The sequence below is a fragment of the Thermocrinis ruber genome (assembly GCF_000512735.1).
In the GTDB taxonomy this organism is placed as follows: Bacteria; Aquificota; Aquificia; order Aquificales; family Aquificaceae; genus Thermocrinis; species Thermocrinis ruber.
The window spans coordinates 1277735-1332852 of the sequence record NZ_CP007028.1 but is presented as its reverse complement, the minus strand read 5'-3'; the positions used below and the strand labels follow the sequence as shown (position 1 = coordinate 1332852).

The following is a 55118-nucleotide window of genomic DNA, read 5'->3' as shown; positions in this document are numbered from 1 at the left end:
CGGGCTGGAGAGTGTGGCATATCGTCCGCCACAAAAAACTCAAAGCCAAGCTTTCTCCCCTCTAAGATGGTCATCCAACCCAACTGCCCACCACCGAGGATTCCAACCCTCATCAGTAACTCCTCTGGGCAGGTTCATACTTAACAATGTTCACGGGTATGTATTCAAGCTCAAGGCGGTCTCCCACCTTTCGGACCAAAGTATGTTTTAAGAAGTTTTTGTCATCCCTGTTTGGATAGTCTTCCCTCATGTGTCCTCCCCTTGATTCCTTCCTGTGGAGGGCAGAAAAGGCAACTACCCTCGCCAGCTCTAACATGTTTCTGAGTTCCAAAAGCTCCACCAGGTTGGTATTAAACACCTTGCTTTTATCCACCACTGGAATGCGTTCCCATCTCTCTAAAAGTTCCCCAAGCTCCTCATAGGCGGACTTAAGGGACTTCTCATCCCTAAATATTCCCACCTTTTCCCAAGTGATGTCTCCCATGCGTTTTCTGACTTCCGCTAACTTTTCCGTGCCCTCCCTCTTCATAAGCCCCTCTATAAACTCCTGAGCCCTCCTCTCTTCACCTTCTGTGAGCGGTAGCCAATCCACCTGCTTGGCATACTCCCTTGCAGCTATACCGCAGAATTTACCAAAAACCAAAATCTCCGTTAAGGAATTTCCTCCCAATCGGTTGGCACCGTGCACCGAAACGCAGGCGCACTCTCCTACCGCATAGAGTCCCTCCAACTCGGTTCCGCTTGTTCTGTAATTTACCACATGGATACCACCCATACAGTAGTGGGCGGTTGGTCTTATGGGCACTAGGTCCTTGACTGGGTCCACACCTTCAAAATCTATGGCAAGCTGTCTTACCTGAGGAAGCCTTTCCTTGATCTTTTCCTCTCCTAAGTGTCTAAGGTCCAGATACACATAGGCTGAGGTGCCCTCTCCTACACCCCTACCTTCCCTTATCTCATACTCTATAGCCCTTGAGACCATGTCTCTTGGTGCCAACTCCATCTTCTCCGGTGCATACCTTTGCATAAACCTTTCTCCCAGGGCGTTGAGGAGATACCCACCTTCTCCCCTACAGGCTTCCGAAAGCAGTATTCCCGTCTTTGCCAGGCCCGTAGGATGAAACTGGATAAATTCCATATCCTTTAGGGAAAGCCCTGCCCTTAATGCAGCTGCCACTCCGTCCCCCGTATTGCCTATGGCGTTGGTGCTTCTCTTCCAGTAAATGCGGGCAAAGCCTCCCGTAGCCAATATCACTGCCTTTGCCCTAAGGTTTACGACTTCTCCGTTTTTTATGTCATAGAGGGCTACACCCTTTACCCTGTTGCCATCGTGGATGATGTCCAACAAGAAGTATTCGTTGTAAAAGTGAATGTTTTCCCTTGCTAAAGCTTGCTCAAAGAGGGTATGTAGAATCACGTGCCCAGTTCTGTCTGCGGAAAAGACGGTCCTTGGGAAGGACGCACCACCAAAAGGTCTTTGGGCGATCCTGCCATCTGGTAGGCGAGAAAAGGGCACACCCCATCGGTCCAGTTCGTATATGATCTCAGGGGCGTTTTCGCACATGAAAAAGACTGCCTCTTGGTCCGCCAAAAAGTCAGAACCCTTTATGGTATCAAAGGCATGAGAATCAGGAGAATCATCCGGAATTACATTCCCAAGGGCTGCGTTTATGCCACCTTGCGCTGCACCCGTGTGGGAACGGGTGGGATACACCTTTGATACTACCGCCACTCGGATGGTTGGGTCCAAGCTTGCCTCTATGGCAGCCCTCAAACCAGCGCCACCGGCACCAACTACTACCACATCGTAGTAATTCATAAGGAAATTATACTACCAGACGACCACCTTTTGTGCTGTAAGAATGAGCTCTGCAATATCCTCGTAAGACTTTAACTTATCTGGGCTTACCTTCAGTCCTCTAGCTTCCACATCCTCTTTGCAAGCATACCAGTTTCTCTTGTATGGAAACCTAAGCACCGCGTCCTGAATCAACACCACAATATCATCCTCTCCCACCAAGTCGGAGCTGAAGTCCCCCAACTTTCTAACCAACCACAGGGTCTTTACCATACCAGAACCGCCTCCGAGGAAGCCAACATGTCTTTTACGCTTTCCATGTTTACAAACTCCACATCCACTGCAAAGTCTTCCTTTTTTAGCCCCCTCTCTTCCGCAGAGAGGTCCTCCACGAAGAGCTTAACATTTACATAACCCATGTTCTCCAAGAGCTTTTCAAAGCCATGTATGAGGAGTTTTTCATGCTTCCACTTGGTTAGAGCATAAACTCCATCCTTTATAAAAACAAGAAAAACCTCGTGGTTTATACCTAAAGCCAAGGCAACCCTTAAGGCTTCGTGGCATCTCCACGAGAACGGGTCGCCTTTTACCAAAAATAGAACGCGCATTAAGTTTCTTGAGGAGTTTCTTGAAGAAGTTCTGGAGATTTAGCCCTTTGCAAGATCTTAACTACTACCCATCTTTTTGTTTTTGAGATGGGCCTTGTTTCCCTTATGACCACCACGTCTCCCACTCTGCACTCGTTGTTGGGATCGTGTGCGTGGTATTTTTTGCTCTTTATGATGTGCTTTTTGTATATAGGGTGGGGCACTCTTCTATCCACACGCACAACTACCGTTTTGTCCATTTTGTCGCTAACAACAACACCCACAAACTCCTTTCTTTTCGTGTGCCAGCTCATTTTTGTCCCTCCATCTGCTTTTCCTTGATAATGGTTAGAACCCTTGCCAAGTCTCTTCTTGCTTTCCTGATGGCCATCTTATCCTTAAGTCCTTCTATTTGCTTTTTAAAGCGTAAGTTTAGAATCTCTCTTCTGAGTTCTTCTTCTTTTTTCAAGAGGTCTTGGAGGGAAAGCTTTCTGAGCTCCTTAGCCTTCATGCTCCAATACCTCCATGCTTTTTGACAAGCCTTACCTTTATGGGCAATTTAGACGCCACCAGCCTGCAAGCCTCTTCCGCCACATCCTCCGACACACCTGAGAATTCATAGAGAATCCTACCTGGCTTTACCACCGCCACAAAACCTTCAGGGTCACCCTTTCCACCACCCATACGAACCTCATTGGGCTTCCTGGTGTAGGGCTTGTCAGGGAAAATGGTGACCCATATCTTCGCACCCTTTTTCAGAGCTCTGACCAAGGTGACCCTGCCCGCTTCTATCTGCCTTTGGGTGAGCCAATGAGCCTCTAAGGCTTGTATGCCGTACTCTCCAAAGGATACTTTGTTGCCTCTGAAGGCTTTACCTTTTAGTGTTCCTCTTTGCTGTTTTCTAAACTTTGTTTTTTTAGGTGCCAAGAAAGACATCTCAGACTACCTCCTTTTCTGCTCTTTTAAGGTCCTCTTCTATCTTTTTGATGATCTCCTCTTTGCCACCCTTTAGAATGTCTCCCTTGTATATCCAAACCTTCACACCCAAGACGCCGTACTTGGTCTGGGCTACCGCAAAACCGTAGTCTATATCCGCCCTTAGGGTCTGAAGGGGCATCCTTCCCACCAAGAACCACTCTGCCCTTGCCAGTTCCGCACCACCTATCCTTCCCTTCACCTGAACCTTTACACCTTTTGCCCCTGCCTTTAGGGCATTGTCTATTGCCCTTTTCATTGCTCGCCTGTGGGAGACCCTTCTTTCTATCTGAAGGGCAATTTCCTCCGCTACAAGCTGGGCATCCAGTTCTGGAGTTCTAACCTCCTCTACGTTTATGCTGTAGTTATAACCGGGGGCTATAGCCAAGAGGTCCTTCCTCAGCTGTTCTACCTCTGCACCCTTGCGACCTATTATGATTCCCGGTCTAGCCACTAAAATCCTGATCCTTATCTTCTCTGCCGCCCTTTCAATGATTACCTTAGAAACACCCGCCGCGTAGTAGCGTTTTTTGATGTATTCCTTTATCTTTAAGTCTTGATGCAGAAGCTTTGTGTATTCCCTTTTGTCTGCGTACCACTTGGAGGTCCAATCCTTCGTAATACCAAGCCTAAACCCAATAGGATGCGTTTTCTGACCCATCAGCCTTCCTCCTTCCTTTCTTCTAACACAATAGTTATGTGAGAAGTTCTCTTTCTCACCATGGTCGCCCTACCGTGGGCCCTGGGGATCCACTTTTTATACATGGGGCCATCATCCGCCACCGCCTTTTTTATGTAAAGACTGTCAAGGTCCAAACCCTTCTGTTCTGCGTTGGCTATGGCACTCTTTAGCACGCCCTCCACTATCCTTGCAGCTTTTTTGGGAATGAACTTAAGCTGATACAGAGCATCTCCAGCTTTCATCCCCTGAATGACCCTCAGCACCTGCCTTGCCTTTAAAGGCGATATCCTAGCATACCTTAAAATTGCCCTCGCTTCCATGTTTTCACCTCACTTCTTCTTGGCCACCTTTGAAGACTTTTCCGGGTGGCCCTTAAAGGTCCTGGTGGGAGCAAACTCACCCAACTTGTGCCCCACCATATCAGAAGTAATATAAACGGGCACAAAGGTTTTGCCGTTATGAACCGCTATGGTGTGACCTACAAATTCAGGTATTATTGTGGTGTCCCTGCTGTAAGTTTTTATAACCTTTCTCTCTCCTGTCTGGTTCATCTTCCTTATCCTACTCCAAAGCTTTGGATCAACCCAGGCTTTTTTATCCACCAGCTTTCTGTATTGCTCCCAGATCTCCTTGTACTTTTGGTAGGCCCTTTCGAAAAGCTCTGGTGTGTGTTGTACCTTCCTTACCTTTTTGTATACCCTCTGAACTTTCTTGTATAGCTTTAGAAAGGTGTCAAGGTCCTCAATAAGTTTATTCCTTTTGTTCCAAGCACCTTTGAAACCCATTACTTAACACCCTCCTTTAGAGGTTTACCCTTCCTGTTAACAAGAATAAACTTGTCTGAGTACTTTTTGCCCCTTCTGGTCTTGTATCCTTTGGTTTTCCATCCCCAAGGAGATTCGGGATGCTTTCCTTTGGTTTTACCCTCACCACCACCGTGGGGGTGGTCCACTGGGTTCATGGCTGTTCCACGAGTATGAGGTCTCCAGCCAAGCCAACGGTATCTACCAGCTTTTCCGTACTTTACAAGCTCGTGCTCTGCCAAACCAACCGCACCAACGGTAGCCATGCACCTTTGGTGGATGAGTCTTATCTCTCCAGAGGGCAACCTAACCTGTACATAATCACCAACCTTACCCAAAACCTGCGCAGAGGTGCCCGCAGCCCTAACCAGCTGACCACCCTTTCCGGGATGAAGTTCTATGTTGTGGATTATAGTTCCCACAGGGATGTACTTTAAGGGTAATGCGTTGCCGGGTTTTATTTCCGGAAGTTCCTTCCCCGCCTCAGCGTCTTCGTAGGATATGGACATGACGGTATCTCCAACCTTGAGACCTTCGGGCCAGATAATATACCTCTTTTCACCATCTGCGTAGTGTAGCAATGCTATACGTGCAGACCTGAAGGGGTCATACTCTATTGCTGCCACCTTGGCAGGCACAAGGCTCTTATCCCTCTTGAAGTCTATAATCCTGTATCTCTTCTTGTGTCCTCCACCTCTTGACCTAGCGGTGATCTTACCATGAGAGCGCCCTTTAGCCCTTTTGTAAAAGTAGGTCAAGGACTTTTCGGGCTCACTCTTGGTGATCTCTGCAAAGTCATAGAGGACTGCGTGCCTCTGTCCGTTGGTAACCGGCTTTAATTTTCTTACACCCATGTTTTTACCTCACCTTTGAAAGGTCTATTTCCTGAGAAGGGTCTATGGTTACTATGGCTTTTTTATAAGCCTTTGTGTAACCATACTTTCTGAACTTTCCAAAGACCCTTCTCTTTCTTGGCTTAACAATCATGGTATTAACCTTTAGCACTTTTACACCAAAGAGGGTTTGTATGGCGTGCTTTATCTCGTGCTTGTTAGCATCCATTGCCACCTCAAAGGTGTACTTTTTCAATTCCATAAGCCTGTTACTCTTCTCGGTTATTATGGGTCTTATTATGATCTCCTCCGGCCTTCTCATGAGCCCAACCTCTCGTAGATCTTTTCCAAAGATGGTCTTGTAATAATCAAATGATCAGCCCAAAGGATGTCGTAAACGTTCAGCCCTTCAACGGGAAGAACCTTCGCATAAGGAAGGTTTCTAAAGGATTTATAGATCACATCATCCTTCTCGGGAAGTACTAGAAGAACCTTCTTACCCTCCAGTCCTTGGGCACGTAGGAACTCCACCGCCTTTTTGGTTTTTGGTACATCTCCGATGGGAATTTGATCCACCAAGCTTATTGCTTTTTCTTGAGCTTTGGAAGAGAGTGCCATCTTCAGGGCTAACTTTCTCACCTTCTTAGGTAATGGGTAGTAGTAGTCCCTTGGCTTTGGTCCGTGGGCCACACCACCACCTACGAAGATGGGGGCACCTCTATCTCCGTGTCTAGCGTTTCCCGTTCCCTTCTGAGGTAGGATCTTCCTTCCGCTGTATGCTACTTCACCGCGGGTCTTTGTGCTATGGGTTCCCTGCCTTCGGCAGGCAAGTTGCCATTTGACCACTTCCCAAAGGACATGCTTTTTCACTTCAACACCAAATATGTCCTCTCTAAGTTCGCTCAGCTCACTCATTGCTCATTCCTCACTAGGTTTTCTGGTATATGCTTTATTCTATTCAGCTTTAGTCTTTGGGATCTTCTGTTGGCTATCCTGCTCTTTTCTACAATCACAATACCCTTTGGATGACCAGGCACAGAACCCTTTACGAGGATTACTTCTAATTCCGGTAAAACATCCACCACCAGCAAGGATTGAACTCTGATCTTTTCTGCACCCCAATGCCCAGCCATCCTTTTGCCCTTCCAAACCCTTCCTGGGTCTGTTCTTTGACCTATTGAACCTACAGCCCTGTGGTACCTGTGTCCGTGGGACTTAGGAAATCCTCCAAAATCCCACCTCTTCATAGTACCTGCAAAACCTCTACCCTTGCTGATGCCTACCACATCTACCAGCTCTCCGGGCTTAAAAATGTCCGCCACCGTCAATTCCTGACCCACTTGATAATCCTGTGGATTTTCCACCCTGAACTCCTTCAGTCTCCTCAAAAGCTTAACGCCCGCTTTCTTTAAATGACCTATCTCTGGCTTTGTCAGTTTTTTCTCTGTGGTTTCAAAGGCTCCCAGTTGAATTGCATTGTAGCCGTCCTTTTCCACTGTTCTGATGGCAACTACCGTGTGCTTTGGCACCTTTATGGCTGTTACTGGTACTGCGGTACCATCCTTTAAAAATACCCTAGTCATTCCAAGTTTTATTCCAAAAGCTCCAAGACCCATGGCATCAACTCCTTATCTTTAGCTCTACACTCACTCCCGCCGGAAGGTTCAGATTCATTAGGGATTCTACCGTTTGAGGTGTTATCCTCACTATGTCTAAAATCCTCTTGTGTTCTCTTATTTCAAAGTGCTCACGAGACTGATCAAACTTGTGAGGGGAACGCAGGACTACCCATCTTCTCCTTCTAGTAGGTAGGGGGATGGGACCCTTCACCATACCCCCTGTCCTTTTCACCACATCCACTATCTGCTTAACAGACTGATCCAGCACTCTGTGATCGTAGGACTTCAGTTTTATTCGTATTATCTCCTGTTCCATTTTTCACACCTCAATCAAGTATTTTTGTAACGACGCCTGCACCGACGGTCTTACCACCTTCCCTTATGGCGAACCTCAAACCTTCCTCCATAGCTACAGGCTTTATCAACTCCACCTCAAGCTCCACATTGTCCCCAGGCATTACCATCTCCTGCCCTTCAGGCAACTTCACTATCACACCTGTCACGTCCGCAGTCCTAAAGTAAAACTGTGGCCTGTAATTGACAAAGAACGGACTGTGTCTTCCACCCTCTTCCTTGGTGAGAATATACACCTGTGCCCTAAACCTCCTGTGAGGTTTCACTGTCCCTGGCTTTGCCAAAACCTGACCTCTCTCTACGTCATCCTTACCCACTCCCCTCAACAGCACACCTATGTTGTCTCCAGGAAGTGCTTCATCAAGAACCTTCCTGAACATCTCTATAGAAGTTGCCACCGTCTTCAGAGGTTCTTCCCTAAGTCCTACAATCTCCACCTCCTCACCGGGCTTTAGGGTTCCTCTTTCTACCCTTCCTGTCACCACCGTTCCACGACCAGAGATGCTAAAGACGTCCTCTATAGGCATCAAGAAGGGTTTATCTGACTCCCTCACAGGTGTGGGTATGTATTCATCCATAGCGTTCACAAGCTCCACTATGGCATTGCACCACTTGTCTGGCTTTCCTGCTTCCAGCTCCTGCAAAGCCCCCAAAGCAGAACCTCTTATAACTGGCACATCGTCTCCAGGAAATTCGTATTTGTTCAAAAGCTCTCTCACTTCAAGCTCCACCAGGTCCAGAAGTTCTGGGTCATCTACCATGTCGCACTTGTTCATAAAGACCACGATGTATGGAACGTTAACCTGTCTTGCGAGCAATACGTGTTCCCTTGTTTGGGGCATAGGTCCGTCGGCAGCGGATACCACGAGGATAGCACCGTCCATCTGAGCGGCGCCCGTAATCATGTTCTTTATGTAGTCAGCGTGTCCGGGGCAATCTATGTGGGCGTAGTGTCTTTTGGCACTTTCATACTCTACGTGGGTTATGTTGATGGTGATACCTCTTTCTTTTTCTTCTGGAGCTTTGTCTATTTCTTCGTATTTCATGCATTTGGCTTTACCGCCTGGCAGTACGCCTGCGGCAAGGACACAAGTTATGGCAGAGGTTAGGGTAGATTTACCGTGGTCTACGTGCCCTATTGTTCCTACGTTTACGTGCTCCTTCTCTCTTACAAACTTCTCCTTTGCCATGTTTTACCTCCTGTTAAGATTTTGCTGCGGCGGACCTTTCTCCAATTATCTGCTCCGCCACATGCTGTGGTACTTCTTCATAATGAGAAAATTTCATTATAAAGGTTCCTCTTCCCTGTGTCAAGCTCCTCAGTGTGGTGGCATAGCCAAACATCTCCGCAAGTGGCACATATGCCTTCACCACTGTAATAACTCCCTTGTTTTCCATTCCCATAATCTTACCTCTACGAGAGTTGAGGTCTCCGATAACATCTCCTACGTATTCGTCGGGTGTTTCCACCTCCACCTCCATTATGGGTTCTAAGAGCACAGGGTCAGCCTTTTTCATTGCCTCCTTAAAGGCTATAGAACCTGCTATTTGAAAGGCTATGTCTGAGGAGTCCACCTCGTGGTAAGAACCGTCAAAAAGTCTCACCTTCACATCCACCACCGGATATCCAGCCAACACTCCACTTTGCATTGCCTCCCTCACACCCTTTTCCACGGAGGGGATAAACTCTTTTGGAATGACTCCACCCACTATGGCGTTTTCAAAAACGAAACCTTGACCTCTCTCTATGGGTTCTACTTCAATGACTACGTGTCCGTACTGACCTCTTCCACCAGTCTGCCTTATGAACTTGCCTTCCGCTACCGCTTTCTTTCTGATGGTTTCCTTGTAGGCAACCTGAGGTTTGCCTACGTTGACCTCCACTCCATACTCCCTCTTCATTCTGTCCACTATAATCTCCAGGTGCAACTCTCCCATGCCGTGTATGAGTACTTGACCCGTCTCTGGATCCACTGTGGCCCTGAAGGTTGGGTCTTCCTTCATAAACTTGTTGAGAACATGAGATAGCTTTTCTTGATCCTTTTTAGTTTTCGGTTCTATTGCCATAGATATAACCGGTTCTGGAAACTCAAGCTTTTCTAAAACTATGGGTGCCTTCTCATCACAGATGGTATCTCCAGTAGTGGCATCCAAACCTACCGCAGCAACGATCTCTCCCGCTGCAGCCTCCTGCACATCCTCCCGAGAGTTGGCGTGCATTAGAAGTAGCCTTCCTATTCTTTCCTTTTTGTCCTTGGTGGCATTGTACACGTAAGAACCCGCAAACACCTTTCCAGAGAAGACCCTAAAGTAGGTTAGCTGACCTGCATAGGGGTCGCTCATCACCTTAAAGACATACCCACAGAAGGGCTCATCATCCAAGGGCTTTCTTTCTTCCTCTTCACCGGTCTTTGGATTTGTTCCCTTAACTGGAGGAACATCCAAGGGTGAAGGCAGATAATCTATAACCGCATCAAGCAGTGGTTGAATTCCTTTGTTCTTGAAGGCTGAACCACAGAGCACAGGCACAAGCTTTCTCTCTATGGTTGCTTTCCTTAAAACCCTCTTTAGGTCAGAAACGGGAATCTCCTCTCCCTCCAGGTACCTCATCATAAGTTCATCATCGTGTTCCACTATGGCTTCCACCATCTTAGCCCTCCACTCCTCCGCCTTTTCTCTGTACTCTTCTGGAATGTCCACGATCTCATACTTAGCACCGAGTGTTTCCTCCAGCCAGATGATGGCCTTCATTTCCATAAGGTCAACTACACCCTTAAACTGATCTTCCGCTCCAATGGGAATTTGAATCGCCACGGGTTTTATGCTGAGCTTGTTTTCTATCTCCTTAAGTACCCTATAAAAGTCTGCTCCAAGTCTGTCCAATTTGTTGATAAAGGCGATCCTTGGCACTCCAAACCTGTCTGCCCACCTCCAGTTGGCTTCCGATTGAGGCTGAACACCTTCCACTGCGGAGAAGATGAAGATGATGCCGTCCAAGACCTTCATAGAGCGTACCACTTCCACCGAAAAGTCCACGTGTCCGGGTGTGTCTATGATGTTGATCTGATGGTCCTTCCAGTAGCATGCAGTGGTAGCAGCGGTAATGGTTATACCCCTTTCCTTTTCTTGGGGCATCCAGTCCATAACTGCGGCGCCTTCGTGGACCTCTCCGATCTTGTAAGTTTTGCCCGTGTAGTAGAGAATTCTCTCAGTGGTGGTAGTTTTACCCGCGTCAATGTGGGCTACTATGCCTATGTTTCTTAGCCTTTCTATGGGCACTATCCTTGGCATGTTATCCTCCTTACCATCTAAAGTGAGCAAAGACTTTATTAGCCTCTGCCATTCTATGGGTTTCTTCCTTCTTCTTTATGGCACCACCTTTACCTTCCAGAGCATCCAACAGCTCCGCCTTCAATCTCTCTATCATCGTGTAGCTACCCCTGTGCCTTGGCCTTTCCCTTGCCGCTTCCACGAGCCATTTTATGGCTAAACTAATCTGCCTCCTTGGTGGAACCTCTATGGGCACCTGATAGGTAGCACCTCCTACCCTTCTCGGTCTAACTTCATACTCAGGCTTTAGGTTTTCAACCACCTTATGAAGAAGCTCCACAGGGGACATTTTTGCTTCCTTTGCCGCCTCCTCTAAGGCGGTATATACGATCCACTCCGCCACACTTTTTTTACCATCCTTCATAACCTTGTTTATGAGCTTATGCACTAACACGTCGCCGTATTTAGGATCTGGTGGAATTTCCCTTGGTTTTACTGGACCCTTTCTAGGCATTACTTCTTACCTCCCGTTTGAACTTGTTGCTTTGGTCTCTTGGTGCCATATTTGGACCTTGACTGTCTTCTGTTGGCAACGCCTGCCGCATCCAAGGCTCCTCTTATTATTTTGTATCTAACACCCGGAAGGTCCTTAACCCTACCGCCTCTTACTAACACTATGGAGTGCTCCTGAAGGTTGTGCCCTTCTCCTGGGATGTAGGCGGTAACCTCTATGCCGTTGGAGAGCCTAACCCTTGCAACCTTTCTGAGGGCAGAGTTTGGCTTCTTAGGAGTCACTGTATATACCCTAACGCATATACCCCTCTTTTGAGGGTTGCCCTGTAGGGCAGGCGCCTTGCTCTTTTTCTTCTTCTTTTCCCTTCCGTACTTTACAAGCTGATTAAAGGTCGGCATCTCAACCTCCTTAAGCAAGCTATTAATTATACCACATCTTTTTTAACTTTCACCTCTTCCACCTCAACCATGCTATATTCTCCGTGCCCAGTTCCCGCAGGAATTATGTTTCCTATGATCACGTTTTCCTTTATACCTCTCAGTTCGTCCACCCTTCCCTCGCAGGCTGCGTCCGTAAGCACCTTTGTGGTTTCTTGGAACGAAGCTGCAGAGATCCAACTGCTGGAGCTCAGCGCAGCCTTTGAAATACCCACAAGAACAGGCTCTACCTTGGGTATCTTTCCTCCTTCTTCTTGTATTCTCTTTATCTCTTCTTTAAACTCTTCAATATCCACCTCTTCGTTTATAAGGAACCTGCTGTCGCCTGGATCTACTACCCTTCTCTTCCTGAGCATTTGCCTTATGATGATCTCAAAGTGTTTGTCGTTTATATCCACGCCCTGCAGTCTATAAACCATCTGTACTTCTTTTAGGAGGAACTTCTGCAATTCTGCCACTCCCTTTATCCTCAGTATTTCGTGAGGATCCGGAATTCCATCCGTTAGAGGATCTCCCGCGTTGACCTTGTCTCCGTCCCTGACTTGAAGGTGCTTACCTTTTGGCACAAAGTATTCCCTCTGCAAGCCTGTTTCCTTGTTATAGACCACTACCTTATAGCCTTTTCCTTTTATCCTCACTTGTCCGTCTATTTCCGCTTCTATCCTGTCGGTGATCTTGGTACCCTTCTGGATATACTGCCCGTGTTTTACCAAGATGTATTCATCCTTTCTGATGTTGTATTTTCTTGTTTCTCCAGTTCTTGGATTGAAGAGGATTACATCGTCTGCATCCTCGTATATTCTAACAATACCATCTATCTCAGACAGGATGGCTGGATTCTTAGGACGCCTTGCTTCAAAGAGCTCTTCTACACGAGGCAGACCACCCACAATGTCCCTTACCTTTGCCATCTCCTTGGGAATCCTTGCCAGTACATCTCCGGGCTGGACATAGAGATCCTTTACCACATAGAACCTATGTTGTATCTCCATTCCCTCCGATTCACTACATGTAGGACACAGATGCCACTCTGTGCTTATGTTTTCGGAGGGTATGCTTATTATGGAGTTAACTGGCAGGTCGTAAACCACTTCCCTTCCATCTTCTGTCAGGACTACTATCCTTGGAGTGTGTAGCATAGCATCCTTAGGTCTGGTAAAGGCCACAACAGTGGATGTCTTTCCTGTCAATGGGTCTCTCTCTTCTTTGACCGTAATGTCCAAGGCTATGTCCTTTAGTTCTACTTTACCAGCTACCTCTGAGATTATGTAGGTGTTGAAGGGGTCCCACTCTGCCAGGAGGGTATTTTCCTTTACAAAGTCTCCCTCATTTACCTTTATCTCCGCAGAATAGGGCACCGCGTGTCTTTCTATCATTCTTCCCTCTTTATCTACAATTCCTATGGCGCCATCCTTTGATATGTTTATCTTCTTGCCTTCCCTGTTGGTGATTAGCTTGATGTTGTAAAACTTAACGTAGCCTTCCGTTTCGTTAAGAAGTTCTCCCTTTGCCCTTTCTGCGATAGCAGCACCACCTATGTGGAAGGTTCTCATTGTTAGCTGAGTTCCCGGCTCACCGATGGATTGAGCTGCGATTATACCAACCGCTTCGCCCACATCCACTAGCTTGCGCTGTGAAAGGTCCCAACCGTAGCACATGGCGCACACGCCGAACTCCGCCTCGCAGGTGAGTGGGGACCTAACCATAACCTTTTCTATACCTCTATGCACTATTTTGTCTGCCAATTCTGGGTCTATTATGGTGTTTCTTTGGGCTATAACCTCTCCCGTGTATGGGTCTATCACATCCTCCGCCAAGGTCCTGCCTATGATCCTATCCTTTAGGGGCACCTTTTCCTCTCCTCCTTCCACTATGGGGGTCATTTCTATACCCTTTGTGGTTCCACAGTCCTTTTGGGTTATAAGGATGTCTTGGGCTACGTCCACTAACCTTCTGGTTAGGTATCCAGCAAAGGCGGTTTTCAGAGCGGTGTCCGCAAGACCTTTCCTTGCACCGTAGGTGGATATAAAGTACTCAAGAACCGATAGACCTTCTCTAAAGTTGGAGGTTATCGGTGTTTCTATGAACTCACCCGTGTGCTTTGCCATCAATCCTCTCATCGCAGCCAGCTGTCTGATCTGGTCTCTGTTACCTCTCGCACCCGAGTTCGCCATCATATATATGGGGTTAAAGGTGCCAGGATAGACCTTGTCTCTCTCCTGTCTTGGAGACTTCTCTATTTCCTCAAACATAGCCCGAGAAACTCTGTCTGTTATATCGGACCAAACATCGATGATCCTGTTGTATCTTTCCTTGGCAGTTATTAGACCTCTCCTGTGTTGTTCTGTGATTTCGTCGGTCTTTTCAAAACCTTCTTTTAGGATTTCTCCTTTAACTTGAGGTACCTTCAGATCCTCTATACCAATGGATACAGCAGCCTTTGTTGCCATCTTGAAGCCAAGGTCTTTTAGGTCATCCAAGAATTGGGCAGTTCTCTCCACACCGTATTTTTCGTAAACCTTAGAAACCAACTTTGATATACCCTTCTTATCAATCACCTCATTGACGAAGGGGAAGTCCTCGGGCAGTATGCTGTTCAAGAGGACCCTACCGGGAGTGGTTTCTATCACCTTGCCTTTTTCTACGAGCTTTATGGGTGCATGAATATCAACCACACCATTCTCCAAAGCCAAAAGCACTTGCTTTCTGTTAAAGAAGAGCTTTCCTTCACCCTTAGCACCTTTAACCTCTTGCGTGATGTAATACACACCCAAGACTATATCCTGAGAGGGCAGGGTTATGGGTTTTCCGTGGGCTGGGGAGAGGATGTTCTGGGTGGAGAGCATAAGGATGTATGCTTCCAACTGAGCGTGTATGCCAAGGGGGACGTGGACTGCCATTTGGTCCCCGTCAAAGTCTGCGTTAAAGGGCGGACAAACTAAGGGATGCAGTTGGATCGCTTTACCATCTACCAAGATGGGTTCAAAGGCCTGTATGGACATTCTGTGAAGGGTGGGTGCCCTGTTCAAAAGCACTGGATGTTGCTTTACCACTTCTTCCAGGCACTCCCAAGCTTCGGGAGTTTGATTTTCTACCAGCTTTTTGGCGCTTTTTATGGATGTAGCATAACCCTTTTCCTCCAAACGCCTATAAACAAAGGGCTTAAAGAGTTCCAAGGCCATGATCCGTGGTAGTCCGCACTGGTGCATCTTGAGCTCTGGACCCACCACGATCACACTTCTTCCTGAGTAGTCCACCCTTTTCCCTAAGAGGTTCTGTCTGAACCTACCTTGCTTACCCTTTAGGTAATCTGCCAAAGACTTTAAGGCTCTTCCGTTTTGGGTGATCGTTCTGCCACTCTTTCCATTGTCAATGAGTGCGTTTACCACTTCTTGGAGCATCCTCTTTTCGTTCCTTATTATGATCTCCGGTGCATCAAGCTCTATGAGCCTCTTTAGCCTGTTGTTCCTGTTTATGATCCTTCTGTACAGGTCGTTGAGGTCCGAGGAGGCAAACCTGCCACCATCCAAGGCTACCAAAGGTCTGAGCTCTGGGGGTAAGACGGGCAGAACCTCCAAAACCATCCACTCAGGCTTGTTTCCACTTTTTATAAAGCCCTCTACGAGTTTCAGAACCTTCAGCTGTTTCTTTATCTTGCTCTCAGAAAGCTCCCGCACCACCAAGCTTCTTATATCTTCCTTAATCTTTTCAAAGACGGGTATGTCTTTTTTCTTTTCCCTTTGCACTTCGTAAAACCTTTGAATGGCCTCCCTTCCAGTAAGACAACCTTCACAGTCTTGGGAAGAGACCTCTCCCGTTTGCGGGTTCAGGTAAAGCTCTTCGTTAAAGATACCCAGGAGGGCTTGCTCTAAGGTCATACCCTCTGGCAGGGAGAGGTTCAAACCATAGAGTCGGAAGTTGTCCGCCACCGTTTTAACCATCTTGTGATAGAGCTTTTTATACTTAACCTCCAACTCTTCGCCCATGTCCTCAAAGGAGAGGCTGTAGGGCTTGACTTCTTCTCTTAGTTTTTTGGCGTAAGCCTCCAGGTCCAAGGCGGAGAGGACCCTTTTGATCATTTCCGCACCCATACCGCCTTCGTACTTGTGTTCCAAGTTGCCCGCATACTGAGAAAGGTAGGTGTCCTCATCCACCACGTGCAGGCGGACAAAGACCGTGTTGCCCATATCGTCCTTTATGGGAATGGTGTCCTCCGCTTGCTCAAAGGCTTCCCGTTCCTCTTCGCTCGGATATTCTATGACCAAATAGGATTCAAAGTAGGTAACCCGTTCCACATCTCTGGTGGAAAGACCCAAAAGGGTTCCAATCTTGGAGGGGGTACTCTTTAGGAACCATATGTGAACAACGGGAGCGGCAAGTTCAATATGCCCAAACCTCTGCCTACGCACGTAGGATCTAGTGACCTCCACTCCACACCTATCACAGATGGTACCTTCATACCTTTTTCCTCTGTATTTACCACACAGACATTCATAGTCCTTTATGGGTCCAAAGATCTTGGCGCAGAAAAGCCCGTCCTTCTCGGGCTTGTGGGTTCTGTAGTTTATGGTTTCGGGTTTTTTGACCTCCCCATAGCTCCAGCTTCTGATCTCCTCTGGGGAGGCAAGCATAAGCTTTATTCTTTCAAAAGGTAAAAGACCCTTCCTCATTGCTCTTCCTCCGGCTTTTCTACTTTATCGCAGGGCATTTCTGCCCCGTTTTCACACTTAACATCAAGACCTAAAGCTTTTAGCTCCCTTACAAGCACCCTGAAGGATTCTGGTATTCCGGGAGAATACATGTACTTACCTTTCACTATGGATTCATAGACCTTCGTTCTTCCTTCAATGTCGTCGGACTTGACCGTTAGCATTTCCTGGAGAGTGTATGCAGCACCGTGGGCTTCCAGAGCCCAAACTTCCATCTCTCCAAGTCTTTGACCACCAAACTGTGCCCTTCCTCCGAGGGGCTGTTGGGTAACCAAGGAATAAGGTCCTGTGCTCCTTGCGTGGATCTTATCGTCCACCATGTGGATGAGTTTTAGCATGTGCATGTATCCAACGGTTACCCTCATGTCAAAGGGCTCTCCCGTCCTGCCATCGTAAAGAACTGTCTTTCCATCCTCCGGCAAACCAGCCATCCTTAAGAGCTGTTTTATGTGCTCCTCCGATGCTCCTTCAAAAGCAGGCGTCGCCATAGGAATACCCATCCTTGCATATTCCTTTATCACCTCTTTGAACTCCTCATCAGAGAGAGAGTTCAGGAATTCTTCTATAGCCTTTTGGTTTTGTCCGTCGGGTGTGTCTCCCACGCTGTAGATCTCTTTTAGGAAGTTGATTATCTCTTGCCTATCTGCCATGTTTTTGAGGAGCTCTCCCAATTTCTTGCCAAGTTCTTTACATGCCCAGCCAAGGTGGGTTTCTAGTATTTGACCTACGTTCATACGAGATGGAACGCCCAAGGGGTTCAGAACTATATCCACGGGAGTACCATCCTCTAGGAAGGGCATATCCTCCACTGGCAGAACTACCGAGATCACACCCTTGTTTCCGTGTCTTCCTGCCATTTTATCGCCCACTTTGATCTTTCTCTTTTGGGCTATATACACCTTAACTAAGGTGATAACTCCCTGAGGCAGTTCGCTCTTTTTGCCTATGGCTTCAAGCTTTTCCTCGTAGATCTTGGTGAGCATATCCACCTGCGCCTTTGTCCTATCTCTAACTTCCCTTATCTTCTCGCACAGTTCTGGGTCGTCAAACAAGTTTTCAGGCTTGGTGATTATGTAGTTAAGGAGAGCATTAAAAGTTTGCTCGTCAATGACAGTGCCTGCGGGATAGGTCTTTTTCTTTATGACGATCTCCTTGTCTAAGGTCCTCCCAAGCACCAAGCTTTTAACGAAGGCATTCCTGCCTTCCACGATCAACCTTTTCTTTCTTTCTAGGTCCGCTAAGAGCTCTTCCCTTTCCTGCCTTTCCACATGCTCCGCCAGATAATTTCTCTTCTCTCCTAACTTTCTGGCAAAGACCTTAACATCCACCACAACACCCTCAACACCAGGCGGACATCTCAAGGATGTATCTTTTACATCTCTAGATTTTTCTCCAAAGATGGCCTGCAACAGCTTTTCCTCTGGAGTGAGTTGGCTCTCGCCCTTGGGAGTTACCTTTCCAACCAGTATATCTCCGGGCTTAACGTAGGTGCCTATCTTTACTATGCCAAACTCATCCAAGTGGGCAAGAGCCCTCTCTGGCACTCCAGGTATGGAACGAGTTATCTCTTCATAACCCAGCTTGGTTTCCCTTGCTTCCACTTCCAACTCTTCAATGTGGATGGACGTATACACATCATCCTTTACCAGGCGTTCAGAGATAACGATAGCGTCTTCAAAGTTGTAACCTCTCCACGGCATGAAGGCAACCAGCACATCCTTTCCAAGGGCTAGTTCTCCCTTGTAGGTAGATTGACCATCTGCCAAAATATCTCCCTTCTTTACCTTCTGTCCCTTTACTACCAAGGGTCTTTGATTTATACAGGTATTTTGATTGGTCCTCTTAAACTTTTCAAGCTCGTATATGTCTATGCCAATGTCTGTGGGGTCTTTGAAGTCAATTTCATCTGGATTTACCCTTACGACGATCCTCTTGCTATCCACCTCTTCCACCACACCACCCCTCTTTGCAATCACTACCGCACCGCTGTCCCGGGCTACGATCTTTTCCATACCGGTGCCCACCAAGGGTGCCTGGGTGAATATCAAGGGCACCGCTTGTCTTTGCATGTTGGAGCCCATCAGGGCACGGTTTGCGTCGTCATGCTCAAGGAAGGGAATCAAAGAGGCAGACACAGAAACCACCTGCCTTGGAGAGACATCCATGTAATGGACTTGCTCCGGACGTACTATTTGAATGTCGTTTTTATACCTCGCATAAACTCTGTCTGCCAGAAGGGTACCATCCTCTGCGTACGGAGTATATTGGGCTATTACAAAGTTCTCCTCTTCGTAAGCAGCCAAGTATTCCACTTTGTCTGTTACCTTTCCGTTCTCCACCTTTCTGTATGGAGTGATGATAAAGCCATATTCGTTGAGCTGGGCATACACGGTCAAAGAAGTTACCAAACCTATGTTTTGGCCTTCGGGTGTTTCAATGGGACAGATCCTTCCGTAGTGGGAGGGGTGGACGTCCCTTATTTCAAACTTAGCGCTCTCTCGGGTAAGACCACCGGGACCTAGTGCAGAGAGCCTTCTTTTGTGGGTGGTAGCAGAGAGCGGGTTTGTGTTGTCTAAGTATTGGGATAGGGTTCCACCCTTCAGAAAGTCGTAAATAACAGCGGTCAAATACCTCGGTTGTAAAAGGTCTTGGGGCTTAAGGTTGGGGTCCTCTGGGCTGACCACCGTACAACGGTCCCTGAAGTACTTTTCCATACGGGCGATACCTATTCTGCACTGGTTTTCTATGAGCTCGCCTACTGCCCGCACCCTTCTGTTACCAAGGTAAGCAATATCATCCTTTTTCTGCCTTCCACGTTTAAGGTCTATGAGATATTTGACCACATTGATAAGGTCTAGAGCATTCAGGAACCTTGCCTCTCCCTCCGTGTAATCCTTTACTCTAACTTCCGTCTTCTCTTTAAAGAGTTCTTTAAGAAGTTCCTCAGTAGCGGGAACTTCCCTTCCGTCTTCCAAAATCACCGCCAAAGGTGGAAGGGAGCTTAACCTTTCCAAATCTGCGGGCTTCAGAACCTTGGGGACCTTATGAACCTTTGCGTTGAGCTTTACCCTACCAACCTTAGATAGGTCATAGCGGGTGATATCTTTGAAGTAGAGCTCAAAGTGGGTCCTTGCCCTACTTACGAGGTGCTCCAGTTCCATAATCATGGGCTCTACTGCCCGCAGTTTCTTGTATATATCTATCAGCGCTATGTCTGAAAGTCTGAACTTGGAAGGCAGTCTTATCTGGCTCATTCCCTGATCCCTTGGCATACATTCCGCTATGAGCGTTTCTACGATGTATTTCTCATAGGGGCTCTTTATTACACTTTCCCGAGGCACTGCACACACATGGTCTATCTGAATTCTGTCGTCTTTTAGTAGTCTTTCTAAGATTTCCACGCTTTCTATGTATCTTTCCTCTATGAACTCTTCCTCTACCCCTTTACCTTCCAAGATACCCCTGTATCTGAGTATGGCAAAGATGTAATGACCCTCTAAATCTTCGGGTTTATACTCCTCACCGGTTGTTTCTTCAAAGAGGCTTCCCCCTCTAACAAAGAATCCCTTTGTCTCTGGGTAGAAGGCTTTTAGAATTTGGTAGGCAGTTTCCAAACCAAAGGCTCTGAAAGCGTATGAGCCAGCGCTTAGTTTTTTCTTATCTATCCTGACGGTTAGTATATCGGAGGTGCTGGAAAGCTCAAACTCTATCCGAGAGCCTTTGTCTGGGATTATGCTTGCCCTATAGAGCATACGAACTATGGTTGTTTCCTTTTGTCTTTCCTCCTTCTCTTCAAAGAAAACACCCGGAGAACGTATAAGCTGATTTACTACAACCCTTTCGGTACCGTTTATAATAAAAGAGCCCTTTTCGGTCATAAGGGGTATTTCGCCAAAGTATACCTTTCTGGGCTCGCTTACCCTTTCTCCCTTCTTTGTCTTTGTTCTGAGTCTTACCAAAACCCTCAGAGGAGCGGAGTAGGTGAAGCCCTTTAACTTACAGTCTTCCTCAGTGAATTTTTCCTTATATACCAGCTTTGAACCACACTTGGGACAATCTACATCATATCCTCCCAAAAAGGTTGGGTCTGAGTATGCTTTGTAACCGCATCTGTTGCATTCCCACTCCCCAATCTCGTATCCTAAATACTCAATGATGATCTTCTCATCGGGATCTTTCATAGGAAAGGATGTTCTGAAGACGTACTCCAATCCCTTTGGTTCCCTTTTGTGAGGAGGCTTTTTAAACTGGATGAAGGACTCAAAGGACTCCTTTGGTACAGTAAGAAGGTGAGGAGGATTGATTAGTTCTTCCCTTTTGCCAAAAAACTTCCTTGGAAGGGCTAAGTTCTTTCTCATGCCTTTACCCCTTGGGTGTTTTTAAAACAAAATACCCCCTTTACAAAAGGGGGTACAAGCTCACAAAAAAGCCCTGAAATAAAAACTCTCACTTTATCTCTACTTCTGCTCCTGCCTCTTGGAGCTTCTTGGCTATGTTTTCTGCCTCCTCCTTTGATACACCTTCTTTTACAGGCTTGGGTGCGGATTCCACCAGGTCCTTTGCCTCCTTGAGACCAAGTCCTGTGATTTCTCTAACTACCTTGATCACGTTGATCTTGTTAGCGCCCGCGCTCTTTAGAATCACAGTGAACTCTGTCTTTTCTTCAGCGGCAGGTGCGGGACCTGCTGGAGCTCCAGCTACTGCTGCTGGCGCTGCTGCCACCACAGCGGCGGCGGATACTCCAAACTTCTCTTCTAGCTTCTTTACGAGCTCGGCAACTTCCAAAAGGGTCATGTTGCCTATAGCTTCTACTATTTCGTCAATGGTAAGTGCTGGCATCTTTATACCTCCTTATTAAGATTTTTTCTTTTCTTCTATTGCCTTTAGTGTAAGTACAAGCTTTTGAGGCATAGCCTTGAGGGCTAAGATAAAGTTCATCAAAGGAGCCTGCAAGGTGCCCATAAGCTTGGAAAGCAATACTTCCCTCGGGGGCAACTCTGCGAGGGCTTGTACTTCTTGTGGCCTTAAAAACCTGCCCCCCATAAAACCACCCTTTATTTTGGCAAGGGGGTTTTCTTTGTTCAGCTCTTTTGAAACTTCAAAGATCTTTTTAGCAATAACCACAGGATCCTTGTAAGCAAATACTAAGGCAGTTGGTCCCACAAGCACATCTCTATGGTCTGCCACAGCGGTATCCATAAAAGCCCTGTAAAAGAGGGTGTTTTTACCCACCACAAGCTCACCGTCCATAGCTTTGAGCTCAGCCCTAAGTTGTGTGAGAGGATACGCATCTATACCCGAGTAGTTGAAGAAGATCACCAACTGTGCCCTCTGTAGCCTATCCCTGTAGCTGTTGATAAGCTCCGCCTTTACCTGCCAACTTTTCCTCATGCGGCTACCTCCTGAAGCTTTCTGAGGGTGAGGGCGGTATCCACCTTAACACCCGGAGACATGGTAGCAGACAAGGTAATACTCTTCACATACTGACCTCTTGCACCCGGTGGTTTTGCCTTCACCACTGCATCTATAGCGGTGTATGCGTTCTCAATGAGCTTTTGCTCATCAAAGGAAATTTTCCCTATGGGCATGTGCACATTACCAGTTTTGTCTACCTTGAACTCTACTCTACCCTTCTTTGCCTCTTCTATTGCCTGCTTTACGTTGGTGGTAACGGTGCCCGTTTTGGGGTTGGGCATTAAACCCCTTGGACCCAAGAGCTTTCCAAGTTTTGCCACCTTCGGCATAATTTCAGGAACCGCTATAACCACATCGTAGTCTACCCACTCCTCTTTGAGGATTTTGTTTATAAGGTCCTCACCACCCACATAATCTGCGCCTGCTTCCTTTGCAATCTTTTGGGCTTCACCCTCCGCGAGAACCAAGACCTTAATTTCTTTACCCAAACCGTGGGGTAAGACTACAGAACCTCTGACCATCTGGTCCGCGTACTTGGGGTCCACACCGAGTCTCATGGCAAGCTCCACCGTTTGGTCAAACTTTGGACCACACTCTGCATGGAGCTTTTTTAAAATCTGAACAGCTTCCTCTACTGAGTAAAGTTTGTTTCTGTCATAGAGCTCAAGGCACTTTAAATATCTTTTTCCCCTCTTCATAGCTCACTCCTTCCAACCTTCTATTTCTATACCCATACTTTTGGCAGTGCCCGCAATGGTTCTCATGGCAGCGTTTAGGTCTGTGGTGTTCATATCCTTTAGCTTCATTTTAGCGATCTCTCTTAGCTGTTCCACAGTGATCTTACCTACCTTTTGCCTTTTGGGGTCTCCTGAACCCTTTTGAACCTTTGCCGCCTTTTTGAGAAGATAAGAAGCTGGGGGCGTTTTCATAACGAACGTGAAGCTTCTGTCTTGGTATATGGTGATAACGACGGGCACCACAGTGCCGGGCTCAAAGTCCTTGCTTGCTGCGTTGAACTGCTTGACAAACTCCATTATGTTCACACCGTGCTGACCAAGGGCAGGACCAACGGGAGGTGCAGGTGTAGCTTGCTGAGCTGGCAACATCAGCTCCACAACCGCAGTTACCTTCTTAGCCATTACCTACCTCCAAAGAGAATATAACATTATATCACAACTTCTCCACCTGAGAAAAATCTAACTCAACAGGTGTTAGCCTACCAAATATGCTGATCAGAACTGTTAGCTTTTCCCTCTCTGGATGAACCTCTTCCACAGTGCCGGTAAAGTTCATAAAGGGTCCCTCTATGACCCTAACCTGGTCGCCCTTCTCAAAGAGAATTCTCGTAGGTCTTACGCCCTTCTTCACAAAGGCTATGATCCTTTCCACCTCCTTTTCATCCAAAGAGGCAACCCTTCCGCCCACCAAGACAGGCCTATAGACGTGTGGTGTCTTTTCTATTGCCCTCAAGAGTGCATCATCCATATCTGCCTTTATAAGCAGATAACCTGGGAACATTTTGGATTCTAAGATAATCTTTGCCTCCGTTTTGTTCTCTTTGCACACTATTTTTTGCCCGGGCTTTGATATAGGAGGTGCCTCTACACACAAGTCTCCCTCTACACTTTCCAAAACCCTAACCTCTCCGTTCTCTATCCTAAAGGTGGTAACACCTTTTTTTCCAAGCACGCTTATGTCTCTATTGTTGCCACGCAGGGAGAGCCTGTATTTTTCCTTTCCCATAGTTTTTATGACCACCTTTTCCTCTGCGGGAACTATAACCTCCTCCACCTTATGAGAGAGCCCTTCCAAAGCTAATACCTTCAGAAGATTCTCCTTGGCGGTAGCCTCCTTTCCCGCTTCCACTTGCAGGGCATACCATTTATATTCACCCATTAGCCACCCCTCAAAGATAGTAGAAAGTTAATAATTCTAACAAAGACAATGTCTAAGACCCAAAGGTAGGTACCAACTACAAGGGCAAATATTATAACACTAACTGTTGCCTTTACGGCTAAATCTTTGCTGGGCCACGATACCCTATCAAGCTCTTGCCTTACGGACTTCAGAAAGCTCTTTATCCTTTCCATTTTTTCTCCATACGGGGCACGGAGGACTCGAACCCCCAACCGCGGGATTTGGAGTCCCGCGCTCTGCCAGTTGAGCTAGTGCCCCTATTTAACCTCTCTGTGTAATGTATGCTTCTTGCACCACTTGCAGTACTTCCTAAGCTCTAACCTTTGGGGTTTCTTCTGCCTATTCTTTGTGGTGGAGTAGTTTCTCCTCTTACACTCAGTACATGCTAAAACTACAACTTCTCTTGCTGCTGCCATTTTTCACACCTCAATCAAGTATTTTTGTAACGACGCCTGCACCGACGGTCTTACCACCTTCCCTTATGGCGAACCTCAAACCTTCCTCCATAGCTACAGGCTTTATCAACTCCACCTCAAGCTCCACATTGTCCCCAGGCATTACCATCTCCTGCCCTTCAGGCAACTTCACTATCACACCTGTCACGTCCGCAGTCCTAAAGTAAAACTGTGGCCTGTAATTGACAAAGAACGGACTGTGTCTTCCACCCTCTTCCTTGGTGAGAATATACACCTGTGCCCTAAACCTCCTGTGAGGTTTCACTGTCCCTGGCTTTGCCAAAACCTGACCTCTCTCTACGTCATCCTTACCCACTCCCCTCAACAGCACACCTATGTTGTCTCCAGGAAGTGCTTCATCAAGAACCTTCCTGAACATCTCTATAGAAGTTGCCACCGTCTTCAGAGGTTCTTCCCTAAGTCCTACAATCTCCACCTCCTCACCGGGCTTTAGGGTTCCTCTTTCTACCCTTCCTGTCACCACCGTTCCACGACCAGAGATGCTAAAGACGTCCTCTATAGGCATCAAGAAGGGTTTATCTGACTCCCTCACAGGTGTGGGTATGTATTCATCCATAGCGTTCACAAGCTCCACTATGGCATTGCACCACTTGTCTGGCTTTCCTGCTTCCAGCTCCTGCAAAGCCCCCAAAGCAGAACCTCTTATAACTGGCACATCGTCTCCAGGAAATTCGTATTTGTTCAAAAGCTCTCTCACTTCAAGCTCCACCAGGTCCAGAAGTTCTGGGTCATCTACCATGTCGCACTTGTTCATAAAGACCACGATGTATGGAACGTTAACCTGTCTTGCGAGCAATACGTGTTCCCTTGTTTGGGGCATAGGTCCGTCGGCAGCGGATACCACGAGGATAGCACCGTCCATCTGAGCGGCGCCCGTAATCATGTTCTTTATGTAGTCAGCGTGTCCGGGGCAATCTATGTGGGCGTAGTGTCTTTTGGCACTTTCATACTCTACGTGGGTTATGTTGATGGTGATACCTCTTTCTTTTTCTTCTGGAGCTTTGTCTATTTCTTCGTATTTCATGCATTTGGCTTTACCGCCTGGCAGTACGCCTGCGGCAAGGACACAAGTTATGGCAGAGGTTAGGGTAGATTTACCGTGGTCTACGTGCCCTATTGTTCCTACGTTTACGTGCTCCTTCTCTCTTACAAACTTCTCCTTTGCCATGCTACAACCTCCTAAATTTAAGCCCAGGACCGGACTTGAACCGGCGACCTCACCCTTACCAAGGGTGTGCTCTGCCCGCTGAGCTACCTGGGCTCTTTATTTACAAGAGCGGGCGACGGGACTCGAACCCGCGACCTGCTGCTTGGAAGGCAGCTGCTCTACCACTGAGCTACGCCCGCTACAGTGGAGGGGGCAGGATTCGAACCTGCGCAGGGCGGAGCCCGGGGGATTTACAGTCCCCTGCCTTTGGCCACTCGGCCACCCCTCCTGAGCCTAAAGCTGGCGGTGGGACTTGAACCCACGCCCGCGGGATTACAAATCCCGCGCTCTGCCCACTGAGCTACGCCAGCTCAGTATAAAAATTATATCATAATTCTGCGTTGAGGTATAATATTGCTCTCGGAGGAGTAAAGATGGACATAAAGAAGATACCCGCCGGCAAGAACCCACCAGAGGATATTTACGTGGTCGTTGAGATCCCCCAGGATAGTCCTATAAAGTATGAACTGGACAAGGAAACGGGTGCAGTCTTTGTGGATAGGTTTTTATTTACAGCCATGCATTATCCTTTCAACTACGGCTTTATTCCTCAGACCTTGGCGGACGATGGGGACCCGGTGGATGTTTTGGTAATATCAAGGTATCCTGTGGCACCTGGTAGTGTGATAAGGTGCAGACCTATAGGTGGCTTGGAGATGAGGGACGAAGAAGGTGTAGATACAAAGCTTATAGCGGTGCCCCACTCAAAGATAGACCCAACCTTTGACGAGATAAAGAGCGTGGATGATTTACCCAAGGCACTGCTGGATCGGATCAAGCACTTTTTTGAGCACTACAAGGAGCTGGAACCGGGCAAGTGGGTAAAAGTGGAAGGGTTCAGGGGTGTGCAGTTCGCTATAGATGAGATCAAAAAGGGCATAGAGAACTACAAGAAAAAGAGTGAATGAACCCTGAGGAGATCATCCGTAAGGCTAAAAGGGTAATAGAGGAGGAAGCACGAGAGCTTTCAAAACTTTCGGAAAGGTTAGACCATTCCTTTGTTAGGGCAGTTGAGCTTATCCTGAACTGTGAGGGAAAGGTTATAACCACGGGTGTCGGAAAGTCAGGACACATAGCCCAAAAGGTCGCATCCACCCTCTCCTCCACGGGTACGCCATCCCACTATCTTCATCCTTCAGAGGCCCTTCATGGAGACCTGGGAGTGGTGGAAGGTAAGGATGTGGTTTTGGCCTTTTCCAAAAGTGGAGAGTCTGCGGAGGTCTTGGCACTCCTTCCGTACATAAAGCTCTTGGGTACCAAGCTCATATCCGTTACCAACAACCCGAACTCCACCTTAGCAAAGCACTCGGATGTACATATATTTTTGGGAGTTTCCAAGGAAGCCTGCCCCTTGAACTTAGCGCCAACCACCTCTACCACACTAGCCCTGGTTTTGGGAGACGCCTTGGCTATGGTGCTTTTGGAGCTAAGAGGTTTTACAGAGAAGGACTTTGCCCTCAGACACCCCGCGGGCGCATTGGGTAGGAAGCTAAAGCTCGTTAAAGAGCTCTGCCATACGGGAGAAGAGGTACCCATCGTTAAAGAAGCAGATTCAATGAAAGAGGTGATTGTGGAGATCACCAGCAAGGGCTTTGGGGCGGTGGCGGTGGTAAATGAGGAGGGAAGGCTTGTGGGTATAATCACCGACGGGGACCTCAGAAGGTTCATAAACCGTGGTGGGGACCTAAACAACAGTCTGGCTAGGGATGCCATGACCACAAATCCCAAAACCGCCAGGATGGAGGAGTTGGCAGCGGAAGCCCTAAGAAGAATGGAGGACCACAAGATAACCGTCCTCATTGTGGTGGATGAGGAGAAAAGACCCATTGGCATAATACACATGCACGATATACTCCGTGCGGGGGTGATATACTAAGAGTTATGTTTGACCTTCTTGTAAAGGACGCCTTTGTAGTCTCCCTTGGAAAAAAGCTGAACGTGGGTGTAAAGGACGGCAAAATCGCCTACCTTGGAGAGGAGGAAAAGCCTGCCAAAGAGGTCCTAAGGGCAGAGGGAAAGCTACTTTTCCCATCCTTCGCGAACATGCACACCCATCTACCCATGACCCTTTTGAGGGGGCTCGGTGCAGACCTACCTCTCATGGATTGGCTACAGAAGGTTATATGGAAGTTGGAGGGAGAGTTTGTCTCTCCGGAGTTTGTTAGAGATGGCACCATTATAGCCTTAGCGGAGGGCATAAGAAGCGGAACAACCCTATTTATGGACATGTATTTTTTTGAAGAGGTGGTGGGGGAGGTAGCAAAGGAGGTGGGAGTGAGAGTTGGTCTTGGCTTTGGCATCCTTGACTTTCCCACCAAAGTGGCAAAAACGCCAGAGGAATACATAAAAAGGGCAAAAGAGTTTGTGAAGGCTTTCAAGGGAGAAGAGCTTGTCTTTCCCGTTCTTTGCCCTCACGCACCCTACACCTGCGGACCTTCCACACTGAGGAAAGTTTATGAAATCGCAAGGGAGGAGGATGTTTATATTCACACCCACTTGGCGGAAACTCAAGAAGAGGTGGAGAGGATAAAAGAAACTTACGGAAATACACCCGTTATGCACTTGGAAAGGTTGGGCATTTTGGACCAAAGATGGCTCTGTGCCCATGTGGTATGGACCACAGAAGAGGAGAGGGAAATACTCAAAGAAAGGGAAGTTAAAGTGTTACACTGTCCAGAGAGCAACCTAAAGCTTGCCTCGGGTATAGCACCTATTTGGGATTATGTTAAAAGGGGCATTCATGTGTGCCTCGGCACCGACGGTCCAGCATCCAACGATAACCTAAACATGCACGAGGAAATGTCCTTGATGGCTAAACTGCAAAAGGGTGCAAGCCTTGATGCAAAGGCTATGAACGCACAGACCGCCTTGATGATCGCCACTGAAAACGGCTTTCGTGCAGTTGGCATAAAAGGAGGAAAAATAGAAGAAGGCTACGACGCAGACTTTATACTGGTTAATGCGGATGCACCACACTGGCAACCTCTTTATGAGCCTATCTCCCAGTGGGTGTATAGTGCCAATGCGGAGGATATTGACACGGTAGTATGCAAGGGAAAAATTCTTATGGAAAAGAGAGAACTAAAGACCATAGATCAAGAAAGGGTAAAATTTTTGGCGCAAAAATGGCGTGAAAAGATTTTGGGTTTTATGACGGGGCGTGGCGCAGGTGGTGGCGCGTCGGCTTCGGGAGCCGAAGGTCGGGGGTTCAAGTCCCCTCGCCCCGATGTTTGAAAGAATATTTCCAAGGCTGAAGTTCAACACCACAAAACCCGTCCTTTGGTTTCACTGTGCCAGCGTGGGCGAATTCAACACCGCCAAACCCATCTTGAAAGCGTTAAGAAAGGACTTTTTTATACTGCTCACCTATTTTTCGCCCAGGGCAAGGGAATTTCTGAAAACTCAAGAAAGTTTTTACGACGCAATGCACCCGCTACCTCTGGACAATCCCCTTTCTGTGAAACTCTTTGAAAAACAGGCAAATCCATACGCCCTTTTGATCATGGAAAGGGAGCTTTGGTATTTCTTGCTAAAAGGTGTAAAGGCAAAGAAGGTTCTGCTCAACGCCTACGCAAAGGGTAGTTTTTGGGAAAGGGTACTTACAAGGCAATTTGACCTGATCCTATGCAGGACGGAAAAAGACAGAGAAATCTTTGAGGGCTATGGGGTTAATGCAATAGCTTGTGGTAATTTAAAGGTGGTCTTGGAAAGGGAAGAGAAAAGGGTCTCCCTAACACTCCGGGAGGGAAAGACAGTAGTGGCGGGTAGCTTCCATCCGCAGGAACTTCCCTTTTTGAAGGAGTTTTACAGAAGGCTTTTAGAGGAGATAGGTCAAGTCAATCTGGTGGTGGTGCCAAGGCATGTATCAAAGGTGGATGTGTTTATGGAAGGGTTTAAGGAGTTCAAACCTTGTTTAAAGAGTGAAAGCAGGGAAGACTGTCAGGTTATTGTGGTGGATAGCTTGGGTGAGCTTTTTTATCTTTATGCCTTTGGAGACTTGGCCTTGGTGGGTGGCACCTTTGCGGAGGGTGTGGGAGGGCACAACCTCTTGGAACCTGCCTATTACAAAAAGTTTGTCCTGTTTGGTCCCCACACCCACAAGGTGAGGGATTTGGAAGAGTTTATCCTTTCAAAGAATTTAGGTTTTAACGTGATAAGTCCTCAGGAAGCGGTGGTGATAGCAAAGGAGATTTTGGAGGGAAGGCTTGCATATCCAGACTTTAACCTGCAAGATTTTGCAAAGCAGGTTAAGGAATGCTACCTTTCAAACCTATATAAAATACTAAGCGATGCCCGATAGATGGATCCTTTACTCGGTTGTTTTGCTTTTTTTGATGGGGGAGACCGCTATAATAAGTGCCAACGTACTTTCCGCTTCGGAGTTTGACGTTCAAACACTGAAAAGACCGGTCTTACAGTTTGTGGTCTTTTTTGCGGGACTTTTGTTTTCCTTTTACATTGCTAAAATTGATTACAGAAGGTTATTTAAAGGAAAGTATGTATATCTTTTGGTGGGCGTTTCTTTGGTTTCCCTATTTGTTATTCTTGTAAAAAAACTGATCTCCGGCAAAGCAGTAGAGCGGTGGCTTTTTGGTGGCAGTGTGCAACCTTTAGAGTTTGCAAAGATAGCAATAATCATCTTTCTGTCTTACTACATAGTTAGCAAGGGGTCTTTGAGAAGCATAAAGACTTTCTCTTGGGCTTTTTTTATAGTCCTTTTGCACGCCATTTTTTTAGTTTTACAGCCGGACAAAGGTGGTGCCTTGTTTATACTCCTTCTTTCCTTTAGCCTTATGTATGTGGGTGGAATACCCTACCGGCTTTATATCCCCGCCATTGCCCTCGTGGGCTTTTTTAGCTTCTTTTTACTAAAAAGGGGTTATGTATCCGAAAGGTTATCTGCATGGATTGACCCTTTTGCGGACGCGGAGGATACTGGCTATCAGATCATACAGTCCCTCTATGCCCTCGCTAAGGGTGGTCCCTTTGGAGTGGGCATAGGTAAAGGTATTCAAAAAATGGGTGCACTGCCCGAGGCAGACACAGACTATGTTATTTCCATAATTGGAGAAGAGATGGGCTTTTTGGGTGTGATGATGGTGGTTTTGCTCTATGCTTTGCTGGTGGGCAGGCTGTTTTACTATTCCGTTAAGGTGGGTGAACCCTTAGGAAAGCTCCTGCTCTTTGGTGTAGCCATGAACTTTTCCCTTGCCTTTCTGTGGAATTTGGCTATGGCATCCAACCTTTTGCCACCTAAGGGTATAGCACTGCCCTTTGTCAGCTACGGAACTTCAAACCTTCTTGCATCTTTGATCATGATAGGCTTGGCTCAGTCTGTGATAAGGGTTTGGCAGAGGGAAAGGACCTTTTCTACGCTTACTGCCCTTACGCAGTCGTAGGTTCCTGTCTTGCACTTTTTTGGATTGGGCGAACAAGGAGAACAGGCAAGCTCTGGAGTAAGGTGCGCACCCTTTAGGGGATAAAAGCCGTAGATGGGGGAAGTGGAGGTGTAAATGGTTATAGCTGGCACATCTAAAGCATTGGCTATATGAACCGGGGAGGAATCGCAGGAGATCACAAGCTTTGCCCTTGAAATAACTGCCATAAGCTCCCTCAAAGAAGTTTTACCCACCAAGTTTATGGCGTATGCATCAAAAACCCTTGCCCTTTCCATATCCTTTCCCGTGCCTACCACTACTACTTTTTTTCCTATAGCCTTAGCCAATTCTAACCAATTCTTTATATCCCACTCCTTTAGCAAAAAATTAGAAAAGGGAGATAATACTACGTACTCCTCAGGAAGTTGGAATTTTCCCATTACGCTTTTAACCTCTTCCTCTTCCACAAAAAGTTTCGGATAGAGTTCTTCCGGTTCTGGGACAATGCCCAAAGGTTTCAAAAGCTGTGCGTTTCTTTCTACCTCATGCATGCCCCACCGGTGGGGAACTGTGTGGGTGTACAAAAAGGCAAGCTCAGATTTGTCAAAGCCTACCCTTAAGGGTATGCCAGAGAAGTAAAGAATGAGGGCTGTTCGCATAGACCTGTGGGCAGAAAGAACCACATCGTATGATCTTATAGTCTTTCTTATCCTGAAGGACTCTAAAAATCCCTTGTTGAATGGAATAAGCTCCACATCGTATCCCTTTAACAGTTCCTTTATGAAGGGTCTGCCTACAAAGCCGACCTTCTGAAACCTTTTTGTTAGAATTCTAAGAAGGGATGTGGCAAGGACCACATCCCCCAAGTAGGCAGTTTGCCACAGAAGGACTTTCATTTAACATTGGATATGCTGGCGATCTTCCACCTTTTCTCGTCCTTTATGGTGATAAAAGACAGTATCTTTTCCGTTCCGTTTTTGTCTATTACCTTGACTATAACTTCTCCATGCTTATCGTCTATGGCTTTGACATCCAAGACCTTAACCTTTTTAATGTTTTCTCCCATAGAACTTAAAACACAGGCAAGCATCTCGGAGGGCTTCATTTCTGTAAGTTGCAGGGGCAGTTTTACATCCTGCACTAGGGCATCCCTGAAGGGTGGATAGAGTAGCTTTACTGCTTCTTTGCCATCACCGTCCTTTATTGCAGAGATGAACTCTTTTACTGTGCCCTCTGAGGCTTCCTCTGGGCTTGTTCCGCAAGCCCTGAATACAAAAAAGCCTGCCAAAACCACTGCAAGAATTATGGCTACCTTTTTCATTTCTTTACCTCCATAAGGTATTTGTGTATAGATTTTGCAGCTTTTCTGCCATGGGCTATTGCCCTTACCACTGTGTCTCCCCCATTAACCACATCCCCGCCCGCAAAGAGGCCCTCTATGCTGGTTCTAAACTCTTCATCTACCATGACGGTACCCCAGGGAGTTAGCTCCAAGCCCTTAACCTCTCCGTAGGCTACTGGGTTTGCCTTTTGTCCTATGGCAAAGATCACCGAATCGCATTCTATTATATGTTCGGAGCCAGGAATTGGTTCTGGTTTTGGTCTTCCGCTCTCGTCTGGTTCTCCAAGTTGCATCTTTATACACTTAACACCCACTACCTTTCCTTCTTCATCGCCTAAAATTTCCACCGGTTGAGTAAGCCAATGTAAAATGGCACCTTCTTGGGCTATATGGTCCCACTCTTCATCCCTTGCGGAGGATGTCTCCCGTGTCCTTCTGTATAGCACGTGAGTCTCTACACCAAGCCTTAGGGCGGTTATGGCACAATCTACCGCAGTAAAGCCTCCACCTATTATGGCAGTGCGCTTACCGAGTTTTACCGGCGTGCCAGAGTGAGGAAACTCGTTTGCCTTTAGCAGACCCACCCGAGTTAAGACCTCAATAGCAGAATAGACGCCCTTTAGGTGGTCTCCCTTTATACCAAGGCTTCCCCTTCCCGCACCAACTCCCAAAAACACCGCATCGTATTTTTCCAAAAGCTCCTCTAACTTAACAGTCCTGCCCACAACCCATCCAAAAAAGAAACGTACTCCAAGTCTTTTGAGTCTTTCCACTTCCCAGTCTAATATACTCCTGTCCAGTCTTGCAGTAGGTATGCCATAAGTCATAACTCCACCAGCCTTTGGAAGGGCTTCATAAACATCCACGCTGTGTCCAAGTATAGAAAGTTCGTATGCACAGGCCAAACCACTGGGACCAGCACCCACCACCGCAACCCGCTTTCCGGTGGGTTCTGCCCTTTGCTCCAACTGAACCCCCGAGATACGCACAAAGTCCCCCACAAACTTCTCCAAGGCTCCTATGCTAACGGGCAAGCCTTTGTTTTTTCTGTTTCTTACCGTATCGTAGTACAGTATGCAAGAGCCCTCACACTGCTTCTCTTGGGGACACACCCTACCACACACAGAGGGAAAAGGATTAGACTGTACTATAACCCTGTAAGCACCAAAGAGGTCCCCTTCCGAGAGCTTTTTTATAAATCCCGGTATATCAATGCCAGCGGGACAAGCCTTTATGCACCTTTGGTCCGCATCCTTGCATAGCAGACATCTTTTTGCCTCGTCCAAGGCAAGGGAGACCGAATACCCAAGGGCATACTCCCTGAAGGTCTTTACCCTCTCCTGTGGTGCTAGCAGGGGTTCATGGTTTCTATCCTCGTAGCGGATTTTTATGGGCATTGTAGTGTAATTATATCCTAAAAAACTTAAAGTGAGAAATCCAGAAAAGCTGGAAAAATCCTTCAATGATCATGGACCACATTCTTGGGTTTCCCTTCCAAAAAAGCCCTTAGGTTTTCTACAACAGTGCTAAGCATTCTAAAGAGGGCATCCCTAGTGTTGTATGCATTATGGGGTGTGACTATAACTCTTTCTTGCTTGGCAAGATAGGAAACCAAGAGAGAATTTTGCAAAGTTTCTGAAGAAAAACTTCTATCCAGATAAGCATCCTCTATGAGGGCTTCTTCTCCTTCAAAAACATCCAAGGCAACGCCCCCAAGTAGTTTCCCCTCCTTCAGAGCCTTAACCAAAGCTTTTGTTTCCACCACAGGACCCCTGGCGGTGTTTATTAGCATAGCTGTGGGTTTAAGAAGGTCTATATTACTCGCATTTATAAGGTGATGGGTTTGAGGAGTGTACGGCACATGGATGGTTATTATGTCTGACTCCTTCAAAAGCCTCTCAAGCTCCACATACTCCACATGATAGTTTCTCACCAGGCTTTCATCCTCCACAAGGTCGTAGGCAAAGATTCTCATATCAAAGGCATGGGCGAGTTTTACAACATACTTCCCTATCCTACCTGTTCCAATAACTCCTAAGGTTTTACCAGAAAGGTCAAAGCCAGATAACCCTTCCCGAGAAAAAGTCCCCCTTGAAGTTCTCTGCACTGTCTCCTTCAGCTTTCTTGAAAGGGCAAGCATAAGGGCTATTGTGTATTCTGCCACTGTGATGGATGCATAGTCGGGCACATTACAAACTACAATGCCACTATCCATTGCATACCTTACATCTATGTGGTCATAGCCTGTGCTCCTTGTAATAATAAGCCTGAGCCTTGGAAGTTGGTCTATAACCTCCCTGTCCACTCGTGAATCTACAAACACAATCACCGCTTCCGCATCCTTGTATTTATGCACTGTGTCCTTGTTAAGCCTGTCTTCCGAAAATTTCAGTTCAATGTCCTTTACTACTTCTGTAAGATACCTTCTTTCCCACTCCTTGGTTTCAAAAACATAAACTAGCATTTTTTCATCCCTGTGCTTTTGTTACAAGTATTCTATCATGTGCGATGTAGTTTATAAAAAACTTGACAGCCCTTTGAATATTACTATATAATTAAGAACAAAACTCATTAGGAGGTAGATGAAATGAGAAAGTTACTGCTACTTGGAGTAGCAAGCATAGCTCTGTTTGCTGTATCCTGCCAGCAAAAGCCTGCGGAACAGCCTGCAGGAGAGCAAAAGCCCGCTGAACAACAGCAGCCTGCTCAAGAGCAGCAACAACCTGCTGGCGAGCAACAGCAACAACAGCAACAACAACCTGCCGGCGAACAACAACAGCAACAACCCGCTGGTGAACAACAACAACCTGCAGGCGAAAAGAAGTAAGCATTAAAACCTGTGGGGGGCATAGCCCCCTTTTTAAATTGGAGGAATGTACATGTACGCTATCATAGAAACAGGCGGAAAGCAATATATGGTAAGCCCTGGTGATAAGTTAAAGGTTGAAAAGTTGAATTTAAATGAGGGAGAGCTTGTGGAGTTTAAGCCTGTTTTAGTAAGAAAGGAAAACGGCGAAGTTGTCCTTCAAAAAGGAAAGGTTATAGCGGAGGTTTTACGTCACGGAAAGCACAAGAAGGTTATCGTCTTTAAATTTAGGGCTAAGAAGAATTACAAGAGATGGAGAGGACATAGACAGCCCTACACGGAGATTATAATAAAAGAAATACAGGAGGTGTGAAAGATGGCGTCCAAGGCAAGCGGTGGTTCAACGAAAAACGGTAGAGATAGTCATTCGAAAAGGTTAGGTGTAAAGAGGTTTGACGGGCAGATAGTTCGCGCAGGAAACATACTGGTAAGGCAAAGGGGTACTAAAATCTACCCGGGCAAGAATGTGGGTATGGGTTCTGACTTTACCCTGTTTGCTTTGGTGGATGGTGTGGTAAAGTTTGAAACAAGAAGGAACAAAAAGTTCGTTAGCGTTATTCCAATAACCTAAATCCTTTGGGCGGAGACGATATAGACTATACCAAATAGTCTTTTTTGTGTTTTTATCACTTTAAAGCCGTTGGATTCAAGCTCCCTTTTTAGTTCTTCTTCACTCAAACTGTTTTCCAATGAGTGTATAAAAAATTCCCACTTATCCCTGCCGAAGAGCATAAGACCCAAAGGTTTTATGGGAAACTTCATAAGAAAAACCAAAAGGGGAGTGAGCCAAAACTTGTTTATGTCAAGAATTGCCAATCTTCCTTCGGGCTTTAGAACCCTTCGGGCTTCCTTCAAAAACTGATCCCTGTTATAGAGATGTCTGTATACCAAAGATAGGGTAATGGCGTCAAAGGATGAGGTTTTAAAGGGCACGTTTTCCGCATCTGCAAGAACAAAACCGCAATTGGGACACTTTTTGCGTGCAACCTTTAACATACCTAAGGAAAGGTCGATACCTACCCTCATGGCTTGAGGGTCTGCTTGCAAAAGCACCTCTCCTGTTCCCGTGCCCACATCCAAAAGAGTCTTTGCTCCTTCAACTTCTTTCAACATGGCCCTCTGCCAATCTTTGATCCTTCTAAAGGTTATAAGGTTCAAAAAAGTGTCGTAATGCCTGCTAACCGAAGAAAAAACGTCGGCGATAATTTGTTTATGCTTCATAGCACTTCCACCTCAATGTCTGAGTATGGCTCTCTTTGGTAGGCATCCACTCTACCCTCTTGGTACAGGGTCATCAGACCCATAAGGTAGGGAACCGGATTTCTGTTTGCCACAAAGCCCAAAAAGGAAAATTTCCTGATACCTTTCATTATTAGTTCTTCAATCTCCCTTAGGGCATCTTCAAACTTTGATACATGTATGGGTATTTTTTTCCCTTTTTTCTTTACTTCCCTCTTGTAAGCCTGTAGCTTTCTTTTTATGGTTTTTATCTGTTCCTCCACAATTTCATTGGTGTCTGTTTGGTTATCGTGCTGTGCTTGTTCTGTTGACTCCTCTTCAAACATTTGAACGATTTCTGCCAGGGTATATTTTCTCTCCCTCCTCTTTTTGGGTTCTGGAAAGAGAACTTCCACCTGTTTTTTTAGCAGAAAGACCGCCGCAGAGAGCGCCCTTGCGGGAACCCGTAGGTCAAGAAGTTCCATTTTTCTTATTTCTTGAATGTACAGGTTTGCAAGCTGTGCTATATCCACATTCCAAGGGTCCAACTTCCCTTCCTCCACCAACCGGTAGGCTATGGCAAAGGGGTGCTCTTCTTCATACAGCATGGCATCCTTTCCTGTAGGTGGCTATCTTAAGGAGTTTATAGACTGTATCTTTTATATCCTTTCTATGCACGATCATGTCTATCATACCCTTTTCAAGCAAAAACTCTGCAGTCTGAAAACCCTCTGGAAGCTGTTGCTTTATGGTCTGCTCTATTACCCGAGGTCCCGCAAAGCCTATTAAAGCACCCGGCTCTGCCATGATAATATCTCCGAGGAAGGCAAAGCTGGCAGATACTCCACCCATGGTGGGATTCGTTAGAAGGGTTATGTAGGGTACTCTCCTTTCCTTCAAAAAGCCTACTCCGATGGAGGTCTTTGCCATCTGCATAAGGGAAAGTATGCCTTCCTGCATCCTTGCACCACCGGAGGTTATGACAGCAAAGAGGGGTATCTTTTGCTCTGCGCTTAGCATACATGCCCTGTAAAATCTTTCGCCCACCACCGAGCCCATACTGCCACCTATAAAGTTAAAATCCATCGCGCAGAGGATTATCTCTATATCCTTTAACTTTCCACGGGCAACTACGATAGCCTCTGTGAGGTTTGTTTCCTTTTGGGCTTGGCTGAGCCTTTCTTTGTATGGTTTGTTGTCTTTAAATTTCAGAGGGTCCGTGGGAAGAATGTTTTCAAAGAGCACAGAATAATCGGTGAGTATGGACTTGACCCTTTCCATTGAACCCATGGGGAAGTGATAGTTGCACTTAGGACAAACATTTAGGTTCTCCTTTAGCTCTGGCACATAGAGTATGGACTTGCAAGAGGGACATTTGGTCCATAGTGCCTCTTTCTCTTGATCCTTTTTCTTAAACCTATCTAAAAAGCCCATCTGCAAGAATAAATTTTAAGGGAAGTTTAGGTTTATGATATATAGGATGGCTATCTACCCTCTGATCCTTCTCTCTCTTTTGATTTACTTTTTCAACCTTGGTGCCTTTCAGGTTTGGCAACCCAACGAAGCCTTTTATGCGGACGCAAGCAGGCGTATGTTAGAGACAAAGGACTTTATAACGCCCATATACAACGGGGAGCTGAGGTTAGAAAAGCCTCCTTTGACCTATTGGTTGGTTAGCTTGGGCTTTTATATCTTTGGTGTCAACGAGTTTGCCCTGAGGTTCTTTCATGCCCTTTTGGGGCTTTGCACTGGGCTTTTGTCTGGCATTTTGGCATGGCTTTTAACAAAAAACCTTAAAACCGCCCTGCTTTCCTTTCTTGTTGTGGTTCTCTCTTTGCAGTTTTTTGCTAACGCCCATTACGCATCTCCGGAGGTGCCTTTAGCCTTTTTCATTGCCCTTACTCTGACCCTGTGGTATGGTTATTACATAACAAAAAACACATCCCTTTTGGTCTTTGCCTTTCTTTCTTCTTCCCTTGGCATGTTGGTAAAGGGTCCAGTAGCCTTTGTAATGCCAGCGTTGATTATTTTTATTTTCCTTCTTTTAGAGGACCGGAGGGAAATTCTAAACAAAAAGTATTATCTTTTAACGCCCTTTGCCCTACTTTTGGGTCTTTGGTGGCACATATACCAAACTTGGGTTAACGGAAGGGATTTTTTGAATGTTTTCTTCTCAGAAAACTTTAAAAGGATTTACGCAGGAGAAGACCCTATCTATTTTTATCTTTTGGATACACTGGTTAGCTTTTTGCCCTACTCTGTGCTGTTCTTTCCTGCCTTGATTTGGGCTCTTTTAAGAAAGGAACTGAGGTTTGCGGTTGTTTGGACCCTTTCTTTTTTTCTGGTCTTTAGCCTGATAAAGCAAAAAATTCCCGTTTATGTGATGCCTGCCTATCCTGCCATGGCAGTAATTACCGCCCACTTTTTGATGGAAGGTCCCTGGGAAAGGTTAAAAAGATTTTGGGCGGTCTTTGTGTGTTCTCTCTTTTCGTTGGTGATCCTTTTGGGTGTATTTTACTTTGACCTTGCCAAGGGTTGGGCTTTACTCTCCTTGGTGCCTCCTTTAGCACTACTCTTTGAAAGAAAGCTTGCACCTCTGTTTGGTACGGTAGTCTTTTACCTTTTCCTTTTGGGGGCTGTCCTTCCTTACTTAGAAGGGTACAGGCATTACAGAGAACTGGGAAGTTTCATAAGGGAGTTGGACCCAAAGGGCGAGCTAAAAACCTATCAGGTGGGACACTTTAACCATAATCTACCTTTTTATGCAAAGAGAAAGATCATAAGGGATCAAGCGCCCGAGAAAGGTTCAATAGTGGTCTTTGAGCTTAGTTCTTTTGACCGCTGTACACCTTTGAAAACCTTTGAACTGTATAAAGGCTCCGAATCGAGACTCTTTAAGTTTATGTTAGACACGAAAAGAAAGAAGAACTTCTCTCAGTTTGGTGTTTGCTTATATTTTTAAGGTTGGATGAAGGACAAGTGGAAAGCTATTGCCAACCTTTTGGAGAAGGAAACAGGCGTAATGGTGGAACCCTCTTATGAGGGCTGGGGGGCTGGATATGACCCTGTTTATGTTCCACTCTTGGAGATGTGGGCAAGGGGAGAGCTTGAGGAGATCCCTCCCATTGCAAAGGTGCCAAAGGGTGTAGTCTTTAATGCGTTGGAGCTTTCAAAGAAGAGTGAAGATTATGCCATAAACTCAGTAAGGCATGAAATATACTATCTTTTACACACGGACCTCTTTTTGTGGAGGTTGGGGCAAAGGGAGGTTTTCAAGTTTGGCTACCCGCCCACTGTCTTTTTGGTGCTATATTCCCTTTTGGAGTCTTTGAGGGTGGATGAGGAGATTTTAAGGAGCCATCCTTCTTCAGAGGGAGCTCTAAAGCAAAGGTGGGAGGAGGTCTTAAAGAACTTAAAGGATCTATATCCACATCAGGGCTTTGCGGTGGAGTTCGCGAGGACTTGGCTTGGCTCTTCGGGGCTTTCAAGGGAACTTTACAGGAGCCTTCAGCAGTATTTGCAGAGCAAAAGCAAGGACGCTTACGAAGTGCTTATGGGTGAAATCTTTGGCAGATACAGGGCGTACATTGAGCAATCCCAAGCATTAAACTACATAGACCTCCTTTTGGAAGAGGCAAAGGGAAGGGTAAGAAAGGATGCCCACAAGGGTAGGATTATGACCGATATTTTGAAAAAGCTCCCTGAGAGTTTGCAGACGGTGATTCAAAATAGCAAAGAACTCAGGGCTGAAGAGATCCCTGAAGATATAAGGGAAAAGGTGCTTGCCCATCTTAAAACCCTCCCTGAGTGGATGAGGGACTACATAAAACAGATGTCTTACTTGGATATGGTGGAAAGGGACCTAAGGTTCATAACAAACTTTTTGCCCAAAACCCTGGAGACAGATTTAGAGCACAAGGGCTTTTTGCTGTTTTTGATAAAGCCTTGGGATCTGAGCAGTGCTTTGGAGGGAAAGTTCAAGAACAAAAACTACGGAGAGTTATCCGATAGAGATAAAAGATACATAAAAGAGCATGGCTTAACCGAAGAAGAATTCAAAACTTACAGTAGGCTTTTGAAGGATGTGAGGATCTATGTGGATGCCTTTAAAAGGAAGTTTGAGAGGTTCTTGCCAAAGGAGGAAGAGGGTTGGCAATCCTCTTATGCCATTGGCAAGCGAATAGATTACAAGAGAATTCAAAGGGAGGTACCCATAAAGAGGGGGAAGTTTTTTATGAGAAGGGAGGTGCCACAGGAAAAAAAGCTCGCCTTTAAGCTTCTAATAGACGTTTCTTCCTCTATGAAGAAGGAAAACAAAGCCATAAACGCCCTAAAGGCACTCTTGCTCTTTTGTGAAACACTTAACGCCCTAAACATGCCCTTTTCCATATCCGCCTTTAGCGATAATGTTTTTAGCCTAAAGTCCTTTGACGAGGACTACAAGCAGGTTAAATCCAAGCTCTTGAACCTTCCAAACCTTTTGGGTGGTGGCACAAACTTAGAAAAGGCAATCCTTCAAGGCTCGGAGGAGTTGGAGCTCTTTTGCAAAAAGAACCATCTTAGGGGTGTGCTCATAGCCTTCTCGGACGGAGAGCCTACGAGGGGACTAAAGGGGGAAGCCCTGAGGTCTCTCGTAAGGGAAGTCAAGGGGAAGTTTCCCGTAGTGGGCGTGGGTGTGGGAAAAGAGAAAAACTATATAGAAGAGTACTTTGAGGGCACTGGCATAAGGATCTCAGAAGTTTCTCAGCTTGGGCAGGCTTTTTTAAGAGTGGTAGAAAACTATTTGAAACGGGCTTGGTCTGAGGTTTAAAATCTTTACTAAATGCTGAGCAAACTGTTGGCTGGATTGAAAATATAGATGAGCTAAAATACACACGCAGTAGTTGGGAAGAGTTTTTAAAATCGGTGGGACTTTACTAAATGGTGCGTTCTTGCGAATTTCTCATGATGCGTTAATATATAAGCTATGCCGAGGGAAATTGAATATGAAAAGATAGTGGAGGCGGTGAAAGAAATTGCCCTTAGGGCAAACTATAAGTTGCCCAAAGATGTGGTTCATGCTTTCCAGCAGGCCTTGGAAAGGGAAGAGTCTGAACTGGGAAGGGAGGTTCTCAGGCAGATTCTACTAAACGCAGAGGCTGCAGAAAAGGAGGAGATGGCTTACTGTCAGGATACAGGTGTGGCGGTGGTTTTTGTGGAGATAGGGCAGGAAGTCTGCGTAGTGGGAGGCTCTCTGAGGGATGCCATAGAGGAGGGTGTAAGGCGGGCATACACGGAGGGCTACCTTAGGGCTTCCATGGTCTATGACCCTGTTTTTGAAAGAAAGAACACAAAGGACAACACACCACCCATAATACACTATGAAATTGTCCCTGGTGATAGGTTAAAGCTCATCTTTGCTCCAAAGGGTGCAGGTTCAGAAAACACTTCACGCTTGGCAATGCTAAAGCCCGCCGATGGGTGGGAAGGAGTAAAAAGGTTCGTTCTGGAGACGGTAAAGCTGGCAGGTCCCAATGCGTGCCCTCCCTTTACGGTGGGTGTGGGCATAGGTGGAAACTTTGAGTACTGTGCGTTGCTAGCAAAGAAAGCCCTGCTCAGACCAGTGGGAGAAAGAAGCAAAGACCCTGTAGCGAGAAGGATAGAGGAGGAGCTCCTTGAGGAGATAAACAAGATCGGATGGGGACCCATGGGCTTTGGTGGTACCACAACAGCCATTGACGTGAAGGTGGAGCTCTATCCGTGCCATATAGCGTCCTTGCCCGTAGCTGTGAATATTCAATGTCATGCATCAAGGCACGCGGAGGTGGAGCTTTGAAGTGGTTTTTGATCTTAGCTTTCATAGGTCTGATAACCGTTCTTTTTCTCTCCGGCTTTGCCTTTAGATGGCTAAGAAGTGTGCTAAGCAGGTAATTATCTCTTCCAAAGGTTCTCTTTGTATTTCTCTTTTAGCTCAAGCTCAAGGAGAAACATGTATTTCAAAAAGGTATAAAAAAATGAGGAAAAGGCTACCAAAAAGCCTCTAACACCGTCCAGAAAGCCCCTTTGAAGAAAATAAACCTTAAAAAAGCTCCACAGTGGGTTAAACAGAAGATTATAAAACCTAAACTTTCTGCCCTTCTTATGGTAAGCTTCCGCCATTATCTTTGCATACTTTAAGGTCTTTTCATACTGATGGTAGAGGTTTTCATAAGAGTAGTGATAGAGGTCTCCCTTTAGCTTGTGCGCCTTTCCTTTGAAGACCGCTTGCTCGTGGAGATCTCCTTCAAACCTTACCAGACCCTTTTTAAAAAGCCGAACCCTCCATTCGGGATACCAAGTGTGCTCAAGAAATTTACCAAGGTAGTAGGTTTTTCTGCAAACCATATAAACCTCCGCAGTATGGGAAGATATGGCTTTTGATATAGAATTTCTTAGCTCCTCCGAGACTTCTTCGTCTGCGTCCAAGACCAAAACCCAATCCTCTGAGCATAGCCCTATACCTCTATTGAGTTGTTGTGGATATCCATCCCACTCATGGAAAAATACCTTTGCTCCAAGGCTTTTGGCAATTTCTACCGTTCTGTCGGTGGAGCCCGAATCAAGAACTACAATTTCGTCGGCAATGTCTTTCACGCTTTCAATTGCCCTTTTTATGTTTTTCTCTTCGTTTTTTGTTAGGATCAAAACAGAAAGACCCATCAACGGCTCAGAATCTCCCTCAGCAGTGGGTTGAACCTTTTTTCCCTTCCTATGGTAGTTTCCTCTCCGTGTCCGGTGATCACGCGCACATCCTCCGGAAGTTCCAAAACCACCCTACGCAAGGACTTTTTCAAATCCTCCAAGTTACCACCCGGTAGGTCCCAGCGTCCTACGGAACCCCTAAAGAGCAAGTCGCCTGCAATGAGCAGGTTTTCCTCTGAGTAAAAACAGCAGTGTCCGGGTGTATGCCCGGGTGTGTGTAGGACCTTCAACCTTATCTTTCCAAAGCTAAGTTCCATACCCTCCTCCAAAAAGTCATCGGGCTCAGGGCAGGGCAGGTCTGCACCTACATAAAGGTCAAAGCCCTTCCATATTGGGTCGTTGAGCAAGAAAAGGTCTTCCTTATGCACCAAAAAGGGAACACCCAACCTTTCCTTTAAACCCTTAACCTGTCCCACGTGGTCTATGTGTCCGTGGGTAGCAAGGATATACTTGGGCGTGGTTCCCTCCAATGCCTTTAAAATCGCATCCAAATCTGCCCCCGGGTCTATTACCACCGACTGCCCCGTGTCCTCATCTATAATCACAGAACAGTTCATACTTAAAGGTCCCACAGGAATAACCTTTAGGATCATTTCTTGAAGAGCTCCGGAAGTTTTAAAAGATAAACGTAGATCCTTTTCCACTTGCTCCACTCCATAGCTGGCAGTGCTGCTCCGTAAATCTTGTTGGGCTCCAAGTCCTTTGATACCCCAGACTTTGCGGCAACTTGCACGTTGTCGCCTATATTCACATGGTCCGCTACACCCACCTGCCCAGCAAGAACGACATTCCTGCCAGTTTTTACACTTCCCGAGAGCCCAACCTGACTTACTATTATGTTTCTCTCCCCCAAACGACAGTTGTGGGCAACCATAACAAGGTTATCTATTTTGGTTTCCTTTCCCACAATGGTGCTGTCAAGCATTGCCCTGTCTATGGTAGTGTTTGCGCCTATTTCCACATTGTCCTCAATGACCACATTGCCTATATGGTTCAGCTTGATTATGCCCTCCTTGGTTATGTGATAGCCAAAGCCGTCTGCCCCTATGACCGCTCCACTGTGGATACGCACATTCTTTCCTATAACGGTCCTTGGGTATATATGAACTCCGCTGAAGATAACCGTGTTTTCTCCCACAAAGGAGTGGTCTCCGATGTAGCTAAAAGGATAAACCTTTACGCCTCTTTCAAGGACTACGTTTTTTCCAATGTAAGCGAATGGTCCCACATAGACATCCTCTCCCAACACTGCCGAGCTTTCCACGTGGGCCTTTTCGGAGATGCCCGTGGGATGCTCTTCTGGATATAGCTTTTCCAGAACGATAGCCAAGGCAAGCCTTGTGTCTTTTACCAGTATGTAGCTTGGATGTTCTACTGGCTTTGAAACCACCAAGGTGGTGTCTTTTACATCCTTTACCCTTTCCGCATCCCTCTCGGAGGGACAAAAGATCAAAGTTTTCTCCTTTGGGTTCTCCAGAGAAGACACGCCTACAAGTTCTAAGTTTTCACCAAAAAGCAAACCACCTACCAAGTCTGCAATATCCTTAGAGTTAAACCTCATTTAGGCACCACCCTGTAAAATCTCTTTTTACCCACCTGAAGGCGAAGCTCTTCTTTTACCTCTATCTCTTGGTTTGGGTCCTCCACCTTTGTACCGTTTATCCTTAAGCCTCCTCCTTCCACCACCCTTCGGGCGGAGTTTTTGGAACCCTCTATACCAAGCTCAAACAAAAGCTCGTAAGCCCTCCTTTTAAGACCATAGGGAACCTCTATGATGGGGGCATCCTCGGGAAATTCTCTCTGGGAGAAGGTTTTAACGAAGAACTCTAAAGCCTTGTCCGCCTGCTCTTTGCCGTGGAAACGCTCTACTATATAGTGGGCAAGCTTCTTTTTAGCCTCCATTGGGTGCAAGTTTTTCTTGAAGTTCTCTATCTCCTCCTCTGTGTAGTCGGTTAAGAGGGTGTAGTACTCCCACATAAGGTCGTCTGAGATGGACATGATCTTGCCAAACATACTTTCCGGCTCTTCCTGTATGGCTACGTAGTTTTGGTAGGATTTGGACATTTTTCTCACGCCGTCTAAGCCTACAAGCAGTGGCAGGGTTATGCAAACTTGCGGTTCCTGTCCAAAGGCCCTCTGTAGGTCCCTTCCCACCAGAAGGTTAAACTTTTGGTCTGTGCCACCGAGCTCTACATCCGCCTTCAAAAAAACCGAGTCGTAGCCCTGCAGTAGAGGATATATGAACTCATGAATGTATATGGGAATGCCTTCTTTAAAGCGCTTTGAAAAGTCATCCCTTTCTAACATCCTTGCCACCGTGTATTTTCCTGCCAGCCTTATGATCCCTTCGGTTCCAAGCTCAGAAAGCCAGGCGCTGTTGAAAACTATGTTGGTCTTTTCTGGGTCAAGGATTTTGAAAACCTGATGCTCGTAAGTTTTGGCGTTTTCCAATACCTCCTCCCTTGAGAGGGGAGGCCTTGTTTCGCTCCTGCCTGTGGGGTCCCCAATCATGGCAGTAAAGTCTCCGATCACAAAATAGACCTCGTGTCCAAGCTGTTGGAACTGCCTAAGTTTTTGAAGTAAAACCGTATGACCAAGATGCAGGTCCGGTGCGGTTGGGTCAAAGCCCGCCTTTACCCTCAGGGGTCTTCCTTCCTTCAGTTTTTTCAAAAGCTCTTCCTCTTCAATGATCTCAACAGTACCTCTTTTTATAATGCTCAGCTGTTCTTCAGGAGAGAGCATGTGTAAAATTTTAAACGCTTTTCTGTTAAACTTTTATAGCTATGAGGAAACTAACCTTAGCTTTGTTAATACTTTCTGCCTCCTGTGGGATGGTGAGAACGGGCGAAGAAGGACTTTATAAATACAGCCTGCGCACTACGATTATAGAAAACGTGGAAAACTGCGAGAGCTTGCTAAAGAAGGAAAGCCTTAGACCTCAGGTGTGTGGGAGGTGCAAGATAACCTTTGAACCCCAGAGGAATAGGCTTGTGGTGGCGGAAACCGATGAATGTGTGCCATACAACGCCTACGGATGCTATACTACATCGGGAGATACCTTCATAATAAACACGGTAAGCTGTAAGCCTTTGACGGAGAGATTGCCACGAACTCCGGAACAACCCGTGGACAAAAAAGAGCAAAAGAGGTAAAAAGGTGGAGCTGATATTTGAGCTTTCTGAGAAAGGAAGGAAAGGGTACAGGCTACCCAAGTTGGATGTGCCGGCGGTGGATGTAGCCCAGTATCTTGGCGAATACTACAGAGAGGACTTGAACTTCCCGGAGGTCTCGGAGCTTGACGTGGTAAGACATTACACAAAGCTCTCCCAGAGAAATTACGCCATAGACACCACCATGGTGCCCCTTGGCTCCTGCACCATGAAATACAACCCCAAGATCAACGAAGAACTGGCTAGGATAGAAGCCTTCACACAGATGCACCCCTTTGTTCCGGAAGATTGCGTCCAAGGCACCCTCAGGCTTATGTATGAGCTCAAGGAGCTTTTAAAGGAGCTTAGCGGTTTTGCGGAGGTTTGTCTTCAGCCCGCTGCCGGTGCACAGGGGGAGCTACTTGGCTTACTGCTAATAACCGCCTATCACCGAGATAGAGGAAATACCCACAAAAACAAAATATTGGTGCCAGACTCCGCCCATGGCACAAACCCAGCTTCTGCCAGCATATGTGGTTTGGAGGTGGTAAGTGTTAAAAGCGACGCAAACGGAGAGTTAGACTGGGAGGATTTCATAAAAAAGCTTGACGACAGAACCGCAGGGCTTATGCTAACAAATCCGAACACCCTGGGCATATTTGAGAGAAAGGTAAAAAAGCTCGCAGATGCCCTGCATCAAAAGGATGCTCTCCTTTACATGGACGGTGCCAACTTCAACGCCTTAGTTGATGTGGCAAAGCCCGCTACTTGGGGAGTGGATGTTATGCACTTTAACCTCCATAAAACCTTTTCCACGCCCCACGGAGGTGGTGGTCCGGGTGCTGGTCCCGTGGGAGTTTCAGAAAAATTAAAGCCCTACCTGCCTGTGCCACAGGTGGAGTTTAACGGTCAAAGGTATTACCTCAATTGGGACATTCCCAAAAGCGTGGGTAAGGTGCTTACCTTTTACGGACACGTGGGTGTGATGCTTAGGGCTCTGGCATACATCCTGTCCTACGGCAAGGAGATAGACAAGGTATCAAAGTTTGCAGTTTTGAACGCAAGGTATTTATACAGCCTTCTTAAGGATGTTCTATGGGATCCATACCCAAGCTCACCCAAAATGCACGAAGTGGTCTTTTCTATGCAAAAAACCGGCATAAGTCCCTTAGACTTAGCTAAAGCCCTTTTGGACAAAGGCTTTTACGCACCCACTGTCTACTTCCCCCTCGTGGTCAAGGATGCACTCATGATTGAACCTACAGAAACAGAGAGCCCAAGAACTATAAGGGCTTTTGCCAATGCCATAAAGGAAATACTCCAGCAGGACCCGGAGGAGGTAAAAACCAGTCCAAAAACTACACCGGTGAGAAGAATAAAGGAGGCAGAAGCCAACAGAAAGCCAATTCTTAGAGCCTCATTGGCATGATTACGCAGAGATAGGGATCCTTTTCCAAGTTTGCGCTTTCAAGTATCACAGGGCTGTCTGCATCTATTGCCTTTAGATATACCCTGTCAAAGTCAAACTCTCCAAGGGCTTCTAAAAGATACTTTCCGTTAAAACCTATGTCCATAGGCTCAATGGCGGAAAGGCTCTCCAGTATTTCCACCTCATCCTTGCCTTCACCAAACTCAGGCTCCGATATCTCCATCAAAATGACCTCAGAGGAGAACGAAAGCTTCACAGGAAAGGCTTTGGCTGATGCTATTGCAGAAAGTCTTTTTAGGGCATTTTCAAACTCAGACCTATCAAGTAGCACATTTATCGTGTAGTCGGTAGGGATAACCGCCATATAGTCAGGGTATTCTCCCTCCAAAAGCCTAACAGAGAGGGACCAGTTTTCTCCCTTCACATGGGCAAAATTCTCGTCTTTGCCCACTTCCACAGAACCTATGGCGTCTTTTAAAAGCTTTTCTAAGACCTTTAGGCTCTTACGGGCAAGCAAAAGCTCCTCGTCAAAGGAAACACCCTCGGGCATATAGAGGGCAAGCCTGTGTCCATCAGAACCCACAAAGTGAAGCCTGCCTTCTTTACTTCCCACATACATGCCCTGAAGGGCATACCTCGTGTCCTCTTTGGATATTGCATAATCTACCTTGGATATCCCCTTTAAAAGCAAACTGCTCGGAATATCACCTTTGCACACAACCTCGGGAAATTCAGGAAACTCGGAAGGGTCGCCACAAACCAGCTTAAACTGGCTCTTTCCTCCTTTGATAATCAGTTTATCCTCTTCCAGCTCCATATATACTTCGGCGGAGGACAGATTCTTTATTATGGATGTCAGCTTGTCTGCGTTGACAGAGGTCTCTCCGGGAGATTCCACCCTTGCGGGTAGGTTTAAAACCAAGAAGTTCTCCAGGTCTGTGGCGTAAATGATAAGCCGATCTTCTTCCGCTAACAGCTTAAAGTTGTTTAGAACAGGAAGGGCTGACTTCTTTTCTGTAGCAGATTTTGCCTTTGTAAGCACATCCTCCAGCTCCACCCTATCCACAAACAGACGCATGGCAATAAATTATAAAGGGTATTCTAAAAATCCAGACCTATTGACGCAAAAAGGTATTTCCTCTAAAATCTAAGCTTGATGTTTGTTAGCCTACAGTTCAAGCTTGAACTGAAAAGGGAAGACAAAGAAAAACTCATAAAGCTTATGCGTAAGCAATCCTCTGCCATTCGTGTAGCATACAACATGCTAAAAGAGCTGGAGAAAAAGAAAACAAGAAACCCACACGCCCAAATATACCAAAGACTAAGACAGCTATTCCCTGAATTACCAACAAAATACATTGATTCAGCTATTTACAAGGCTAAGCAATATTCTACCGATAAACCGGTGGTATTTGGAGGCAAAAGGCTTTTTGAAAAACTCTGCAAAAATCACCTTACAGGAAAAGCAAGAGAAAAACTTAAAAAGCAATGGAAAGAACAAAGGCAGGGAACACTTGTAAGCATTGGGTCAAAATCAGACAGAGGAAACAGACTAATGAGATTTGAAGAACTAAACGGACAGCTTTGCCTTAGAATTACCACAGGAAACAGAGAGTTTATTTATGCCAAAGTGTTAAGAGAGCCAAGCAATAGTAAAGACAAGTGGCTCACTTTTATGGCTATGCTTTTAGAAAGTTGGCAAATTCCAAGCTATTTCCCTTATACAGTGGAATTAAAGCTAAGAAATGGAGAAGTTTATGGAAGCGTATCCTTTGAAATTCCAACACCTGAAGTTAGATACACCAAAGAGAACGGAGTAATAGCCATAGACATTAACGCATCACCCATACACTTAGCGGTAGCAGAAGTCTCAAAAACTGGAGAGCTATTAAGCTATCAAACCATCAGCCTACACCACCTTTTAGGGCTTTCTCAAAACAGCAAAGACCACCAAGAGTGGATATTAGCCCATCAAATGGTGAATTTAGCTATTGAGAAAGGTAAAGCTATAGCCGTAGAGAATTTGAAAAAGCTTAGGAAGGGAAAGCGTGGAGATGGGAAAGCCAAGCTAAGAAAAATACTTCACAACTGGAACGCCAAAAAATTCTTGCAAAAGCTAAAGAGGGTAGCAATGATAAAGGGAGTGGAGGTGATAGAGGTAAACCCTGCCTACACCTCAGTTATAGGCATGCTAAAGTATGCACCACAGTTGAACATAGATAAAGACATAGCTGGAGCTTATGTGATAGGAAGAAGAGCACTGGGATTTAAAGAGGACATGCCTGAGAATTACGAGAAACTTTTGAAAGACAAAACATATCTGGAGTTTGCACTGAAAAGGTATGAAGAGAAAGAAAAGGAACTCAGGGAACTTTTAGAGGAAGAAACAAACCAATATAAGAGGAATGCCTTAGAAAGCGAACTAAGGAGTGTAGAGTATGCAAAGGAGCTATTAACCAATCTCATACAAAGCCTTCAGAGTGAACCAAGCTCCTGCGAGGGAGCCTATGGAAGGAATCCCGAGCAGGGAAGGGTGGCAAAAACTACCCTTCAAAGTGCTTGGCAAGTTCTGAAGGTAGCCCTCCTCTTCCCTATCCTTGGAAAGGTCTTACCAAGAGACCTTTCTCCTCTGAAGCCATTGTTGGTGGAAGGGGTGTGGGATAGGGTGAGGAGTAGGTTAGTTCCCTTAGAGGCTGGGGGGACGGTCCCGATAAGGGATTTTTAGAACAGCCTCATAGATTATAACATTGAACAGAGGGTTATATTCAGAAATTTTGGTGTTAAAATATGCCCATGCGCTTTAGAGGAAAGGTTTGGAAGTTTGGAGATAATGTGGACACAGACCAGATCATACCTGCCCGCTATTTGAACACCTCGGACCCTTATGAATTGGCACAGCATGTTATGGAGGATTCAGAACACCCCAACTTTGCCAAGGAACATCAGCCGGGAGACATAATAGTGGCGGGTAGGAACTTTGGCAGTGGCTCTTCAAGGGAGCATGCGCCCATCGCCATAAAGTATGCGGGGGTTCCTGTAGTGGTTGCCAAGTCTTTTGCGAGGATCTTCTTCAGAAATGCCATAAACATAGGGCTTCCTATTGTGGAGGCACCAGAGGCGGTGGATGAGATAAATCACGGTGATGAGCTGGAGGTGGATTTGGACAGTGGCATAATAAGAAACCTTACCACGGGCAAAGAGTACAAAGCTACCAAGTTCCCAGAGGAGCTTCAGGCAATCCTGCGGGCTGGTGGGCTTATGGAGTATGCAAAAGCAAAACTGAGCAAAAATGTCAGCGGATAATAGGTTAAAGGAGCTCATACTCAGCAGAGCCCTAAAGGTGGCAGAGGAGCCCATCTTTAAGCTCTCTTCCGGGAAACTCAGTAGGTACTACATAGACCTAAAGCAGGTTACCCTTGACCCGGAGGGAGCCTATTTGGTGGGCAAGCTCATGTATGAATTGGTCAGGCAGTTTGGCGTTCAAGGAGTAGGTGGGCTCACGCTTGGCGCAGACCCCATAGCCTACGCGGTAGCCTTTGTATCCTATTTGGACGGAAATCCTATAAAGCCCTTTGTAGTCAGAAAGGAGCCAAAGGGACACGGCACAGGAAAGCAGGTGGAGGGACTCCTGAGTGCAGGGGAAAGGGTGGCGGTGGTGGAGGACGTGATTACCACCGGTAGTTCCTCCTTAAAGGCAGTGCAGGCTTGCAGAAGGGAGGGCTTGGAGGTGGTGGGCGTTTTTGCGGTGGTGGATAGAGAGGAGGGGGCTCAAGAAAACTTGAGTAAAGAGGGTGTTGAGCTTTATTCTCTTTTTAAGCTCTCCCAGTTGATTTGATGGAAATTTGGCTGGGTTCTTTGCTTTTGGTAATAGGCACTGCTGTAGGCAGTTTTATGGTTTTGTTCTTCAGAGGAACAGCCCTCTCATCCCTGAACGTTAGCCTGTCCTTTGCGGGTGGTGTGATGCTAACCGCCAGTTTTACAAGTCTTATACTGCCCGCAGTGGAAAAGGGTGGCTTTTTCAAAACCGCCTTGGGTGTAACCATCGGCTTTGGAGTTATGGCTCTTGTGGAGAGGCTCTTTCCTCACGAACACCCTACTATGGGACAGGAGGGTATACTGCCTTTGAAGATGAAAAAGCTAACATTGATCGTGGTGGGAATAACCATTCACAACATCCCAGAAGGTCTCAGTGTAGGTATAGCTACCGCATACTCAGGTAAGGATGGACTAGCAACCGCACTGGCTATATCCCTTCAGGATATACCTGAGGGCTTGGTGGTTAGCCTGCCTATATATGCCTTAGGGGGAGGAATGATAACTGCTTTGGCGGTTGGTTTTTTGAGCGGTGCGATAGAGGGGCTTTTTTCCCTCCTTGGCTTCGTTTTCATGAAGGTCTTTGAAGGTTCCCTGCCAGTGGGTATGGGCTTTGGAGGGGGTGCCATGCTTTACATAACCGTTAAGGAAGTTTTCCCGGAAGCTTACTCGGAAGGTAGAACCTTTGCCACCACCCTTGGCTTTTTGGTGGGAGTTCTTCTTATGCTCTTTCTTGATACAGTTAGCTTTTAGCTGTGTTAACAAATTTACAAAAATGTAAGCAATTTTACAAGACTTTGGGCTATACTAGGTGTTCAGAGGCTTTTAAAATATTGCCCGTGCGGAGTGTGTCTTTTGGCACACTTTTTGCACAAAAACTATACAGGAGGTTGGAAAATGAAAAAGATAGAAGCGATCATCAAGCCCTTTAAGTTGGATGAGGTAAAAGATGCCTTGGTGGAGATAGGCATAGGGGGTATGACCGTCACGGAAGTTAGAGGTTTTGGTCAGCAGAAGGGACACACTGAAATTTACAGAGGCACCGAGTACGTTATTGACTTTTTGCCCAAGGTCAAGATTGAGGTGGTGGTAAAGGATGAAGATGTGGAGAAGGTAATAGAGACTATAATGAAAACAGCCCAGACAGGAAGGGTGGGAGACGGCAAGATTTTTGTCATTCCTGTAGAAGAGGTGGTCCGAATAAGGACAGGAGAAAGAGGTGAGCAAGCTATATAAAAAATCCTATAAAGGAGGTCAAACCATGCCAAAGTATTCACCGGAGGAGGTGCTGAGCCTCATTGAGCAGGAAGGGGTCCAGTATGTGGACCTCCGATTCTCTGACCTTTTTGGTCAGTGGCAACACCTTACCATCCCAGCCTACGAGCTGTCTCTCTCTACCTTTGAAGAGGGTAGAGGCTTTGATGGCTCCTCCATAAGGGGTTGGCAGTCTATACACGAGTCGGACATGCTAGCCATTCCCGACCCAACCACTGCCTTCATAGACCCCTTCATGGAGCCAAAAACCCTTGTGATGATATGCGACATTTACGATCCTATCACCAGGGAGCGTTATGGCAGAGACACCCGTTATGTAGCCCAAAAGGCAGAGCAGTACTTGAGACAAACGGGCATAGGAGACACCGCCTACTATGGACCTGAGGCGGAGTTTTTCATCTTTGACTCGGTGGAGTTTGGCACTTCCGCCAACTACGCCTTCTGGAAGGTGGACTCAGAGGAAGGATGGTGGAATAGGGAGATTACTTCTTCTGGCTACAAGATACCTCACAAGAGGGGCTACTTCCCAGTGCCACCTTTGGATAAGACCCACGCACTCCGTAGCGAGATGGTATCCATTTTGTCCCAGCTCGGTATTGTGGTAGAACTTCACCACCATGAGGTTGCCACTGCCGGGCAAGGAGAGATAGACATACGCTACGATTCTCTGGTAAATCAGGCGGACAAGCTGTTCATCTACAAATATGTGGTTAGAATGGTGGCTCACAAGTATGGTAAGTTTGCTACCTTCTTGCCCAAGGTTCTTCCCAACGACAACGGAAATGGTATGCACACCCACTTCTCCATATGGAAGGATGGGCAAAACCTCTTTGCGGGCTCCGAGTATGCGGGCGTCTCTGAGATATGCCTTTATGCCATAGGCGGTATTCTAAAACATGGACCTGCACTGACCGCCTTCACCAACCCCACCATAAACTCTTACCACAGGCTTGTGCCCGGTTTTGAGGCACCTGTAAGGCTCGCCTACTCTGCAAGGAACCGCTCTGCTGCAATAAGAATACCCACCTACTCCCAATCTCCCAAGGCAAAGAGAATTGAGATCAGGTTCCCAGACCCAACCTGCAACCCATACTTGGCTTTCTCCGCCATACTGATGGCTGCAATAGACGGAATAGAGAACAGAATCCATCCCGGAGAGCCCTTTGACAAGGACATATACTCACTGCCTCCGGAAGAGCTAAAGGACATACCCCAACTGCCCGGCTCCTTGGAGGAATCCCTAAAAGCCCTCGAGAACGATTTTGAGTTCCTTCTGAAAGGTGGTGTCTTCACCGAGGATCTAATCCAAACTTGGATAGAAGCCAAGAGAAAGGAAATAGACGAGATAAGGTTCATACCTCACCCCAAGGAGTTTGAACTTTACTTTGACATTTAATTAAAAAAAACCGCCCCGCCCTCAAGGCGGGGCAAAGGAGGAGATAGAATGCGTCGCGTAGCAAGTATTATACCACTATTGCTTTCAAGCTTAGCCTTTGCAGAAGGGCAAGCCCCCAAGTTAGACACGGGGGACACCGCTTGGATGCTTACATCTACAGCCTTAGTTATGCTCATGAGCCTGCCCGGTCTTGCCATCTTCTACGGCGGATTGGCGAAGGCAAAGGACACCCTAAACACTATAGCCATGGTCTTTACCGCTTATGCCATTGCTTCCGTGGTGTGGGTAATCTACGGATACACCTTAGCCTTTGGCACGGACATTGGAGGAATAATAGGTAGCCCTGAAAAGCTCTTTCTAAGCGGTGTTGATGTTAAAAGCCTTCAGGGTACAATTCCCGAGCTTCTGTTCGTAGCCTTTCAAGGAACCTTTGCGGCGATAACCCTTGCCCTCATAAGCGGTTCCTACATAGAGAGAATGAAGTTTTCCGCATGGCTACTTTTCAGCATCCTTTGGGTGAGCTTTGTGTATGTGCCCGTAGCCCACTGGGTATGGGGTAATGGCTTTTTGGCAAAGCTGGGTGCCTTGGACTTTGCGGGTGGCACTGTGGTGCACATAAACGCAGGTATTGCGGGCTTGGTGGGTGCCTTGATATTGGGTAGGCGTAAGGATACTGCCCTCATTCCCAGCAACCTTCCCATGGTTGTTATAGGTACTGGGCTTTTGTGGTTTGGATGGTTTGGCTTTAACGCAGGCTCCGCGGTAGCTTCAAATGCTCTGGCATCGGCGGCTCTTCTGAACACCAACATTGCCACAGCGGTTGCAGCCCTATCTTGGATGTTTGTGGAATGGCTCCACGCCAAAAAGCCCACCGTCCTTGGTCTTGCGTCTGGTGCCATAGCTGGGCTTGTAGCCATAACTCCAGCAGCGGGCTTT

60 protein-coding genes, 6 tRNA genes and 1 pseudogene (2 of these 67 running past the window's edge) are annotated in these 55118 nt (G+C 46.5%); 21 read left to right on the top strand and 46 right to left on the bottom strand.

What is annotated here, in order from left to right; translation table 11 throughout:
- The 34 genes from THERU_RS07190 to THERU_RS07025 form a co-directional block, all read right to left on the bottom strand.
- Positions 1–113, bottom strand: the 5' end (the start) of a protein-coding gene (locus THERU_RS07190; protein ID WP_025306600.1) for a 5-(carboxyamino)imidazole ribonucleotide synthase. The gene continues 970 nt to the left of window position 1, outside the view; only the first 113 of its 1083 coding nucleotides appear in the window; the start codon lies at positions 111–113; the stop codon falls past the left edge of the window.
- Entirely contained in the window at positions 113–1819 is a 1707-nt protein-coding gene (locus THERU_RS07185; protein ID WP_025306599.1) for an FAD-dependent oxidoreductase, read from the bottom strand. The genes THERU_RS07190 and THERU_RS07185 overlap by 1 nt, the downstream gene beginning before the upstream one ends.
- Positions 1820–1831: 12 nt before the next feature.
- On the bottom strand, positions 1832–2071 hold the full coding sequence (locus tag THERU_RS07180; RefSeq protein WP_025306598.1) for a sulfurtransferase TusB: 240 nt from the start codon (positions 2069–2071) through the stop codon (positions 1832–1834).
- Positions 2065–2406, bottom strand: a complete 342-nt coding sequence (locus tag THERU_RS07175; RefSeq protein WP_025306597.1) for a DsrE family protein — start codon at positions 2404–2406, stop codon at positions 2065–2067. The genes THERU_RS07180 and THERU_RS07175 overlap by 7 nt, the downstream gene beginning before the upstream one ends.
- Positions 2406–2699 carry a 30S ribosomal protein S17 gene (rpsQ, locus tag THERU_RS07170; RefSeq protein WP_025306596.1) on the bottom strand — a complete coding sequence of 98 codons (294 nt, stop codon included), beginning with the start codon at positions 2697–2699 and terminating at the stop codon, positions 2406–2408. Before rpsQ ends, THERU_RS07175 begins: the two co-directional genes overlap by 1 nt.
- On the bottom strand, positions 2696–2896 hold the full coding sequence (rpmC, locus tag THERU_RS07165) for a 50S ribosomal protein L29 (RefSeq protein ID WP_025306595.1): 201 nt from the start codon (positions 2894–2896) through the stop codon (positions 2696–2698). Before rpmC ends, rpsQ begins: the two co-directional genes overlap by 4 nt.
- Positions 2893–3321 (bottom strand): 50S ribosomal protein L16, encoded by a 429-nt coding sequence (gene rplP / locus THERU_RS07160; protein ID WP_025306594.1) that lies wholly within the window; start codon positions 3319–3321, stop codon positions 2893–2895. Before rplP ends, rpmC begins: the two co-directional genes overlap by 4 nt.
- Position 3322: 1 nt before the next feature.
- Positions 3323–4021, bottom strand: coding sequence for a 30S ribosomal protein S3 (gene rpsC / locus THERU_RS07155; RefSeq protein WP_025306593.1), 699 nt, complete (start codon positions 4019–4021; stop codon positions 3323–3325).
- Positions 4021–4362, bottom strand: a complete 342-nt coding sequence (rplV, locus tag THERU_RS07150; RefSeq protein ID WP_025306592.1) for a 50S ribosomal protein L22 — start codon at positions 4360–4362, stop codon at positions 4021–4023. Before rplV ends, rpsC begins: the two co-directional genes overlap by 1 nt.
- A 9-nt stretch (positions 4363–4371) precedes the next feature.
- The gene (rpsS, locus tag THERU_RS08640; RefSeq protein WP_038532510.1) at positions 4372–4668 is read right to left on the bottom strand and encodes a 30S ribosomal protein S19; all 297 of its coding nucleotides are present in this window, start codon (positions 4666–4668) and stop codon (positions 4372–4374) included.
- A gap of 158 nt (positions 4669–4826) precedes the next feature.
- The gene (rplB, locus tag THERU_RS07140) at positions 4827–5699 is read right to left on the bottom strand and encodes a 50S ribosomal protein L2 (protein ID WP_025306590.1); all 873 of its coding nucleotides are present in this window, start codon (positions 5697–5699) and stop codon (positions 4827–4829) included.
- A 4-nt stretch (positions 5700–5703) separates the two neighbouring features.
- Positions 5704–6000, bottom strand: coding sequence for a 50S ribosomal protein L23 (gene rplW / locus THERU_RS07135; RefSeq protein WP_025306589.1), 297 nt, complete (start codon positions 5998–6000; stop codon positions 5704–5706).
- Positions 5997–6593, bottom strand: coding sequence for a 50S ribosomal protein L4 (gene rplD / locus THERU_RS07130; protein ID WP_025306588.1), 597 nt, complete (start codon positions 6591–6593; stop codon positions 5997–5999). The genes rplW and rplD overlap by 4 nt, the downstream gene beginning before the upstream one ends.
- Complete coding sequence (rplC, locus tag THERU_RS07125) at positions 6590–7294, bottom strand: 50S ribosomal protein L3 (protein WP_025306587.1); 705 nt, start codon at positions 7292–7294, stop codon at positions 6590–6592. The genes rplD and rplC overlap by 4 nt, the downstream gene beginning before the upstream one ends.
- Before the next feature lie 4 nt (positions 7295–7298).
- On the bottom strand, positions 7299–7613 hold the full coding sequence (gene rpsJ, locus THERU_RS07120) for a 30S ribosomal protein S10 (RefSeq protein WP_025306586.1): 315 nt from the start codon (positions 7611–7613) through the stop codon (positions 7299–7301).
- A gap of 10 nt (positions 7614–7623) precedes the next feature.
- The gene (gene tuf / locus THERU_RS07115; RefSeq protein ID WP_025306573.1) at positions 7624–8841 is read right to left on the bottom strand and encodes an elongation factor Tu; all 1218 of its coding nucleotides are present in this window, start codon (positions 8839–8841) and stop codon (positions 7624–7626) included.
- Between the two features lie 13 nt (positions 8842–8854).
- Complete coding sequence (fusA, locus tag THERU_RS07110; protein WP_025306585.1) at positions 8855–10942, bottom strand: elongation factor G; 2088 nt, start codon at positions 10940–10942, stop codon at positions 8855–8857.
- 10 nt (positions 10943–10952) lie between these two features.
- Entirely contained in the window at positions 10953–11435 is a 483-nt protein-coding gene (gene rpsG, locus THERU_RS07105; RefSeq protein WP_025306584.1) for a 30S ribosomal protein S7, read from the bottom strand.
- Entirely contained in the window at positions 11435–11833 is a 399-nt protein-coding gene (gene rpsL, locus THERU_RS07100; RefSeq protein WP_025306583.1) for a 30S ribosomal protein S12, read from the bottom strand. Before rpsL ends, rpsG begins: the two co-directional genes overlap by 1 nt.
- Before the next feature lie 26 nt (positions 11834–11859).
- A complete protein-coding gene (gene rpoC, locus THERU_RS07095) occupies positions 11860–16542 on the bottom strand; it encodes a DNA-directed RNA polymerase subunit beta' (protein WP_025306582.1) in 4683 nt (1560 codons plus the stop codon).
- Complete coding sequence (rpoB, locus tag THERU_RS07090) at positions 16539–20939, bottom strand: DNA-directed RNA polymerase subunit beta (RefSeq protein ID WP_025306581.1); 4401 nt, start codon at positions 20937–20939, stop codon at positions 16539–16541. Before rpoB ends, rpoC begins: the two co-directional genes overlap by 4 nt.
- An 88-nt stretch (positions 20940–21027) precedes the next feature.
- A complete protein-coding gene (rplL, locus tag THERU_RS07085) occupies positions 21028–21420 on the bottom strand; it encodes a 50S ribosomal protein L7/L12 (RefSeq protein WP_025306580.1) in 393 nt (130 codons plus the stop codon).
- A gap of 15 nt (positions 21421–21435) precedes the next feature.
- The gene (gene rplJ, locus THERU_RS07080) at positions 21436–21972 is read right to left on the bottom strand and encodes a 50S ribosomal protein L10 (protein WP_025306579.1); all 537 of its coding nucleotides are present in this window, start codon (positions 21970–21972) and stop codon (positions 21436–21438) included.
- Complete coding sequence (gene rplA, locus THERU_RS07075; RefSeq protein WP_025306578.1) at positions 21969–22694, bottom strand: 50S ribosomal protein L1; 726 nt, start codon at positions 22692–22694, stop codon at positions 21969–21971. The genes rplJ and rplA overlap by 4 nt, the downstream gene beginning before the upstream one ends.
- A 3-nt stretch (positions 22695–22697) precedes the next feature.
- A complete protein-coding gene (rplK, locus tag THERU_RS07070) occupies positions 22698–23135 on the bottom strand; it encodes a 50S ribosomal protein L11 (RefSeq protein WP_025306577.1) in 438 nt (145 codons plus the stop codon).
- 31 nt (positions 23136–23166) lie between these two features.
- Positions 23167–23892: a transcription termination/antitermination protein NusG gene (gene nusG, locus THERU_RS07065; protein WP_025306576.1), complete on the bottom strand. Its 726-nt coding sequence runs from the start codon at positions 23890–23892 to the stop codon at positions 23167–23169.
- Positions 23892–24086 (bottom strand): preprotein translocase subunit SecE, encoded by a 195-nt coding sequence (secE, locus tag THERU_RS07060; protein WP_025306575.1) that lies wholly within the window; start codon positions 24084–24086, stop codon positions 23892–23894. Before secE ends, nusG begins: the two co-directional genes overlap by 1 nt.
- A 12-nt stretch (positions 24087–24098) precedes the next feature.
- Positions 24099–24171, bottom strand: a tRNA-Trp gene (locus THERU_RS07055).
- Entirely contained in the window at positions 24171–24329 is a 159-nt protein-coding gene (rpmG, locus tag THERU_RS07050; RefSeq protein WP_025306574.1) for a 50S ribosomal protein L33, read from the bottom strand. Before rpmG ends, THERU_RS07055 begins: the two co-directional genes overlap by 1 nt.
- Positions 24330–24339: 10 nt before the next feature.
- Entirely contained in the window at positions 24340–25557 is a 1218-nt protein-coding gene (gene tuf / locus THERU_RS07045; RefSeq protein WP_025306573.1) for an elongation factor Tu, read from the bottom strand.
- Between the two features lie 20 nt (positions 25558–25577).
- A tRNA-Thr gene (locus THERU_RS07040) sits at positions 25578–25650 on the bottom strand.
- A 14-nt stretch (positions 25651–25664) separates the two neighbouring features.
- A tRNA-Gly gene (locus tag THERU_RS07035) sits at positions 25665–25736 on the bottom strand.
- A 5-nt stretch (positions 25737–25741) separates the two neighbouring features.
- A tRNA-Tyr gene (locus THERU_RS07030) sits at positions 25742–25825 on the bottom strand.
- A 9-nt stretch (positions 25826–25834) separates the two neighbouring features.
- Positions 25835–25907, bottom strand: a tRNA-Thr gene (locus THERU_RS07025).
- Between the two features lie 63 nt (positions 25908–25970).
- Between THERU_RS07025 and ppa the strand changes: the two genes are divergently transcribed.
- The 6 genes and pseudogenes from ppa (at position 25971) to THERU_RS06995 (ending at position 30995) form a co-directional block, all read left to right on the top strand.
- A complete protein-coding gene (gene ppa / locus THERU_RS07020) occupies positions 25971–26504 on the top strand; it encodes an inorganic diphosphatase (protein ID WP_025306572.1) in 534 nt (177 codons plus the stop codon).
- Entirely contained in the window at positions 26501–27472 is a 972-nt protein-coding gene (locus THERU_RS07015) for a KpsF/GutQ family sugar-phosphate isomerase (protein ID WP_025306571.1), read from the top strand. Before ppa ends, THERU_RS07015 begins: the two co-directional genes overlap by 4 nt.
- Before the next feature lie 5 nt (positions 27473–27477).
- A pseudogene (locus tag THERU_RS08380) lies at positions 27478–28602 on the top strand (amidohydrolase); the annotation flags it as partial.
- A 148-nt stretch (positions 28603–28750) separates the two neighbouring features.
- Positions 28751–28823, top strand: a tRNA-Pro gene (locus tag THERU_RS07005).
- A complete protein-coding gene (locus THERU_RS07000; RefSeq protein ID WP_025306569.1) occupies positions 28823–29896 on the top strand; it encodes a 3-deoxy-D-manno-octulosonic acid transferase in 1074 nt (357 codons plus the stop codon). Before THERU_RS07005 ends, THERU_RS07000 begins: the two co-directional genes overlap by 1 nt.
- Entirely contained in the window at positions 29886–30995 is a 1110-nt protein-coding gene (locus tag THERU_RS06995) for an FtsW/RodA/SpoVE family cell cycle protein (RefSeq protein WP_025306568.1), read from the top strand. The genes THERU_RS07000 and THERU_RS06995 overlap by 11 nt, the downstream gene beginning before the upstream one ends.
- Here THERU_RS06995 and THERU_RS06990 read toward each other — a convergent pair.
- The 4 genes from THERU_RS06990 to THERU_RS06975 form a co-directional block, all read right to left on the bottom strand.
- Positions 30926–31870: a glycosyltransferase family 9 protein gene (locus THERU_RS06990; protein WP_025306567.1), complete on the bottom strand. Its 945-nt coding sequence runs from the start codon at positions 31868–31870 to the stop codon at positions 30926–30928. The two genes, THERU_RS06995 and THERU_RS06990, sit on opposite strands and share 70 nt — an antisense overlap.
- On the bottom strand, positions 31867–32295 hold the full coding sequence (locus THERU_RS06985) for a DUF4878 domain-containing protein (RefSeq protein WP_025306566.1): 429 nt from the start codon (positions 32293–32295) through the stop codon (positions 31867–31869). The genes THERU_RS06990 and THERU_RS06985 overlap by 4 nt, the downstream gene beginning before the upstream one ends.
- Positions 32292–33713 (bottom strand): NADPH-dependent glutamate synthase, encoded by a 1422-nt coding sequence (gene gltA / locus THERU_RS06980; RefSeq protein WP_025306565.1) that lies wholly within the window; start codon positions 33711–33713, stop codon positions 32292–32294. Before gltA ends, THERU_RS06985 begins: the two co-directional genes overlap by 4 nt.
- Positions 33714–33775: 62 nt before the next feature.
- Positions 33776–34780, bottom strand: coding sequence for a hydroxyacid dehydrogenase (locus THERU_RS06975; protein ID WP_025306564.1), 1005 nt, complete (start codon positions 34778–34780; stop codon positions 33776–33778).
- A 123-nt stretch (positions 34781–34903) separates the two neighbouring features.
- On the opposite strand from THERU_RS06975, the gene THERU_RS06970 reads away from it, so the two are divergent.
- Genes THERU_RS06970 through rpmA form a run of 3 tightly spaced genes read left to right on the top strand, consistent with a single transcriptional unit; the run spans position 34904 to position 35753 of the window.
- Positions 34904–35143, top strand: coding sequence for a hypothetical protein (locus THERU_RS06970; protein WP_025306563.1), 240 nt, complete (start codon positions 34904–34906; stop codon positions 35141–35143).
- 52 nt (positions 35144–35195) lie between these two features.
- Complete coding sequence (gene rplU, locus THERU_RS06965) at positions 35196–35495, top strand: 50S ribosomal protein L21 (protein ID WP_025306562.1); 300 nt, start codon at positions 35196–35198, stop codon at positions 35493–35495.
- Positions 35496–35498: 3 nt separating this feature from the next.
- Positions 35499–35753 (top strand): 50S ribosomal protein L27, encoded by a 255-nt coding sequence (rpmA, locus tag THERU_RS06960; RefSeq protein ID WP_025306561.1) that lies wholly within the window; start codon positions 35499–35501, stop codon positions 35751–35753.
- Here the strand turns inward: rpmA and THERU_RS06955 are convergent.
- Genes THERU_RS06955 through accD form a run of 3 tightly spaced genes read right to left on the bottom strand, consistent with a single transcriptional unit; the run spans position 35750 to position 37834 of the window.
- Entirely contained in the window at positions 35750–36403 is a 654-nt protein-coding gene (locus THERU_RS06955; RefSeq protein WP_025306560.1) for a class I SAM-dependent methyltransferase, read from the bottom strand. The two genes, rpmA and THERU_RS06955, sit on opposite strands and share 4 nt — an antisense overlap.
- Positions 36400–37008 carry a chromosome segregation protein ScpA gene (locus tag THERU_RS06950; protein ID WP_025306559.1) on the bottom strand — a complete coding sequence of 203 codons (609 nt, stop codon included), beginning with the start codon at positions 37006–37008 and terminating at the stop codon, positions 36400–36402. The genes THERU_RS06955 and THERU_RS06950 overlap by 4 nt, the downstream gene beginning before the upstream one ends.
- Positions 36998–37834, bottom strand: a complete 837-nt coding sequence (accD, locus tag THERU_RS06945) for an acetyl-CoA carboxylase, carboxyltransferase subunit beta (protein ID WP_025306558.1) — start codon at positions 37832–37834, stop codon at positions 36998–37000. Before accD ends, THERU_RS06950 begins: the two co-directional genes overlap by 11 nt.
- A gap of 46 nt (positions 37835–37880) precedes the next feature.
- Here accD and THERU_RS06940 point away from each other — a divergent pair, with 46 nt between their 5' ends.
- The 3 genes from THERU_RS06940 to THERU_RS06930 all read left to right on the top strand — a co-directional run bounded on the left by THERU_RS06940 (position 37881) and on the right by THERU_RS06930 (position 42215).
- Positions 37881–39362, top strand: a complete 1482-nt coding sequence (locus THERU_RS06940) for an ArnT family glycosyltransferase (protein WP_025306557.1) — start codon at positions 37881–37883, stop codon at positions 39360–39362.
- A gap of 6 nt (positions 39363–39368) precedes the next feature.
- Positions 39369–41210, top strand: coding sequence for a vWA domain-containing protein (locus THERU_RS06935; RefSeq protein WP_025306556.1), 1842 nt, complete (start codon positions 39369–39371; stop codon positions 41208–41210).
- A 156-nt stretch (positions 41211–41366) separates the two neighbouring features.
- A complete protein-coding gene (locus THERU_RS06930) occupies positions 41367–42215 on the top strand; it encodes a fumarate hydratase (RefSeq protein WP_025306555.1) in 849 nt (282 codons plus the stop codon).
- Positions 42216–42310: 95 nt separating this feature from the next.
- On the opposite strand, the gene THERU_RS06925 is transcribed toward THERU_RS06930, so the two are convergent.
- From THERU_RS06925 to tyrS, 4 genes are read right to left on the bottom strand one after another with little or no spacing between them, the layout of a single operon-like run.
- Complete coding sequence (locus THERU_RS06925; RefSeq protein ID WP_025306554.1) at positions 42311–43078, bottom strand: glycosyltransferase family 2 protein; 768 nt, start codon at positions 43076–43078, stop codon at positions 42311–42313.
- Positions 43078–43713 carry an MBL fold metallo-hydrolase gene (locus THERU_RS06920; RefSeq protein WP_025306553.1) on the bottom strand — a complete coding sequence of 212 codons (636 nt, stop codon included), beginning with the start codon at positions 43711–43713 and terminating at the stop codon, positions 43078–43080. Before THERU_RS06920 ends, THERU_RS06925 begins: the two co-directional genes overlap by 1 nt.
- Entirely contained in the window at positions 43710–44681 is a 972-nt protein-coding gene (gene lpxD / locus THERU_RS06915; protein ID WP_025306552.1) for a UDP-3-O-(3-hydroxymyristoyl)glucosamine N-acyltransferase, read from the bottom strand. The genes THERU_RS06920 and lpxD overlap by 4 nt, the downstream gene beginning before the upstream one ends.
- On the bottom strand, positions 44678–45862 hold the full coding sequence (tyrS, locus tag THERU_RS06910) for a tyrosine--tRNA ligase (RefSeq protein ID WP_025306551.1): 1185 nt from the start codon (positions 45860–45862) through the stop codon (positions 44678–44680). The genes lpxD and tyrS overlap by 4 nt, the downstream gene beginning before the upstream one ends.
- Before the next feature lie 41 nt (positions 45863–45903).
- On the opposite strand from tyrS, the gene THERU_RS06905 reads away from it, so the two are divergent.
- Together THERU_RS06905 and gcvPB are read left to right on the top strand one after the other, a co-directional pair.
- On the top strand, positions 45904–46272 hold the full coding sequence (locus THERU_RS06905) for a hypothetical protein (RefSeq protein WP_025306550.1): 369 nt from the start codon (positions 45904–45906) through the stop codon (positions 46270–46272).
- 4 nt (positions 46273–46276) lie between these two features.
- Positions 46277–47698 carry an aminomethyl-transferring glycine dehydrogenase subunit GcvPB gene (gene gcvPB / locus THERU_RS06900; protein ID WP_025306549.1) on the top strand — a complete coding sequence of 474 codons (1422 nt, stop codon included), beginning with the start codon at positions 46277–46279 and terminating at the stop codon, positions 47696–47698.
- On the opposite strand, the gene dnaN is transcribed toward gcvPB, so the two are convergent.
- The gene (dnaN, locus tag THERU_RS06895) at positions 47679–48776 is read right to left on the bottom strand and encodes a DNA polymerase III subunit beta (protein WP_025306548.1); all 1098 of its coding nucleotides are present in this window, start codon (positions 48774–48776) and stop codon (positions 47679–47681) included. The two genes, gcvPB and dnaN, sit on opposite strands and share 20 nt — an antisense overlap.
- Before the next feature lie 78 nt (positions 48777–48854).
- Here dnaN and THERU_RS06890 point away from each other — a divergent pair, with 78 nt between their 5' ends.
- From THERU_RS06890 to THERU_RS06860, 7 genes are all read left to right on the top strand, one after another.
- The gene (locus THERU_RS06890; RefSeq protein ID WP_025306547.1) at positions 48855–50423 is read left to right on the top strand and encodes an IS200/IS605 family accessory protein TnpB-related protein; all 1569 of its coding nucleotides are present in this window, start codon (positions 48855–48857) and stop codon (positions 50421–50423) included.
- Positions 50424–50491: 68 nt separating this feature from the next.
- Entirely contained in the window at positions 50492–51001 is a 510-nt protein-coding gene (gene leuD, locus THERU_RS06885) for a 3-isopropylmalate dehydratase small subunit (protein WP_025306546.1), read from the top strand.
- Complete coding sequence (pyrE, locus tag THERU_RS06880) at positions 50988–51533, top strand: orotate phosphoribosyltransferase (RefSeq protein ID WP_025306545.1); 546 nt, start codon at positions 50988–50990, stop codon at positions 51531–51533. Before leuD ends, pyrE begins: the two co-directional genes overlap by 14 nt.
- A complete protein-coding gene (locus THERU_RS06875) occupies positions 51533–52264 on the top strand; it encodes a ZIP family metal transporter (protein WP_025306544.1) in 732 nt (243 codons plus the stop codon). Before pyrE ends, THERU_RS06875 begins: the two co-directional genes overlap by 1 nt.
- Positions 52265–52408: 144 nt before the next feature.
- A complete protein-coding gene (locus tag THERU_RS06870) occupies positions 52409–52747 on the top strand; it encodes a P-II family nitrogen regulator (protein WP_025306543.1) in 339 nt (112 codons plus the stop codon).
- Positions 52748–52772: 25 nt separating this feature from the next.
- The gene (gene glnA / locus THERU_RS06865; protein ID WP_025306542.1) at positions 52773–54182 is read left to right on the top strand and encodes a type I glutamate--ammonia ligase; all 1410 of its coding nucleotides are present in this window, start codon (positions 52773–52775) and stop codon (positions 54180–54182) included.
- Positions 54183–54230: 48 nt separating this feature from the next.
- On the top strand, positions 54231–55118 hold the 5' portion of the coding sequence (locus tag THERU_RS06860) for an ammonium transporter (protein ID WP_025306541.1). Its footprint extends 387 nt past the window's final position; the window shows 888 of its 1275 coding nt (coding positions 1–888); the start codon lies at positions 54231–54233; the stop codon falls past the right edge of the window.

What these genes read in the sequence shown, in the direction of transcription:
- THERU_RS07185 (WP_025306599.1), bottom strand. Translation starts at nt 1,819, where the DNA reads ATGAATTACTACGATGTGGTAGTAGTTGGTGCCGGTGGCGCTGGTTTG.
- THERU_RS07180 (WP_025306598.1), bottom strand. Translation starts at nt 2,071, where the DNA reads ATGGTAAAGACCCTGTGGTTGGTTAGAAAGTTGGGGGACTTCAGCTCC.
- THERU_RS07175 (WP_025306597.1), bottom strand. Translation starts at nt 2,406, where the DNA reads ATGCGCGTTCTATTTTTGGTAAAAGGCGACCCGTTCTCGTGGAGATGC.
- rpsQ (WP_025306596.1), bottom strand. Translation starts at nt 2,699, where the DNA reads ATGAGCTGGCACACGAAAAGAAAGGAGTTTGTGGGTGTTGTTGTTAGC.
- rpmC (WP_025306595.1), bottom strand. Translation starts at nt 2,896, where the DNA reads ATGAAGGCTAAGGAGCTCAGAAAGCTTTCCCTCCAAGACCTCTTGAAA.
- rplP (WP_025306594.1), bottom strand. Translation starts at nt 3,321, where the DNA reads ATGTCTTTCTTGGCACCTAAAAAAACAAAGTTTAGAAAACAGCAAAGA.
- rpsC (WP_025306593.1), bottom strand. Translation starts at nt 4,021, where the DNA reads ATGGGTCAGAAAACGCATCCTATTGGGTTTAGGCTTGGTATTACGAAG.
- rplV (WP_025306592.1), bottom strand. Translation starts at nt 4,362, where the DNA reads ATGGAAGCGAGGGCAATTTTAAGGTATGCTAGGATATCGCCTTTAAAG.
- rplB (WP_025306590.1), bottom strand. Translation starts at nt 5,699, where the DNA reads ATGGGTGTAAGAAAATTAAAGCCGGTTACCAACGGACAGAGGCACGCA.
- rplW (WP_025306589.1), bottom strand. Translation starts at nt 6,000, where the DNA reads ATGAGAAGGCCGGAGGAGATCATAATAAGACCCATAATAACCGAGAAG.
- rplD (WP_025306588.1), bottom strand. Translation starts at nt 6,593, where the DNA reads ATGAGTGAGCTGAGCGAACTTAGAGAGGACATATTTGGTGTTGAAGTG.
- rplC (WP_025306587.1), bottom strand. Translation starts at nt 7,294, where the DNA reads ATGGGTCTTGGAGCTTTTGGAATAAAACTTGGAATGACTAGGGTATTT.
- rpsJ (WP_025306586.1), bottom strand. Translation starts at nt 7,613, where the DNA reads ATGGAACAGGAGATAATACGAATAAAACTGAAGTCCTACGATCACAGA.
- tuf (WP_025306573.1), bottom strand. Translation starts at nt 8,841, where the DNA reads ATGGCAAAGGAGAAGTTTGTAAGAGAGAAGGAGCACGTAAACGTAGGA.
- fusA (WP_025306585.1), bottom strand. Translation starts at nt 10,942, where the DNA reads ATGCCAAGGATAGTGCCCATAGAAAGGCTAAGAAACATAGGCATAGTA.
- rpsG (WP_025306584.1), bottom strand. Translation starts at nt 11,435, where the DNA reads ATGCCTAGAAAGGGTCCAGTAAAACCAAGGGAAATTCCACCAGATCCT.
- rpsL (WP_025306583.1), bottom strand. Translation starts at nt 11,833, where the DNA reads ATGCCGACCTTTAATCAGCTTGTAAAGTACGGAAGGGAAAAGAAGAAG.
- rpoC (WP_025306582.1), bottom strand. Translation starts at nt 16,542, where the DNA reads ATGAGGAAGGGTCTTTTACCTTTTGAAAGAATAAAGCTTATGCTTGCC.
- rpoB (WP_025306581.1), bottom strand. Translation starts at nt 20,939, where the DNA reads ATGAGAAAGAACTTAGCCCTTCCAAGGAAGTTTTTTGGCAAAAGGGAA.
- rplL (WP_025306580.1), bottom strand. Translation starts at nt 21,420, where the DNA reads ATGCCAGCACTTACCATTGACGAAATAGTAGAAGCTATAGGCAACATG.
- rplJ (WP_025306579.1), bottom strand. Translation starts at nt 21,972, where the DNA reads ATGAGGAAAAGTTGGCAGGTAAAGGCGGAGCTTATCAACAGCTACAGG.
- rplA (WP_025306578.1), bottom strand. Translation starts at nt 22,694, where the DNA reads ATGAAGAGGGGAAAAAGATATTTAAAGTGCCTTGAGCTCTATGACAGA.
- rplK (WP_025306577.1), bottom strand. Translation starts at nt 23,135, where the DNA reads ATGGCTAAGAAGGTAACTGCGGTTGTGGAGCTGATGTTGCCAGCTCAG.
- nusG (WP_025306576.1), bottom strand. Translation starts at nt 23,892, where the DNA reads ATGGGTGAATATAAATGGTATGCCCTGCAAGTGGAAGCGGGAAAGGAG.
- secE (WP_025306575.1), bottom strand. Translation starts at nt 24,086, where the DNA reads ATGGAAAGGATAAAGAGCTTTCTGAAGTCCGTAAGGCAAGAGCTTGAT.
- rpmG (WP_025306574.1), bottom strand. Translation starts at nt 24,329, where the DNA reads ATGGCAGCAGCAAGAGAAGTTGTAGTTTTAGCATGTACTGAGTGTAAG.
- tuf (WP_025306573.1), bottom strand. Translation starts at nt 25,557, where the DNA reads ATGGCAAAGGAGAAGTTTGTAAGAGAGAAGGAGCACGTAAACGTAGGA.
- ppa (WP_025306572.1), top strand. Translation starts at nt 25,971, where the DNA reads ATGGACATAAAGAAGATACCCGCCGGCAAGAACCCACCAGAGGATATT.
- THERU_RS07015 (WP_025306571.1), top strand. Translation starts at nt 26,501, where the DNA reads ATGAACCCTGAGGAGATCATCCGTAAGGCTAAAAGGGTAATAGAGGAG.
- THERU_RS07000 (WP_025306569.1), top strand. Translation starts at nt 28,823, where the DNA reads ATGTTTGAAAGAATATTTCCAAGGCTGAAGTTCAACACCACAAAACCC.
- THERU_RS06995 (WP_025306568.1), top strand. Translation starts at nt 29,886, where the DNA reads ATGCCCGATAGATGGATCCTTTACTCGGTTGTTTTGCTTTTTTTGATG.
- THERU_RS06990 (WP_025306567.1), bottom strand. Translation starts at nt 31,870, where the DNA reads ATGAAAGTCCTTCTGTGGCAAACTGCCTACTTGGGGGATGTGGTCCTT.
- THERU_RS06985 (WP_025306566.1), bottom strand. Translation starts at nt 32,295, where the DNA reads ATGAAAAAGGTAGCCATAATTCTTGCAGTGGTTTTGGCAGGCTTTTTT.
- gltA (WP_025306565.1), bottom strand. Translation starts at nt 33,713, where the DNA reads ATGCCCATAAAAATCCGCTACGAGGATAGAAACCATGAACCCCTGCTA.
- THERU_RS06975 (WP_025306564.1), bottom strand. Translation starts at nt 34,780, where the DNA reads ATGCTAGTTTATGTTTTTGAAACCAAGGAGTGGGAAAGAAGGTATCTT.
- THERU_RS06970 (WP_025306563.1), top strand. Translation starts at nt 34,904, where the DNA reads ATGAGAAAGTTACTGCTACTTGGAGTAGCAAGCATAGCTCTGTTTGCT.
- rplU (WP_025306562.1), top strand. Translation starts at nt 35,196, where the DNA reads ATGTACGCTATCATAGAAACAGGCGGAAAGCAATATATGGTAAGCCCT.
- rpmA (WP_025306561.1), top strand. Translation starts at nt 35,499, where the DNA reads ATGGCGTCCAAGGCAAGCGGTGGTTCAACGAAAAACGGTAGAGATAGT.
- THERU_RS06955 (WP_025306560.1), bottom strand. Translation starts at nt 36,403, where the DNA reads ATGAAGCATAAACAAATTATCGCCGACGTTTTTTCTTCGGTTAGCAGG.
- THERU_RS06950 (WP_025306559.1), bottom strand. Translation starts at nt 37,008, where the DNA reads ATGCTGTATGAAGAAGAGCACCCCTTTGCCATAGCCTACCGGTTGGTG.
- accD (WP_025306558.1), bottom strand. Translation starts at nt 37,834, where the DNA reads ATGGGCTTTTTAGATAGGTTTAAGAAAAAGGATCAAGAGAAAGAGGCA.
- THERU_RS06940 (WP_025306557.1), top strand. Translation starts at nt 37,881, where the DNA reads ATGGCTATCTACCCTCTGATCCTTCTCTCTCTTTTGATTTACTTTTTC.
- THERU_RS06935 (WP_025306556.1), top strand. Translation starts at nt 39,369, where the DNA reads ATGAAGGACAAGTGGAAAGCTATTGCCAACCTTTTGGAGAAGGAAACA.
- THERU_RS06930 (WP_025306555.1), top strand. Translation starts at nt 41,367, where the DNA reads ATGCCGAGGGAAATTGAATATGAAAAGATAGTGGAGGCGGTGAAAGAA.
- THERU_RS06925 (WP_025306554.1), bottom strand. Translation starts at nt 43,078, where the DNA reads ATGGGTCTTTCTGTTTTGATCCTAACAAAAAACGAAGAGAAAAACATA.
- THERU_RS06920 (WP_025306553.1), bottom strand. Translation starts at nt 43,713, where the DNA reads ATGATCCTAAAGGTTATTCCTGTGGGACCTTTAAGTATGAACTGTTCT.
- lpxD (WP_025306552.1), bottom strand. Translation starts at nt 44,681, where the DNA reads ATGAGGTTTAACTCTAAGGATATTGCAGACTTGGTAGGTGGTTTGCTT.
- tyrS (WP_025306551.1), bottom strand. Translation starts at nt 45,862, where the DNA reads ATGCTCTCTCCTGAAGAACAGCTGAGCATTATAAAAAGAGGTACTGTT.
- THERU_RS06905 (WP_025306550.1), top strand. Translation starts at nt 45,904, where the DNA reads ATGAGGAAACTAACCTTAGCTTTGTTAATACTTTCTGCCTCCTGTGGG.
- dnaN (WP_025306548.1), bottom strand. Translation starts at nt 48,776, where the DNA reads ATGCGTCTGTTTGTGGATAGGGTGGAGCTGGAGGATGTGCTTACAAAG.
- THERU_RS06890 (WP_025306547.1), top strand. Translation starts at nt 48,855, where the DNA reads ATGTTTGTTAGCCTACAGTTCAAGCTTGAACTGAAAAGGGAAGACAAA.
- leuD (WP_025306546.1), top strand. Translation starts at nt 50,492, where the DNA reads ATGCGCTTTAGAGGAAAGGTTTGGAAGTTTGGAGATAATGTGGACACA.
- pyrE (WP_025306545.1), top strand. Translation starts at nt 50,988, where the DNA reads ATGTCAGCGGATAATAGGTTAAAGGAGCTCATACTCAGCAGAGCCCTA.
- THERU_RS06875 (WP_025306544.1), top strand. Translation starts at nt 51,533, where the DNA reads ATGGAAATTTGGCTGGGTTCTTTGCTTTTGGTAATAGGCACTGCTGTA.
- THERU_RS06870 (WP_025306543.1), top strand. Translation starts at nt 52,409, where the DNA reads ATGAAAAAGATAGAAGCGATCATCAAGCCCTTTAAGTTGGATGAGGTA.
- glnA (WP_025306542.1), top strand. Translation starts at nt 52,773, where the DNA reads ATGCCAAAGTATTCACCGGAGGAGGTGCTGAGCCTCATTGAGCAGGAA.